Here is a 57,671-nt window from a genome sequence, read left to right as displayed (position 1 = left end):
CCAAGGACGCTCGGTGGCCAGGTGCACCTGCACGCGGCGAAGCCCAGTCGGAGCGATGGCGAAAGGATCCGAGGTGGCGGCCAGCGGCAGCGTCACGGCTCCTTCCCTGATCGTGTCGACCATGGCAAGGCGCCCGAATGGGTTACACGGGGAACAGCGCGCGGTGTACATGGGCTGTTGTCCCAGCGTGCTACAGCGCAGCTCGTCCCGGTACCGCAAGGTTCCCGAAGTGCGCCCGGCACCTCGATGCCTCGACGTGCCGAGAAAAGTGTCGTACCCCCGCCATACCGTGATCAGACGACAGGGCACCGTCCGTCGGCAGAGGATTTCCTCGTTATTCGGAGCAAGTCTGCGTGGAGCTCAGAAAGGGCGCGTCGGTGAAGAAGATCGACAAAAGCGCGCACATCGGTGACAGCGCCATCGCCCTCATCCACACACGGGTCAACGAGATGGGCTTCGTGTGGCACGAGCGCAAGACGGACGCCGGCATCGACGGCGAGATCGAGCTGCGCAATCCGACTACCGGTGAGGTCGCGAACCGGGTGCTGTTCGTGCAGAGCAAAGGCAAGGGTCTGCGGTTCCCCGGGGAAAACGAGACGACGTTCCACTTCCTGTGCAGTGACGCCGACGTCGACTACTGGATGAACGCACCCGTGCCGGTGCTGCTTGTCTGCTCACACCCCGAGTCCGGTGAAGCCTGGTGGATGCATGTCCAGGAGTGGTTCGCCGACCCCGCCCACCGGGCATCCGGTCGGATCGACTTCGACAAGAACACCCAACGGTTCGACCGGTCAGCCGGCCACCGTCTGCTCAACCTCGCCGACCCGCACGGTGACGCGCACGTCCCAGTCGCCGAAGACCGGCCCGAGACCCTCACCAGCAACCTGCTGCACGTCACCATCCCCAAGATCATTTACCGCGCCGCGATCGACACCCAGGATCCGGTCGAGGTTTACACCCGCCAGCGTGACCTCGACACCAAGCTACCGATCGGGAACGACTTCATCCTGCGCGGCGACCGGATCTACACCTGGCGCCCACCGCACCAATCCGCCCTGGGGAAGGTCATCACCGGCAAGGTGACCGAGATGCCGGTGGCCGATTGGGCCGACGCGGGCGACGACGTGCGGCAGCGCTGGCTCGTGCACCTGCTCAACCAGGCGCTGCGGTCCGACACCGCCGACGAATGCGCCTGGCACGGCGGGCGAAAGATCATCTACTGGCGCCCGACACCCGACCTCAGCGCCAGGAGCATCCGAAGCGCCAGCGGGAGAACCCGGCAGGTGTTTACCCCGAAGTACAAGAAGACGGACCCGAGCCGGCTCAGCTACTGCCTGCATGCGGCGTTGGAGTGGCAGTTCCTGTCCATCGACGGCAGCTGGTACTGCGCACTCGTGCCCACCTACCACTACACCCGCGACGGATACCGCGACTCCTACTACTTGTCGGAGTACCTCGCCGGCATCAAACGCCTGGACCGGAACCCGGCCGTCTACCACCAGACCCGCATGTGGGCGCATTACCTCAGCGGCGGCGACGCACTGGACTTCCGCAACACCATCCTCACCTACGGCGACCTCGAAACCTTCCATGCCGACAAGGGCATCGACGACAAGGCGTGGCTGGCAGATCCGCGAAAGACCACTGACGACGAAGAATCGACAGAGAGCGACGCCCTCGATGTGGAGGACACCGAGGACGAGCACGCGGCGACCGAGGACGGCGACGGCGATCTCGCTCTGTTCGAGGTGTCCCGATGAAACTCACCGTCATCGACGAACCGAACCTCGAGTTCGGGGCCGGTGCCCGACACGTCGACCCGCGCCACGGCATCACCGACTACGGCCCGGCCGACGCAACCAACACCGCGGTGCGCACCATCCGCGCCGGCATCGTCGGCACTCCGGCCGCCATTGACGGTCTGCGCCGGTGGCTGGACCGGTGTCGCAGGCCCATCGAGGCCAAAGACAGCCGCCTTGGGCACCTCTACGTACCGTTCCCCGGCTTCGACACCAGCGCAGGCTTCCACTCCACCCTCATCTGGGACTCCCGCCTGGAGCGGCCCATCCGAGAACGAGATCTCAAGCGCCTCGTCGGGCTCAAGGCACAGGATGCCGTCACGGCCGCGCTCGACCTGTACCTCGCCGAACTGGAACTCCTCGACGAGGAGCCCGGCTGCGACGTCATCCTCGTCGCTCGCCCCGACGAGCTCGCCGAACGCCCGACCCGCGAGGCCGATCCCGAGGCGCCATGGAAGAAAGCGCCGCTGCCCGAACCCGTCGATGACTTCCGAGCCCTACTCAAGGCCCGCGCCATGCGCTTCAGCCGTCCGATTCAGATCATTCGCCGTACCACCTGGGATCCCAGCTACAAGCCTGTCGCCACCGAAAAGCCGCGCCTGCAGGACGAAGCCACCCGTGCCTGGAATCTGCACACTGCGCTCTACTACAAGTCCGGCGGCGTCCCTTGGCGGCTTCCTCGCGACCCCAGCGACCTGACCAGCTGTTATGTCGGTGTCACCTTCTACCGCAGTGGCGACAACACCACCCTAGAGACCAGTGTGGCGCAGGTTTTCAACCAGCGCGGCGACGGCGTCATCGTCCGCGGCGCTCCGGCCAAGGTCTCGCGACACGACCGGCAGCCCCACCTCAGCCGCCAGGACGCCCAAACGTTGCTCACCGAAGCCCTCGCCCGGTACCGGGGCGAGCACCGGACGCTCCCAGCCCGAGTCGTGCTCCACAAGACCTCCTCGTACACGCCCGACGAGATCGCCGGATTCCACGCCGCCGTCAACGACGCCGACATCGACACCCTCGAACTGCTGTGGCTACCCGCCAGCGACCCGGTCCGCCTGTTCCGGTCCACCAACCACCCGCCGCTACGCGGCACCATGCTCAGCCTCGACGACCGTCGGCACCTGCTCTATACCCGCGGCAGCGTGCCGTTCTACGGCACTTACCCGGGCATGTACATTCCCACCCCGCTGCCGTTCCGGCTCGTCGAAACCGAATCCAGCCCGGAACACCTTGCCGAGGAGCTCCTCGCTCTGACCAAGATGAACTGGAACCAGACCCAACTCGACGGCCGGCTTCCGATCACGCTGCGCACCGCCGACCGCGTCGGTGAGATCCTTCGTCACCTCGGCCCACACGACCGACCGCAGGGCCGCTACGCCTTCTACATGTGAGACAGCTCAGCGGATCGACGGCTTGCAAGCCTGTCGCGAAAGGGATTGGCGTCGCCCGCTGCATCGGCGGCCCGCTTGGTGCCGGTGTGGAGTCCACGCCGCCCGCCACGGCCGTCTCGCTACCGGCCATGCGGGCCCCACCAGCGGAAGAGCCCGGCCACCGCCCGCAAAATCGCCGGCTTGTCCTTCGACTCCGTGCCGTGGAGTGCCGACCGGACGATCAACACTCGGGACGCGGCACTGATGCCCGCGAGTCCAAGCAGCAGCACGACGACACCCCATGGATCGCCGTCAGCGACGGCGAGAAGTGCTTGCATCACCGGAGTGACAGTCCTTCCTACCCGCACTAATCGAGTGCGCGCAGGGCTCAGCTCGACCAGTGGCTACAACTGGTAAAGCTGAGTGCCCTGCCCGGAAAGGACCTCAGGTCGATCTTGACGCACAACAGCCATTAGCGACCGAATCCAGGCGTTCGGTCGGCACGCTGCGAGCGCACCGCATGCTAGCGCAGGCACCACCGGCTCATCCATCAAGTCACTCCTCCGCGTGAGCGCGCTCCGACCGACAGCGTGCGCTGTTCTCCGAATTCGCGGCCGTCGAAGACGCCTTCGGCGCCGTTGCGTTATTTGATCGGACGGCGGTGAGGCCGTGCTCTTACTCCGCTGCGCACTAATCCAAGCCGGACAGTAGATCGGCCTGCGTATCGACGCTCTTGAGGTGGGTCGGAAGCATCTCCCGCAGGCGGTCCCTCGCGGTCGTGACGACTCCACGGTGGACTTCGAAGTCCACCGCCCTGGCAGGGGACACGACGAGTGCCAACCGCGCCAGCGTCGCGCCGTCCGTGCGAATGCGGTCGCGGACTTCGACGGGAGTGGCCCCACCGCTGGGTCCTGGCCGCTCAGCGACGTCGAAGACGTAAATCCAGCTCCGTGGTTCAGCCGAAGGGTCGTCGAGCAGCGTGCCTGTCCCGTCGGGATTCCGGGAAATCTGCGGATTGCCGAGGAATCGTCGCCACGAGTCCCAGACCGGCTGCGGTAGCGCCAGGACGCTGCCTGCTGAATCGTCCTGGTTCGTGACCTGGAACTTGAAGACGATCTGGTAGAAGGTGCGTTTGAAGACGTTGGCGATGTTGGGTCCCTCGATCTTCCGGCGGGGCCACTCCGGATTTTCGGCAAGCTGGCGGTGGAACTGCGCCGGGTGCAGGTCGAGCGCGCTCCGCAGCGCTTCCACCGCTTTGGCGTATGTGCCGTGCATGTCGGCCGTCTGCAGCTCAACCGCGGCGTAGCGGCCGAGCGCGAAGGGCATGCGGTCGGTCGAGTTGGCGGCGGGTGCAACCAACTCGATGACCGTCGTGTCGAGCGACATGAGCGGGGACGCGGCGGTCGCCTTGAACTGGATCTCGCCGCCGGCCTTCGCTTCGAAGTACACGAAAACGCGCTGCTGGCCCTGGCGTAGGGCGGCGATGACGGACGCGGCCACATCCGCCTTCTTCAAGCCGGATGCGGCTGTCAACATGATCTCGTCGTCCGGCGCCACGGCGTACAGGTGCCGGATGATCGGACGGAGCAGGTCCTGGTCCAAGGCCCGGACCGGACATACCAGCCAATCTTGGCGCGAGCCATTGCTGGTCGTGCTGATGGTGCAGACACCCTGGGACGGCCCTGTGCCGTCCTTCTTGACTTTGATGCACTGCCGGTCTTCGTGGAACGCTTTGGACAGGAACGGGCACCGCTTCTCCGTCTGGTCGCGAAGCGCCGTACGAGAGGCCGAGACAACCGGGAAGACTCGGTGGCCGAACCACTCCGCGACATGTGGCCGCTGGAGCTCGGCATAGTCCGGCTGGATGTCCAGAACTGGCGCTGCCTCGGGGTCCGTCTGCGTCACCGCGCAAGACTACGCGAGGCGATCGTCGGACGGGGATGTCCCGTTGCGCTGCAAGCCGTCGCGAACGGCTCTCAGCAACCAGGGCCGCGCCAGCCTGTCCGGCAGAGTCTGCGCTAGAAGCGGCTTTGCCAGTGGCCTTCGGGTACGGGTCGTCAACGGCGAAGTCGCCAGCGATGCGGCGCAGCTGCAGGTCTGCGCAGAGCGCTTGACGATGTCGCGAAAGGCCAGCACATTCATGCCGCATCGATTTAGGCAGACAGGTGGGACAACGATCAGGATGAAGAGCGAAGAGAGCTCAAATTCGACGCGGCGAGCAGCCAGGCTTTCGCAAGCGGCGGGCGAGACCGCTGGCCGGACTGGACACGGTAGCAATCCGACCACGTCCGGCGGCGGGGAGGGGGCGAGGCATGACGATGGTCGGGCTGGAAGCGCTGAGTTTGCTGGTGCTCCCTCCGCGATCTTCCGGGCCGACGACCATACAATCGGCGGCATGACAGCGCAGCCCGAAGCGGACAAACCAGATAATCTGGATGATATCTCTGGCGAGGTCTGGCAGGGCGACGCCTACGACCTGATGGCGAAGCTACCGAACGAGTCGGTGGATTTGATCATCACCTCGCCGCCGTACTGGGGCCTCCGCACCTACGGGCAAGACCACAACGAAGACATCCTCAAGGAGTGGACAACAGAGGGTAACGACGCGCTGGAGACGCCCAGCTACGACTGGTACCGCCTCCACGGAGGAATGCTCGGACTCGAACCCCTGCCCGAGTGGTACGTCGATCACCTCGTCGAGATCCTCCAGCGCGGCGCTGCTGCGCTGAAGGCGCGGGGCAGCATGTGGGTAAACATCGGCGACACCTACTTTGCCCGCTGGTCGAGCATCCGCATGAACGGCCGGCAAGGGCTGGGCGGCAATCCGCGTCAGCGGCGGAAGACACCCATGGGGGGCCATCGCCAGGAGAAGCAGTTGCTACTCGTGCCGGCACGCTTCGCAATCGCCATGCAGCAAAAGCGATGGATTGTCCGTAATGACCTAATTTGGCACAAGCCAAACGTGCCACCGCGACCGGAGAAAGACCGCCTCCGGTTGGCTCATGAACACTTCTTCCACTTCGTGAAGCGAGCCAAAGAAGGCCGGCCCAGCTACTACTACGACACGACGCCCCTGGAAGAGGGCGGTCGCGACGTAGTGACGGTGAACGTCCGGTCGGGCTCAGACGGGCATTCAGCGACCTTTCCGCCGGAGCTGATCAGGCCGCGGATCATCAGTTCGTGTCCGCCGGACGGCCTCGTGCTCGACCCGTTCTGCGGAACGGGCCGCTCGTTAACAGTCGCACTAGCCTCTGGACGTCGAGCGCTGGGGTTCGAACTCGGTGACGACTTCTCAGAAGCCGCGTGTACGAACATCCTGGCCGTCCAAGGGCAGCTTCCGGCATAGCTCATGAGCCATGCGCTCTGCCCTCATACTCAAGGCCCGGTTGCTCGACAGCGGTCCGGCACCCGCCGTGAGGCCGGAACCGCTGTCACTCCTCCGGTTCGAGGAACCGGAACCCGGACGCCGGCGGCATGGGTCGCAGCTACCCAGAGTTCCCTGTGGTGGCGGCCAGCTCGCACAGGCCCGTGGGCATACTGCGAATTCCGGATGGATTGGGTCGTGCGGTGGCGCCGAACGGCGGCTGGTTGTGGAGCCAGACCAGCCCGGCGAGGTTGGGTGGCATGGCCCACTGCGCTGGACGCGCCGGGTTGACTGAGGTACTGCCGATGTAACCGTCGCCGATGTTGAAGTGGAAGCTGATCGTGGGGTCACCGTTGAGCACGGCGTCGAGGTCGTCGAGGTCGACGCTGGTGAAGCGATGGGCGCCGACTGCGACGACGAGCGGCACATGGTGCCGGTCGGCCAGCGCGGTGTACTTGCTCACCTTCTCCTCGACAGCGCGGGTAAGGCGGCTGGTGTCGACAGGTCCGGCGATACCGCTGGGTGCCGCGAATTGGGCATAGAGGCCCTTCGTCGACGCAAGCGGGCCGAACCTATTGGCCATCACGAGGAAGCTGTAGCCGTGCGACTGGATCCTGGTGATGCCCGGCGAGCCGAGAAGTCTTGAGCGCAGTTCACGAGCGATCTTCTTCGCAGTTCCGGAGTCGGGTGGCCGCAGCGCCACGTGCCGGCTCCCCTGCAGGATCAGAGCCACGCCGACCGGAATCTCCGCGATGCGGCGCTCGAGCGCCTGCCACCCACGGATGCGGCCGAACGTCTCCTTCGTCGGCTGGTCGGTGTGCACCTCGAGCAGGAACGCCACCTGGCCATCCGGGGTCAGAGCGGTCCAGTCAGGAGTGAGTCCACCGTGGTCCTGCTCGTAGACCGCGGCGTAGCCGCCGGCCCGGATCGCGGCGCCGGCGGCAAGTTCGAACGTGACCGGCCAGAAGTGTTCGTCCAACCACAGGCGTCGGGCCAGCGCGTCCCCCTGCGCTGGCGGCAACAGGGCGAACTGTTCGTCATACCAGGTGCGCCAGTGGGCGAAGGCCGGGTCGACGGCGATGTCATAGGTCAACTGCCGCTGCTCCCGCCGGCGCTCGCCGTGCGCGGCCTGGTGCGCGGCGACGAAGTCTGCTCCGAACCGGCCCTTCTTCACGGGTCAATTCTTGCTGGTGCGGGCAATCGCATTTATGCCGCAGGGCGCGACCAGGCTGAGTGAAACCCGGTGGTGGGTCCGGGTTCAGCGGTCGGATACTGGTCGCATGTTGTCGCAGCCGTTTCCCGCCGGGCTTGGCCCGGAGGACTTCTTGCGGCACATGGCGTCCCTGCGCGCTGAGATGCCGACACGGGTACGTCACCAACACGTCGTGTCGCAGGTGGTCTTGCGGCGCTTCGGCACCGCCGATCGCAACAACGGCTGCGAGCTGCGGGCGGTGGCGCTGGAGTTCGGCCGTTCCAAGCGCCGCGGCGTAGCGGGTTGCGGCGCGATCGATGACTTCGTCCCGGCCGCGTCAGCGTCCGCCGAGCGACTCTGGCAGCAGGTCGAGAACCGGCTCGGCGACGCGATCGATGCGGCAGAGGCCGGGACGGTGTTCGGCAGCGCCGAGCACATGGACGTGATCAAGGACGCTGTCGCATTGCACTTTATGCGCAGCGTGCACCTGCTGCTGGCGCACTACCGCGCCGCCGCGCAGGCCTGGGATCTGCTGCGTCGGTCTGTCGTCACCCGTGCAGGTGATCTTCTCCGAGCGCACTTCTTGGACGTCACGGGCGTCCATGCTGCGGGCCCGTGGGCGCTGGAAGCCGCATTCGACGACCTTGCCCGGCAGCGGATCGACGAACTGCTCGACGGGCTGAGCTTCCGTTCCCGGGTCGAGCAGAATGTCGCTCGGATGAGTGACTGGCTCACCACCGCGTCGCTGCAGCTGCTCCGGGCGCCGTCGCCGTTGTACATCGGTGACGCTCCCGTGGTCCTCGCGGCGGCTGGCCGCACCCGCTATGGGCTGGCTGGTGGCCTCGGTCTCGGCGGCACCGAAGAGATCCTCATGCCGTTGACGTCTCGACTGGCGGTGCGGCTGTCCGTCGGCGGTGCTGGATACGCCGATATCGACGACGCCGAGGTCGACCAGCTCAACGTGCTGCAGCTGGCGAACGCCTACCGGTACCTGTACGCGGCACCGTCGGAGCCTCTGGACGCGTTCGTCGCCGTCAACCGCACGGCATGGCCGCGACCGCCGCAGATCGACACCGCCAAGGACACGGTGCGGCAACTGCTTCGCACCCTGCCGCGGCTGTCCCGAACGGGACCGTAGGCTGCCGGAGGTCTTGGTGCATCGCCGCCTCCGATGGAGGCGGGACTCGGCCACAACCGGTTGCGACATCGGTGTAGCTGCACTGCCCTGGGCCGACCACGCGGATTGTCGGACACGACCGCTGGTACCCAATCGCCCTCGCCTGAGGGCTCGTACGCACGACATCGAAGGAGTCAGGTTGATGGGGTTCGGTTCCCAGGACGGCAGCGACGCGGGTGCGCTGTCGCCGAGGCAGGCGCGGATCGTCGCGCAGCTCGCCCGCCTGGTGAGCCGCGGCGCGGCGGACTTCTTCCATGACGCCTGCCGGATGCTGACCGAGACGCCGCCGCATCCGAGCGGCACGCACCTGATCAGCCACGCCCTGCGAGAAGCCGACAGCGCGTTGCGGTACGTCCTGGAGGCGCACGCGGCACCGGAGAAGGCCGGCACCGTGGAGCCGGGTGAGTGCGAGGCATGCGGGCACGAAACGGGCGGGCATCTGCGCAGCGTCACGGCCGCGTGTCAGGCACTCGAGCTACCCGAGGACCATCCGGTCGCGGTGTTCTGGCGGGAGCAGACCGTACGCTCGTCGTCGAACCTCGCTGGTCGTGCGCATCGGCACGCCCTCGAACGGCCACGCCCGGTCGACCGGGAGTTCCTGGCGTTCTTCACCCGAATGGAGGACTTGCTCGATGTGGCGCTGGAGCGGTTCGAGTACCGCTACGCCGGCGTCTTCGACCGCCTCGACACGCTGCTGGCCGCTGGGCCGAGTGTCAAACGAGCCAAGGAACTTCGGCAGCGCTTCCCGGCCAACCCGGTCACCCGCGGACGGTTCTTCGGCCGGGCGTCGGCCGGGTGGGTGCAGCCGCTGACGAAGAACGGCTTCTTCACCTACCCGCCGATGCCGCGCCACGACCCGATCGACGACTCGTTGGACGTGCCGGCCTGGCCGGAGTCGGAGTACCTGGCCCGGGTCGCGGCCGAGGTGCCTGACGCCGTAGTCGCGGCGGTCCTGGCAATGGAACCGACCCAGAACAGCCGTGTGCTGTGGGATCTGACCCGGCTCGCCCTGGCGCTCCCGCCAGACCACGCGGTCCGGATCGCGCCGGTGCTGGTGAATGCCATTCCAGGCCCGTACGGGGTCATCGCCGCCGACCAAATCGGTGACCTCGCGGTGCACCTGGCTGAGGGCGGGCACCCGGACGCTGCGATCGACCTGCTGCGCGCCGTGCTATTGGAGATTCCTGGCCGGGACGCGGGCGGTGTGCGCAGCTCTGACTACGTCAGGGTGTTGCGGGAGTCGGTGCCCGCTGTGGCCCGGGTGGTTGGCGGGCCGGCGGTGGACCTGCTCATCGACCGGCTCGTCAGCGCCGTATCCCGCGACCGCCTGACCCGCTCCCAGCTGTGGCGTCCGGCGATCGAGCCCGATCCCGACCGGCGCCGGGACACCGACGTGCGCAACGCGCTCGTCGACGTCCTGTTTGAGGTCGGTATCGCACTGCACGACGCCGGAATCCACCCAGTACGGCGCACCGTCGCTGCCCTCGCCGCCGACACCCCCGACGTTGTGCCCCGGATCCGGCTGCACCTGCTGCGGCAGCGGGGCAAGGACATGCCTGACCTCGTCGGAGCTGAGCTGCGCGACCGGGCAACCCGGGTCGACGACGCCGTCGACCGGGAGTATCTGCTTCTGGCCGAGGCCGGGCACGGGTGGCTGCCGCCGTCGGAGGTCGCCGACCTGATCAACCTGTTCGACCAGGACCCGGACACGACGACCTGGCAAGAGCGTCTCGCCCGCAACGCCGACGACGGGGTTCCGGACGAGGACCTGCTGCGCAGCCGGATCGGCCGGTGGCGACGCGACCGGTATGCCGCGCTCGCAGCGTGGCTGGACGACGACCACCGTGCCCGCTACGAGGCCCTCATCGCCGAGTACGGCCCTGCCCCGGACCGGTCGTTGCCGCCGCCGGCAGCGTTCGCCGTCTGGTCCGGCGAGGACATCGAGGTTCCCGACCTGCAGGCGCTCACGGCCACCGCGGCAGCCCACGTGCTGCGCGACTGGCAACCGCCGCAGGACTGGCGGGAACTGGACCGCGCCTCGATCCGACCCGCGCTCACGGCCGCCGCGCAGACCGAGGCGACCCGCTGGAGCGCCGACTGCGGCGCATTCATCGGGCTGCCGCCCGAGTTCGTCCCACCGATCCTCAACGGCTTCTGGCAAGCGGCCTCAGCCGGCGCGGAGCTCGACTGGGCCTCCCTGACGACGTTCCTGACCTGGGCCGACGCCCAGGCCGCCGCTGAACTCGCCGCCGGTACAACCCGACGCCAGGAACGGCTGTGGCGTACCGCCCGGTACGCCACGATGCGGCTGTGCACCGTCTACCCGGACGCCGACCCCGACCGCATCCCCGCCAGCGCCGAACCGGCCCTGTGGTCGATCATCACCGCCGCGTGTACCGATCCCGACCCGCACCTCGCCGACGGCCGGGACGATACCGACGACGGGCACGCCGACCCGGCGTCGCTGGATGCGGTACGGCCAGAGGCGTTGCGCGCAGCGATCCTCTACGGGCTCCGCGCGCAACGTCGCTCCGGAGGTGGCGTCGTCCCCGAGGTGATGGAGGCCCTCGACGCGCACGTCAGCCCCGCCACCGATCCGGCGCTGTCGGTCCGTGCCATGTTCGGGCAGCAACTGCAAACACTGCTGCGCCTGAGCCCCGGCTGGACCGCCACCCACCTCGACAGCATCCTGCCTACCGACGCCGAGCACCGCAGGGCGTGGCGAGCGGCCTGGCACGGACACCTCAGCAACTACGTACTGACGGACGCCGCCTGGGTCCTGCTGCGACCGCACTACCATCACGCGGTCGATCTCCTCGATCCGGCAACGACCGGCGAGTGGGCAATGCAGCGGGCCAAGCAGCTTGCGATGCACCTGGGAAACCGGTACTGGTTCGGGCAGCTCAGCCTCGACGACCCAGACCGGCTCCTCCGCCGCTTCTACGAAAGGGCACCAGCCGCCGCAGCCGGCACGATCATCGAAGTCGCAGGCCGGAGCTTCCGCCCGGACGAGCCCTTCGATCCGCAGCACCGCGAGCGACTCGCCCAGCTGTGGCACTACCGCATCGACGCAGTCCGTGACGGCGGTGACCCGGCGGAACTGGACGGCTTCGACGCCTGGTTCGTCAACGGCCCATTCGACGAGGCATGGTCCCTGGAGCAGCTAAACGATGCGCTGGGAATCGTTCCGGACCTTGACCTCGGCGTGCACGTACTGCGGCGGCTGCGCACTCTCGCCGCGGGTCACCCGCACGCCTGTCTGCGAGTGCTGAAGCACCTCGCCGGAAACCGTGGACGGTATTGGGAGGTCGCTCGTCACGACGCGCTCATCCGCGACATCATCGGCACGGCGGCCACCGAACCCGGCGCTACTGGCGAAGCTCGACAGCTCGTCAGCACCTTCGCCGTTGACGGCTTCGACTTCCGGGACGCACTCCACGGCACCAACCGATTCGGCTCACCGTCGCCCGAGGACCCGTCGACGGACGATCCGCCAGCGACCCAACCCTGACCGGCGCACCCACAACCGACGCGGGAGCATCCAGCGTCGGGGACGAATCGCCACAGCCGCCCTACACGGAAAGGATCAAATGGGATGGCCGTTGTCGTCGAACCCGTCCTCACCGAGGAGAAGCTCCGCTCGCTGCTTCACACCGGCGGCGAGCAGGCCGAACTGGACTTCAAACGGTCGTCCGACCTGTCCCTCACCTACGACGTGGTCGCCCTGGTCAAAGACGTCGCCGCGATGCTCAGCAACGAGCTCGGCGGCTACATCATCATCGGCGCGGCCGACGACGGCACACCCGTGCCGGATCTCACCGCCCGCCACCTCGAACTGTTCGACGAGTCGCGGCTGCGCTCCAAGCTCGTCAAGTACTTGCCGGAGCCGTTCGACTTCGGCGTCGCACGGCACACCATCGACGGCTGTCCGCTGGTACTGATCTACATCGCCGCGAGCCCGCGCGGCTTCCACGTCTTCACCCGAAACGGCGAATACGAGCTCGACGACCCGCAGGCCCGGGGAGGCAAACGCAAAGGCTTCGAATTCCGCCGCGGCGACGTGTTCGTCCGCCGTGGCACCTCCAGCGTGGTATGGGAACCCGCGGACCGTGAGCGCCTCGTGGCCGCCATCGTCGCGCGGCACAAGGAGCAGTGGCGGTCGGAATACCGCGACGAACTCGCGGCGATGATCAACCTACGGCTCGCCGCGCACAACCTGCAACAACTACCCGCTGCTGCCATGACCTGGCGGCTGGACGCCGACGCCTTCGACGAACTCGCCCTCGAACTGATCCGGCGAGGCGACCACATCCCGCTCCGCCGCGCGCTGCTGCAAGCCGCCACCGACGCCGCTCACATCGAGACGTCGGAACCGAACGAACTGGACACCCTGCTGCACCGCATTACCAGCATCGCGGCCCTGGCACTGATCTACCAGCAGCACGAATGGTTCACCGAGGCGCTGCAGGCACTCGTTCGGATCTTCCAGCACCCCGGACAACCACGGCAGCCGCTCGCCGCCATCCAACGCCGACTCCTCATCGCCACCCACGCCTACGCGATCGGCGCGCTGGCCGTCCGAGCCCGGAACTGGGCCGCCGTCCGGCACATCACCGATCGGCAAGTCCGTGGCGTGGAGTTCGACTACTACAAGAACTGGCTACGGCACGGGATCGTCAACGCCGCCCGCGCCGAGCTGCTCGACGACTCGAACGCGGACATCATCGGCCGGGCCCACAACATCATCCGCAACGTGGCGGCCTTGCACGCCGACATACCCACTGATGCGGGAGAAGTCCTCGACAGCCTCTGCCAGTTCGACGCGCTGACCGGCATCGTCTTCCTGGCCGACCCGGCCGGCTCGGGTAGCCCCAGCTACGCGCCGAACTTCGCGCGCTACAACCACCATCGCACCGAACCAATCTTCGTCGAACTGGTCACCAGCCCGGCCATGCGTAAAGACCTCGCCGACGGCAACGACGCGCGGATCGCTCGCGCGATGATGGAGATCGACGCCATGGCCCGGAGAGCAGGATTCCGCTACGACGGCTGGGACGGCTTCGCCTACACCAACAACCAGGCTATGGCGGCGTACCTCAAACGCCACAGCACCGCCGGGGCGCCGGAGGCAGACGGCACCGCATACCTCGGATAGGCTGCTGCGCAATCGTGGGTAGCGTGCTCCGAATGTGTTCCGAATGTGATCGGACGTTACGCGATCTAGCAGCACAGCCCACACCGTTTCATCACGACGGCTCAGTCGGGGAAGGGCACTGCGGACGACTCACCGTTGCCAACGCGTAGACCAGCGGATACGCTGACCCCGTCGAACGACATAAAGCGTTGCGTTTCAGCACGCCCGGAGTTGACTTCAAGTCAATCGCTCAACGGATAGAGCATCTGACTACGGATCAGAAGGTCGGATCGCCAAGACGGCTCCTCGGTGCCCCGCCTACCGATCCAGCAAAGAACGTTGGCCAGCGCGGCCGTCGACCGCCTCGCTGATGTCGATCGCGTACCCGCTGCTGTTCCTCGTCCTGCTCAACACTCGCGCCGCGCGGCTGGTCCCGCTACCGCACCTAATGACCGGCGCACATACTGCGTCTGTCTGTGTGACCTACCCGGCCGCCGACGCCGAGGCCCGTCCGGCCGACCAGTGCGGTCGGAAGTCCCAGTAGGGCCTCGGCGGGTGACTGGTCCTACTGCTTCACCATCGTCTTCTTAGTTTTGAGGCCCGGGGCCTTGTCCGACGTGCCCTTCGGGCTGCGGGTCTTCGGGTCCGTCGCGGCGAGCGACTTGGCCTGGGCCTTCGCCTGCAGCGAGTTTTCGGGCGTGGTCTCGCTGGTGGTGTAGTGACCCGGCAGTGAGAAGGCGTTGCCGAGCTGCGGGACGAGGTTGGGTGACAGGGCGTTGGGACCGCCGATGAGCACCACGTCGGCCATGGCCGCCGAGTTGGCGGACAGGTAGTCCGAGACCTGGTGGTCCAGGCTGTTCGGCGCCGTGAGCAGCAGCGGCCCGAAGTTCGCACCGATCATCGCGCCACCGGTGAGGGCGTCGTACCACGACGTCATCGTGGCGATGCCGGCGTAGCGCGGCGAGCCGAAGAAGAACTCCGCGATCATCCGCGCCGTGTCCTGCGCGGTCTGGCCGACGAGGTCCCAGCGCCCCCACTGCAAGCCGACCCAGCTCGGCAGCTGTCCCCGGTTGTAGGCGTTGATCAGGGCCCGGTCGGCGGGGCCGCCCGCGGTGACGATGTCGACCTGGGTCGGGTTGAACTTCCTGAGGTACGCGACCGTCTCGGGCGTCAGCATGTCGCCGGCGGTCAGCACGATGACCGTGCCCGGGTTGGCGCCGGCCGCCGCGCCCGCGGCGAGGGCGTCGTAGTAGTTCAGCGCGGTGGACAGGATGATCGTGTCGGGCGTCGTGGTGATCGCGTTGGCGACGGCGATGGCCGTGTCGAAGAGGCTCTCGCCGGCGACGCGGTGGGTGGTGTACCCGAGGCTCTTGAGCCGGTTCTCGATCGGCGCGGGGAGGGCGGCGGTGCCGCCGAGCAGGTACACGTGGCCGGAGTTGCCCAGCACGCGCTTGATCTCGGCCTCGACACTCGCCGACAGGCCGTCGCGCGGAGTGATGAGCAGCGGGGCTTCCTTGTTCACGGCGAGTGCCGAGCCGGACAGGGCGTCGTAGTACACGTCGTTGCGGGACAGCACCACGGCCTTGGCCTGCGTGAGGCCGGTGCCCGTCTGGCCGTGGCCGGCGTAGTTCCACCGCGACGTCGCGATCGCGGTGTCCAGGGCCGTCTGCCCCCAGACCCGCTCGACCAGGCCCGACTTGACCGGCTGCCACGTCGGGAAGGCGCCGACGGCGACCACGGGCGTGACGACCTTGCTCGCGACGTTGATCTTCTTGATGCCGGTGGCGGTGAGGTGGCTGGTGGCGCTGGCGAACAGGATCGTCGAGCCGTCCGGCGACCACTTCGGCTGGACGTTCCACGCGCCGGCCGCCGCCTCGGTGGTCAGCTGGACGGGGTTGGAGCCGTCGCTGCCGGCCAGCCACAGCTGGGCCTTGTCGGTTTCGTAGTCGCTGCGGACGAAGACGATCTGCGACCCGTCGGGCGAGACGTCCGGGTCCCAGCCGTCGGTGAGGATCCTCTGGGGCCCGTTCTGATTCTGACTGTCGAAGCGGATGATCCAGTGACTGTTGAATTCGGCGAATTGGTCGTAGTAGATCGTCCCGTCCACGGCCACGGTCGGCCGGTCGGCCTGGGAGGCGGAGGCGACAAGCAGCGCCGAGTCGAACCAGTTGCCGCCCGTGCCGACGTACCGCAGGCCGGTGTTGAGGTCGCTGAAGACGACGAAGCGGCCGTCCTGGGTCACCGTGAGGTTCCGCGCGGAGTGGGTCGGCACGTCGATCAGCGACACCATGCCCGTGCCGTCGGGGCGCACGGAGTACAGCTGGGAGCCGCTGCCGAAGAAGAACCGGCTGCCGTCCGGCGCCCATTCACCGCCGCTGACGTCACTGTAGGCGAGCTCGCGTGCATTGGCCCCGTTCGCGTCAGCGATGTAGACCTTGCCGAACGCGCTGTACGTGATCTTGCCGACCTCGCCGGGAAGCGTCGCCGAGGCGGCCCGCTCCGTCGCGGACATGACGAACGGTGCGGCGGCGGTCGTGGCCGCGGCGGCAGCCACCGCCCGGAGCATGCCCCGGCGGCTGAGCGTGGATGACAAGGCGTTTCCTCCCCGAATACGTGTTACGCCCCCGGGCGTACGGCGTGGGCGCCAGCCGCGCGGAAGGCGACCCGAAGTGTAAGGCCGAAGATCTTGAGAAAGATAGGCCGAGCGGCACCACGCCGCGGCTCTGCCGACCTGCTCAAGCACTGATCTACTCAATGGCGGGGAAGTCGCCGTCGCGGTCAACTGGCGCGCACGACCAACGGGCGGACGGTGGTGTCGGCCCGCGAGCCGGTGGGACGCGGTGATGGAAGGTCGGGAATGACGCCCGGCAGTGGTCCAAGCCGCCTCGCCACCGACTCCGGGGGTATGGCAGTCGTGACCCGCCGTGGCTGTTCCGCGCGGCCGCGCCGGGACGCGGTCACCACAAGCTTCTGTTCACGGAGCCGGCTGCAACGTATCTGGTCACCGCACTAGGCGATGAGGCCGGACTGGTAGGCGAATACCACCAGTTGGGCTCGGTCGCGGGCGCCGAGCTTGATCATCGCGCGGCCGACGTGGGTACGGGCTGTTGCGACGCTGATGCCGAGCCGTTTGGCGATTTCGTCGTTTGCCAGGCCCTCGGCGGCAAGGACCATGGTCTCGCGTTCGCGATCGGTGAGGGTGCGCAGTTGCGGGTGCGGGGTCGTGGCCCGCGGTGCGAGGGTGACGAACTCGCGGACCAGGGTGCGGGTGACTGACGGCGACATCAGCGCCCCGCCGTCGGCAACGGTCCGGATGGCGCGTAGCAGATCTGCGGGACTGGTGTCCTTGAGCAGGAAGCCGCTCGCGCCGTGGCGTAGCGCGTCGAAGACGTATTGATCATGTTCGAATGTGGTCAGTACGATGATCCGGGTTGCGGCCAGCTCGGGGTCGGCGGTGATGCGGCGGGTGGCCTCAAGTCCGTCGATGCCGGGCATTCGGACGTCCATGAGAACGATGTCGGGGCGGGTCCGGCTGGCTGCCACCAGCGCGCCGAGTCCGTCCGCGGCCTCGCCGACGCAGGCCAGGTCGTCTTCGTTGTCGATGAGTGTCCGCAGCCCGAACCGGACCAGGTCCTGATCGTCGACGATGAGCACGTTGATCATGCTGGAGTTCCGATCGGTAGCCGCGCGTGTACTTCGAATCGTTCGGCCACCGGACCGGCGGTGAACTCGCCACCCAAGGCCTCGACCCGGGCTCGCATGCCCGCGATGCCCGAGCCGGCGCCGGTGATCGTCGCGCTGGTCCGCGGGTTGACCACGGCGATCGTGATGCTGTCGGGCTGGTACCGGACGGTGACCTCGGCCCGGTCACAACCGCCGTGCCGGAGAACGTTGGTGAGGGATTCTTGCACGATGCGGTACGCGGCGAGGTCGACGGCGCCCGTTACCGGGTGGTCCGCCGCGCCGGAGACGTTCAGGCGGACGTCGATGCCGGCGTCGGCCATCCGCCGGCCCAGCTGTTCGAGGCTGGCGAGACCGTGCGGCGCAGTTCGCTCGTCGTCGGCCCGGCGGACCACGGCAAGTGTGGCGCGCAACTCGTCGAGAGCCTGCTGGCTGGTACGGCTGATCGCGGTCAGGGCCGCCTGCGCGTGGTCGGGCTGGCGCGCCATGACGTGCAGGGCGACGTCGGCCTGCATCTTGATGGCGACCAGGCCGTGGCCGACGATGTCGTGGACTTCCTGCGCCATGCGCAGCCGCTCTTCGTCGATGCGTTGGCGGACGACCTCGGCTCGTGCCCGCTGCGCGGCGTCATGCCGCAGCCGTAGACCGTATCCGACGGTGGCCGGCACGACGGTCCAGGCGGCGACCGGCGCAACGCCGAGCCAGCCCAGCGGTCGGTCCGAGGTGAGCAGGTGTACCAGCATCAACCCGAGCGCTGCGGCGGAGCACCACAGCGCCGGCCGCAGCGGCCCGTGCCGGGTCGCGCTGTACACGGCAAGCATGAACACGACCAGGATGGGACCGTACGCGTAGCCGGCCATGAGGTACCCGGAGGTGCACAGCGCCACCCCGGCGAGCGTGGTCAGGGGGCGCCGGCGGCGAAGCGCCAAGCCCAGCGTCGCGGCGACGACCAAGGCGTAGCCGGGCAACCCGATCGGCACAGCCTGGCGAAACACCCCGTCCGCGACCGCGGTGGCCGCGGCGCAGGGCACGGCCAGCAGGCATGCGGCGGCCAGGTCCACCGCCAGCGGCCGATCAAACATCCAGCGCCCCACGCAACGATCCTCTCAGCGCCGCACGGCCGTCACGTATCGCGCACGCGTGGCGAGTACCCCGAAAACCAAGGCTCCGAGCACGCCCGTCAGTTGCACGACCTGCCCCACCATCACGGTCACGCCGGCATGGCCGGTCAGGTTGTCCAGGCCGGTCGGGCTGAGCAGGAATCCGACCGTCACGAACGCGCCGAGCACGGCGCCCACCACCGGCACCCACCACCACGGCGCCGCCGCCACGAAGACCGCACCGACGAGCAGGATCACGATCCCCGGCGGTACCGCGACCGGGAACTTCACGCCGCCGGCCCACAACAGCCCGATCCCGCATGCTCCCACGACGAGAGCACCCACCGTGACCCACCGCAATGCCGCTGCCGATCTCATGATGACCTCCGCATATCGCCGCCGCGGCCACACCCGTTTTCGGCACGCTGTGCCGGCGCCGTGGCCGTGCCAGGGATGCTTCCACCAGGAAGCGGGTTGCTCGTCCACCGTGAAGCGGCATGCGGCCTACGAAAATTGCCGTAGCGCCAGGGGTAAATCTCTATTTAACCAATAGGCTTTGACGAGAAAGCTGCGGTTGCCTACGCTTGGCTCGTGTCGGCCCACGCGAACTCACCGGCCCGGACTCGGCCGGTGGACGCCGGCCCGTGGTCGGGCCGGGCCGAGCTGGGGCTGCTGGCCTGCTGCGTCGGCGCCGGGTTCGCGACGCTGTTGGACTCGGCGGTGGTCACCTACGCGGTGCCGTCGCTCGGTACCGAACTGGCAGCACCGACCAGCGGGGTGCAGTGGTTCCTGTCCATCTACTCGCTGACGTTCGGGCTCGGGCTGGTTCCTGGCGGGCGGCTGGGCGACGCACTCGGGCGCCGCAGGCTGTTCATCCTCGGGCTCGTGCTGTTCGCCACCGGTGCGCTCGGGTCGGCGATCGCGCCGGGCATCTGGTGGGCGGTCGCCGCGCGGGCCCTGCAGGGTTCGGGTGCCGGACTGATCAGCGCGCAGGTGCTTGGGATCATCCAGGACAGGTTCACCGGGCTGCAGCGGGTGCGTGCGCTGGCTGCCTACACCGCCGCCGGGGCGGCCGCCGCGGTGGTCGGGCCGCTCAGCGCCGCGCTCGTGCTCGCGGTGGTACCAGGCGGCCTGGCCTGGCGGGTGGTGCTGGCCCTGAACCTGCCGTTCATCCTCGCCACGCTCCTGCTCACGATGCGGTTCATTCCCGACCGGGCGCGCCTGGCACGGCGGCCGGATCTCGACTTGCCGGCGATCACCCTGGTCGCCGCATTCGTACTGCTGGTCACCGTGCCCGTGGTCGACCCTGGCATCGAGGGCGGCCGACTATGGGGCATCGTCGGCGTGTGCTGCGTCCTGGTGGTGGCGACCGGCCTCTGGGAGCGCAGTTACGCCGCCCGCGGCCGGACCCCGCTCTTCGTCCCCGCGCTCATGACGTCGCGCGGGTTCGTGCTCGGCAATCTGATCGCGCTGCTGTGGTTCGGCGGTCTGCTGGCGCACTCCACGGTGCTGACCATCTACCTGCTGCAGGGCCTCGGCTGGAGCCCGCTGCTGGTCGCGGCCGCCCTGATTCCGGGCGCCCTGGTCCGGGTCGCCGCGTCCTCGCTCAGCTCGCGCGTCTACGCCCGCCTCGGCGCGCGGACCCTGCCGATCGCGCTCGCCGTCCAGGCGGCCGGCTTGGCGGCGCTGGTCCTGGTCTGTACCACGTTTACTCAGGCGCCGTTCGTCGCCGCGATGGTGGCGATCGAGATCGTCCTCAGCATGGCCTCGGCCGTCTTCGAACCGCCGATGCGGGCGATCACGCTCGGCTTCGCGTCCGTCGCCCACCACGGCGTCGCGGCCGCCTTCCTCCAGCTGACCCAACGGCTGTCGGCGACCTTCTGCGTCGCCCTCGTGACGGGTGTCATGCTCACCGCGGACCTGCGCACGGTCACCGCCGACGGCCTGCAGCACGGCGTACTGATCTGCTTCGGCCTCGTCCTGGTCGCCTGCGTCCTGTCTTTCAGTCCGGCCCTGCGGGCCACCGCGCAAACTCACGGCGCGAGCCCGGACGGCGCCCACGCGATCCGAGCCGCACGCGCCGATCCCGGGCTGCAGCAGGAGCATCCCGGCGACACGTCGGTCCGATGCCCGGCCGGCTGACCGGCCGGCACGCCGTCCACAACGACTGCGTCGTCGGCCCGGACTCCCTGGTCAGCACCTCCCTACTCGACTATGCGATCGTCCTGGGGTGCCGTGGGCAGGAGCACGGTGACGACCAGTCCGCCGCCATTGCGCGGCTCGGCGTGCACCGTCCCGCCGTGCGCACCCGTGACCGCCCGCACGATGGACAGCCCGAGTCCCGCGCCCGGCGCCGCGGCCCGCTCCACGCCGAGCCGTCGGAAGGGCTCGAACAGGTTCGGGATCTCGTACCGCGGCACGACCGGCCCGCTGTTGGCGACGCTGACGAAGACGGTGCCGTCGGGGCGGGTGCCGCTGGCCGCGCGGACCCAGCCGCCCGCCGGCAGATTGTGCCGGACCCCGTTCTCCACCAGGTTGTACACCAACCGCTCCAGCAGCACCGCGTTGCCGGTCGTCGGTGCCTCGCCCGCGTCGACCGTCACGTCGACGCTGTCGTGCGGCAGGACCGTGGCCACGTGCGACACGACGTCGGCGAGGTCCACGAACGACCGGTCAGTGACCGTGCGCTCGGAGCGGGCCAGCAGCAGCAGACCGTCGATGAGCCGTTCGTGCCGGGCGTTGACGGCGAGCAGCGTCTGGCTCAGTTGTCGCAGCTCCGGCGACGCCGTCGCGGGGTCGACCGCCACCTCCAGCAGCGTGCGGTTCAGCGTCAGCGGGGTGCGCAGCTCGTGCGAGGCGTTGGCGATGAACTTGCGCTGGCCGTCGAAGGAGTGGTCGAGCCGCGCCAGCATCAGGTCGAACGTGTCGGCCAGCTCTTTCACCTCGTCGTGCGGGCCGTCCAGCGCGATCCGTTCGTGCAGGCCGCGGTCCGGGGCGTTGGCGATCCGCAGGGCGGTTTCGGTGACCCGGTGCAGTGGCTGCAGCAGCCGCCCGGCGACGAGCCAGCTGAACGCGAGCGCCGCGGCGAGGATCACGGTGAGCGCAAGGCCGCCCTGAGTCAGGAACGCCTTCAGCGCGCTGTTCGTGACGTCGCCCTGGATCTGCTTGACGTACATCGAACTTGCGCCCTGGCCCGGCGCGAGCATGGGCGGATGCGCCTCCCCCTCCATGAAGACCACGTCGCTGGCGAGCCGCTGGTGGACCAGCAGGTAGGTGATGCCGAGTAGCAGGAGGCCGGCGAGGAGGACCAGGCCGCCGTACACCAGGGTCAGCCGGGCCCGGATGGTCATATGTCTCATGCGAGGCGGTACCCCACTCCCGGTTCGGTCAGCACCACCGGCGGGTCGCCGAGCTTGCGCCGTAGCTTGAGGATCGTCATCCGCACCGTGTGGGTGAACGGGTCGGCGTTTTCGTCCCACGCCTTCTCCAGCAGCTGCTCGGCGGAGACCGCGGCGCCGTCGGCGCGCAACAACTCGGCGAGGACGGCGAACTCCTTGCGGGACAGCGGGACGTAGCGGCCGTCGCGGTACACCTCGCGGCGGTGTGGGTCGAGCCGGATCCCGGCTAGCTCCAGTACCGGCGGCGTGGCGGGGCGGGCCCGGCGTCCAAGGGCCGTCACACGGGCGGCCAGCTCCCGGAACGCGAACGGCTTCGGCAGGTAGTCGTCGGCGCCGAGCGCCAACCCGGCGACCCGGTCGTCGATGTCGGCGGCGGCGGTGAGCATCAGCACCCTGGCCGCGGACTCCCGCTGGGCCAGCGCCCGGCAAACGTCGTCGCCGTGGACGACCGGCAGGTCGCGGTCGAGCACCACGACGTCGTAGTCGTTGACGTCGAGCCGCTCCAGCGCGGCGCCCCCGTCGTGGACCACGTCGACCGCGTGCGCGTCGCGCCGCAGCCCTTGCGCCACCGTCTCGGCCAGCAGCGGCTCGTCCTCGACCACCAGTATCCGCATGGACCCATCGTCCCGCGCCCGGCTGTCAACTCGGCGTCAACGTTTCCGGTTACGGCCCGGTGACGCGCCGGCGGCTTGACTGCGGCATTGGCGGCCGGCGTCCGTCCGGCCGCGCCAGGAGGAGACATCATGCGCATCAGGACAGCGCTCGTCCTCGGCCTGCTGCTGGTCCTCGGCGGCGCCGGGTGTTCCCGCGGCAGCGACCGGGACGACGGCGTGGCCACGGCGAACGGCGGGGCGAAGTCCAGCGCTGGCCCCACCGCCACGCTCAGTCGGGACCCGCAGCGCGACCAGGAGAACATGCTGAAGTTCGCGGACTGCATGCGCGGGCACGGCATCCCGATGGAAGACCCGCAGATGGACGATCACGCTTTCCAGATGTCGATCCCCCAAGGCATCGCCAAGGAGAAGGTCGACGCCGCACAGAACGCGTGCAAGCAGTACCTGCCCAACGGCGGCGAGCCGATGAAGATCGACCCGCAGATGCAGGAGAAGCTGCGCCAATTCGCCCAGTGCATGCGGGAGCACGGCGTACCGCACTTCCCCGACCCGTCCGAAGACGGCAGCGTCATGATCGACGGCAACAACCTCGGCGTCGACCCGCAGGGCGAGGAGTTCAAGAAGGCCGAGCAGCAGTGCCAGCAGTACATGCCGAAGCCCCAGGGCGGCGGGGAAGGCGGGCAGAAGACCAGCACCAACGGCGGAGCCGGCGCATGAGCCGGCGCAGGCGCGGGCGGGCCGGGAAGGTGGTCGCCGTCGCGACGGCGGTAGCGGCCGTCGGTGCGGCCGCGGTGGCCGGGTTCGGGCTGCCGGACCGCGGCAGCGAAGCACAGACCCGATCGCAGACACCGGCGAAGACGGCGCAGGTCACCAAGCAGACGCTCGTCGACACGCAGACCGAGGACGGCAAGCTGGGCCACGGCGACACGACGACGGTCGTGGGCAAACTCCCCGGTACGGTCACCGAGCTGCCCGCGGTCGGCGCGTCCCTCCAGCGCGGACAAGCCGTCTACCGGGTCGACAACACGCCGGTGGTACTGCTGTACGGCGCCCTGCCCGCCTACCGCACGCTCGCGCCGGGCGTGAAGGGCGCCGACGTCAAGCAGTTCGAGCAGAACCTGGCGGCGCTCGGCTACACAGGCTTCACCGTCGACGAGGAGTACTCGTCCTCGACCGCCGCCGCCGTGCGCAAGTGGCAGGGCGACCTCGGCCTCACCAAGACCGGCACGGTCGACCTCGGCCGGGTGGTCTACGCGTCCGGCCCGGTCCGCGTCGACGAGCGGAAGGCGGCCGTCGGCGACCCCGCCGGCCCCGGGGCGACGCTGCTCACCTACACCGGCACCGTGCCCGTCGTCACCGTCGAGCTCGACGCGGCCGACCAGCGGATGGCCAAGTTGGGCACCGCGGTCACGGTGAAGCTGCCCGACGGCAAGAACGTGCCCGGAACGATCAGCCAGGCCGAGACCGTCATCAAGCCCGCACAGGGCAACAACGCGGCGGTAACGAAGATCCAGGTCACCGTCGTGCCCGACGACCCGCAGGCGTTCGCCGGGCTCGACCAGGTCACCGCCGAGGTAGGGTTCACCGCGGACCGCAAGGAGAACGTGCTCGCCGTGCCGGTCGCGGCGCTGCTGGCGCTCGCCGAGGGCGGGTACGGCCTGCAGGTCGTCGACGGGGCCACGAACCGCATCGTTGCGGTGCGGATCGGCATGTTCGCCGCGGGCAAGGTCGAGGTGAGCGGCGACGGGATCAGCGACGGAACCGTGGTGGGGATGCCGTCATGACCCCCGTCGTGGAGCTTTCGGAGGTGACGAAGGAGTACCCCGGCGGAGTCGTCGCCGTCCGGGACGTCAGCCTCACCGTGGAGGCGGGGGAGCTGGTCGCCATCGTCGGCCCCTCGGGCTCCGGCAAGAGCACGATGCTCCATCTCATCGGTACCCTGGACCGCCCGTCGTCGGGAACCGTGCGCATCGACGGGCACGAGATCGCGGCGCTGAAGGACCGGCAGCTGTCGGCCCTGCGGGCGCGCCGGATCGGGTTCGTCTTCCAGCAGTTCCACCTTGCGCCCGGCCAGCCCGCGCTGGACAACGTGGCCGACGGCCTGCTCTACGCGGGCCCGTCCCGCGCGGAGCGGCGCCGCCGGGCCGAGGAGGCGCTGCGCCGGGTCGGGCTCGGCGACCGGCTCGACCATCTGCCGCACGAGCTGTCCGGCGGGGAGCGGCAGCGGGTCGCCATTGCCCGAGCGGTCGTCGGCGAACCGGCGATCCTGCTCGCCGATGAGCCGACCGGAAATCTCGACTCCGCATCGGGGGCTGGTGTCGTACAGCTGCTGCGGGAGCTGCACCACGCCGGAGCGACGATTCTCGTGATCACCCACGACCAGGAACTGGCGTCCAGCCTGCCCCGGCAGGTCGCCATGCGCGACGGGCAGGTGGTCTGACGTGACGACGATCCATCCCAAACCGCTGCAGCCGGCCCGGCTGTTCCTCACCGACGTGATCCGGGTCGGCGGCGCCGGGCTGCGCACCCGGCGACTGCGGGTGTTCCTGTCCGCACTGGGCATCGCGATCGGCATTGCCGCGATGACCGCCGTCGTCGGTATCTCCTCGTCCAGCCGCGCCGAGCTGGACCGGCAGCTCGCCGCGCTGGGCACCAACCTGCTCACCGTCGCACCGGGCAACGACCTGTTCGGCGGCGGCGCGACGCTGCCCGACGAGGCGGTGCCGATGATCGCCCGGATCGGCCCGGTGACCGAGGTTGCCGCGACTGGCAAGCTGTCCGGCCTGCACGTGTACCGCAGCGACCACATCCCGGCGGCGCAGACCGGGTCGATCTCTGTACAGGCTGCGCACCTCGACCTGCCGCGCACCGTCGGCGCCACGCTGGCCGACGGTGTGTGGCTGAACTTGGCGACGGCCAGGTACCCGGCGGTCGTGCTCGGCAACGCGGCCGCCCGGCGGCTCGGGGTCGTTTCGGTGGGTGACGGCGTCCAGGTGTACCTCGACCGCCGCTGGTTCACCGTGATCGGCATCCTGGAGCCGGTGCCGCTGGCCCCGGAGCTCGACGCGGCAGCGCTCGTCGGCTGGGACGCGGCGAAGACGTACCTCGACTTCGACGGGCACCCGACGACCCTCTACACCCGGTCCCGGGACGCCTCCGTCGAGGCCGTCCGCGCAGTGCTGGCCGCAACCGCGAACCCACAGTCGCCGAACGAGGTGAAGGTGTCCCGGCCCTCCGACGCGCTCGCCGCCCGGCAGGCGACCGACCGTACCTTCACCGGCCTGCTGCTCGGCCTCGGCGCGGTGGCGCTGCTCGTCGGCGGGGTCGGCGTGGCGAACACGATGGTCATCTCGGTGCTCGAACGCCGGGCCGAGATCGGGCTGCGCCGGGCCCTCGGCGCCACCCGGGGGCAGATCCTGCTGCAGTTCCTGTCCGAGTCGCTGCTACTGTCCGCGCTCGGCGGGGCCGGCGGCGTGGTGACCGGGATCGGGGTGACCACCCTGTACGCCGGCAGCCGCGACTGGCCCGCCGTCGTACCCCCATGGGCGACCGCCGGCGGGATCCTCGCGACGCTGGTGATCGGCGCGATCGCCGGTCTCTACCCGGCGGTGCGGGCCGCCCGGCTCGCACCGACCGAGGCGCTCGCGGCGCCCTGATCCTTCGCGAACCGGTACCTCGCGAGCAGGCGCTCCAGGTACCGGTCCGCCGGGCCGGCTGGTGGGTGCCCGGTCAGTGGGCGAGCTTGCACCCCTGGGGTGCCGTCCGGCGCCCGGTCATTGTGGGTAGTCGGCCGGGTCGACCTCGTCGGTGTGTGCGTTGCCGCCGGCGGACGCCTTGAGGGTGATTTCCCAGGTGGTGTACTGCCTGCTGGTGGTCTTGAAGTCGATGGGCTCCGTGAACTTCGACAGGTCGCAGTCGCGGGTGAAGCCGGCGACGCCCGCGTCCCAGTCCGCGCCGCTCGCCAGGTAGACCTGGTAGCTGCCGTCCCGTACGCGCTTGACCTTGAACGTTTGGCCGGCCGAGACGTAGACCGTCGTGGCGGCGACCTTCGCGCCGTTCGGCACGAGGCTCACCACGACGTCGGTTTTGGCGCCGCTGTTGTTGATCGTGAACTCGCCGGAGCCGTTGAGCGTGCCCTTCTTCACATACGTGCCGTTGGCCAGCTTGCGGTCCTGTTGGGCGGCGGGCGCCGGCAGCCACGCGCCGAAGGTGAACGTCGTCCCGAAGGCCTTGACCGCCTCTCGGACCTCGTTCGCCGCCACCGAGCCGGTCACCTGCGCGACCGCCGAGGAGCCGGCACACACGTCGCCCCGCCGCACTGTCCGGGCCAGGTCGCTGAAACCATTGCCGGCCGACGTGAACGCCCGCATGAGGTGCTCGTGGCCGGCCTTCGCCTCCGGGGGCGCGGTCAGGTACGCCAGCCGGGCCTCGCTGTCCTTGGTCGCCTGGGCCAGTGCCCCGGCCGCCTCGGACGTCGCGGTCCGGTTGCCCGCCCCGACAACCTTTTGCCACGCCGGCCCGAGCAGACCGTCCACCTCGGTGAGGATTGCCTGGTATTCGGCAACGGACATCGGCTTCGGCGGGTTCGAGGGCTCGCTCGAGGCCTTGCCCGCGTCCTTGGCCGTGGCCGAGCTGTCCGTTCGCCGATTACCGACGGCAACGAACGCGGCAACGCCACCGGCGGAGCACAGCAGCAGGAGCACGACAACGACAACCCCGACAACCAGCCCGGTCCTGGACCGCTTCGGCGCCACCGGCGCTCCGGCCGGCCAGACTGCGCCGGGACCGCCGGCGTACCCACCGGGCCCCGGCGCATTCCACACCGGCACCTCACCGGTCGGCATCCCGGGGCCAGGCATCCCAAAGCCGGGCGCCGCGGGGGCCGGCATCCCGTACGTCGGAACCGCACCCGTCGGCATCCCGGAGACAGGAACCCCGGACGTCGGTACCGCAGCGGCCGACGGCATGCCCGATGCCGGCATAGTGGCGTCAGGCTCGCTCGAACCGGGCTGGTCCGGGCTCGGCCCGACGGGGGGCGGTGGCGTCGTCACGCGAGCACGGTACAGGTCCAGAGGCACATGCACGACCCCGGTTTTCAGCACGAACACCAGCCAGAGCCGGCCATCCAACCGACGTACCGCCCTTACCCTTGATCACCTCGGTCCCCAGGCGGCGATCGCCTCCTGTGGAGACGTTGCGGCTGCACATCCGGCGATGCGGTCCGTCCACGCGCGCACGATGTCGCGGAGTTGCGCAGGCTCCCGCACGACGAATGGCAGTCCGAGCCCGGCCAGGACGCCGGGAACCCAGTCGAGTCGCTCCGCCCGCAGCCGTACGAGAACCCAGTCCGGGCCGTCTTCGGCATCGGGTTCGACGCTGGCGATTCCGTGTGGCAGAGCCGCCCGTACCTCGTCGGCGGTGCCCTGCACGGCGACGGCGACCTGATGCCGCCATGGCGTGCCGGCCAGGCTCGTCAGGACCACGTCGGCGGGCTGGAAGCCCTCGGGCACCGCGAAGGTGCCGTGCGCGATGCGTACCTGCACGATGCGGTCGAGCCGGAAGGTACGCAGTTCTCTGGATGCGGAGTCGGTGCCGGTCACATACCAGCGCCCGGAGTGCGTCACGAGCCCATAGGGATGCACAGTGCGCTCGCTGCGGCGTCCGGTGCGGTCGGTGTAGCTGATGACCGCGGGCTGGTGCTGTCGCGTCGCTTCCGCCAGCCGCAGCATGACCGAGGCCTCCGGCGTCGGCACCGCACGCCCCGGTGCGGTGAAGTCAGTGGTCGCCAACAGTGCATCGAGCCGGGAGGCCAGCGCTTTGGGCAGTACCCTGCGCACCTTGGCGGCTGCGGTTGTGGCCGCTTCTGGCGATGTCGGCACCAGGCCGGCCCGGCGGCCTGCCACCAGGCCGAGCACGACGGCAAGTGCTTCCTCATCGGTCAGCATGAGCGGTGGCATCCGGAATCCGGGCGCCAGCCGATATCCGCCGTAGCGGCCGCGTACCGATTCGACCGGCACTTCCAGATCCAGCAGGTGCTCGGCGTAGCGGCGTACGGTGCGCTCGTCGACGCCGAGCCGTTCAGCCAGGTCAGAAGCGGTATAGGTGCCGCCGGCCTGCAGGATCTCGAGGAGGGCGAGCACCCGTGCGGTCGGCCGTGTCATGGTCAGATTCTTCCTCAATACCGGGCGGATTGTGCCCGGTATCGGGCCTAGCGTCTTGCTTGCCAACCCGCAACGAGGAGCAACGTCATGAAATTCGTGTCGGTCCGCATCATCACAGACCAGGTCGGCTGTCTCACCGAGTTCTACGAGCAAGTCACGGGCCAGACCGCCCGCCGGTACACGCCTGACTTCGCTGAGATCGTTCTGCCGGGAGCGACGCTGGCGATCGGCAGCACCGCAACGGTCAAGCTCTTCGGCGAAGGCTCAGCCGAGCCGGCCGCCAACCGGACGGCAATCATCGAGTTCCGCGTGGACGATGTCGACGCCGAGTTCGCCCGGCTGCGCGACATCATCGGCGAGTTCGTTCAAGACCCGACCACAATGCCCTGGGGCAACCGATCACTGCTGTTCCGCGACCCCGACGGAACGCTGGTCAACCTATTCACACCGGTCAGCGCCGAGGCGATGGCCCGCCAGCAGCACTAGACCGTCACCACGCGGAGAGCGTCGAGCTACCACCAGGGCCGGGCCGCGGTGCTAGGAAAGTGCCGGCCAGCGATCGAACTCTAGACGCCCCGCCGGGGAGGGCATTTCCGGTCGACCGGCCGGGCGCCCGTATCGCGGCATGAGCGTGCACCATTTGACATTGTCGTTACCGTTCGGGGCGGTGATTCTGGGCGGGCTCGGGGATAATTAATGGCATGGGGCAGCTGTCATTCTTCAGTCGCGCGGAATTGGCTGACATGCGTGACCGGTCCAGGTCTCGGCGGTATTGTCCGGCAAGGGAGCAGTTCCGTCGGGAACATGAGCGGCATCGAGCGTGGGGCCTTGCTCAGCGGCACGCCGCGAAGCTACGCCGCATCCATGGTGGCGTCCCGCCGGTGACCGCGGCCGACGATCGGCGGCCCGACCCGGCCCCCGCGTCCGACCCGGCCCCTGCGGCGGTCCCGCCGACGCTACCGCCCGAACAGGCCGAACACCCCGCCGACCGGGTCGCCGCCGACCACACCGATCCCGCGCCGCCGGACCTCAAGGGCGGCGCGGCAGAGTCCGGGCGCGCCCGCGCGGGCCGTCGCGCACCAACGCCACCGCCGCCGTCACACCGGCCCGCCGGTGCGGCAACGCGTCGAACAATCGGCCGCCATCCGCGCTCATCGGCGGCGTATCGCAGCCGGTTCTTGCATCTGCCACGTCCGGCCGGCTGCCAATTCCGCCGAAGCCTGCGAAAGGTCGCACACCATCCCAACGCGCCACCGGCGGAGCATTGCAGCGAATACGCACCGACCAAGAGCTTGACTCAGAACGTCTTACGCTGATGAGCGGATGCCTGGTGCGGGTATCGCATGCGAGGAGCGTTGGAGGCGAGAACCTCAAAGAGTCAGTCCGCGACGCCTGTCCCGATCTGTGTTCACTGCGCCGTTGTGTCGATCAGCAAGGTCAGCGCTTGGTGCAGCGATTGGGCGGCGACAACGATTTCCGCAAGCATGCGGTGCAGGTCCCCCGTACATTGCTGTGCGATTGCTGTCAGCTCGGGACTGGGAACGATGATGCGGTTGATGCCGTCGACTGTCTCCAGTGGACCGACGCCGTTAGCGAGTAGCCACAAGTAGTCGCCGAGGTCCGCAGCGATCACGTGCAGTTCGCCCTCGGAGCCGAGGAACACGATCGGCTGTGTCTCGATCGGCTTGTCAGGCTCGCGTACCCAGAATGCGGCCAGCCCACCGGAGCTGTCTTGCCCGAAGACTCGGAACGGTGCAATGACAGCCGCCGGGTTGCCGGTCCAGGACTGCCACCACTGAGATGTCTCGACGGACCACATGAACTCGTCGTAAGGCTCGAAGTCGTGGCTGTCATGGTCGGCCGAGAAACCCTCAGCGTGTGCTGCAACCAGCGGGGCCGGCAGCGTACGGTCCTCGTCCTGCACCAGCGAAGTCTATGAGGGTTGCCTTGAGCGAATCGAGGATGACCCCGCCAACGAAGCAACACCGAACATTCGACCAGCGCGACCAGCGCATGTCCGGACACACGCGATCAAGCGCGACCGGACATTGGCGGCGTTGGCCGGGTCGAACGCGAGACACAGGGAATCCGTGACGGCGTGCAACCCCGCGCCGGGGCGGCGCGGTCGTACGGCTGAAACCCCCGGCCGTTGGAGGTCCGCTTGTCCAGATCCGACGACGAGTTCCACGCGTTCGTCGCCGAGCGCCTCGATCGATGGCGAAGAAGCGCCTATCTGTTGTGCGGCGACTGGCACCTCGCCGACGACCTCGTCTCGCAGGCATTGGTCAAACTGCACCGGAGCTGGTCGAAGGCGCGCAGCGCCGACAACGTCGACGCGTACGCCCAGAAGGTGCTGACCCGGTGCTGGCTGACCGAGCGGGGGCGCCGCTGGCGCCACCTGGAACAGACGCACTCCGACCCGCCGCCCCGGTCGTACCTGCCCGACGACCGGGTGGTCGACCGGCTGCCGCTGGCCGACCTGCTCCGCTCGCTCGGGCCACGCCAGCGCGCAGTGCTGATCCTGCGCTTCTACCTCGACCACTCGGTCGAGGAGACCGCCGAGATCCTCGGCGTGTCCCCCGGAACCATCAAGAGCCAGTCGGCACGCGCCCTGAATCAGCTCCGCATCGGAACGCCCCGATGACCCACCCACTGGAAGGAACGTTGATGCAGCAGTTGTTCGACGAAGTGATCGGCACGCTGCCGCCCACGGTCATCGACTCGCGGGCGATCGTACGCCGCGATCGCCGGGTGCGCGCCACGCTGTGGAGCGCGCTCGGCACCACCGCGATTGCGGCCGGGCTCGCGGTGGTCGTACTCGCCACGGGCACCGGGCCTGCCGGCACGCCACTGGTGGGCGCGCCACCGGCCGACGCCTCGGTCCTCCCGGACAACCGCCTCCAACTGCGGTCGGCGACGCGTGCGGAGGCGCAGGTCAGTGCCGGCCCGCTCAAGGCCGCGCTCGACGCGGCCGTACGGGCGGCGGTGCCGTCGGCACAATGGGACCCGAAGGGCTTCGACATCACCGTCATCGACTACGTGTCGCCGTTGGGATGGATCGGACCGGCCGAGGTCACGAACGGCGGAGCGAGGGGCAGCGTCAACGTCATGCTGCACGGCTTCTCCGCGTCCATGACGATCGATCCGCTGACCTGCGCGACGCTCGCGGCCGTTCCCGACAAGAAGGCAGACGGGCTACGAGGCGACAACCCAGCCTCGGCTCCGCCGTGCGTCGATGCGAAAACGGCGTCCGGCAAGCCGGTAGTCACGTACACGGTGAACAGTAAGGATGTGAAAAGGTTCGAGGTCCGGATCGGGCTCGCAGACAACCGGGTCATGACCGTCACAAGCGGCGGTGACGACAAGACGCCCGCCCTGACCCTCGACCAACTCGTCCGGATCGCACAGGAGGCGACCGACCGCATCAAGTGATCAATGCGAGGGGACGAGTTGCGCGCCGGCCATCGCGCGCAACTCGTGCCTGCACGTAAGGCGGCCGTCGCGTCAACCGCCCGCGACGGCCGAGTGCGGTTCGGCGGTCAACCGGCTGTCGCGCCCGGTCGCGACGAGCTGCTCGAGGGTCAGCACCGGGTCGGCCTGGCCGCCTTGGTTATCCGCCGCGAGCACGATCGACTGGCCGTCGGGGCGGTCGACGATCACGAAGTTGGAGCGGATGCCGTTCGCGTTGGTCACGCGCTGCAGCACCTTGGTCCCGTCGGCCTCGGTGTGTACGTTGCACGGCCCGGTCTCGCCCTGCGCGAAGCACTCGTTCGGCGGGTGAAAAGCCGGCCCCCGGGTGCCCAGGTTGACCACGAGTCTGCCACTCCGTCCCTGAAGCTGCAGGTTCGCCTCGGCGCGGTAGCCGTCGCTGGCGATCGTGTCGGTCCACATGTACTTCGGGTTGAACGCGTGGGCCGGAATAACTACGCCGGGGGTGTGGGCCGTGATCGCCTGCGGGAGTTTCTGTGCCAGGTACATCTCCACGTAGTTCGCCCGGTCCCGCGCCACCGGGCCCTTTGGCTGGGAGGTCCCGCTCGCGCCGACCCCGGACGGCGGCCCTGGGCTGTCGACGACAGACGGGGCGGCCACCGCCGCGCCGTTCGAACCGGCGCCGTTGCCGCGGGGACCGCCGACACCGCTCCCGCCGGTCGAGCCGCTGGCGAGCACCACGGCGGCGCTGACCGCGGCGGCCGTGGCGGCGCCGCCCGAGCCCACCGTGGCCAGGCGGCGCACGACCGCGCGGCGGCGGCCCCGGGCGATCACCTTGTCCACGTCGATCGGCGATGGCGGTACCACGCCGATCGCCGCGTCGAAGTCATCGCGCATCATCACACCTCCGGTGCGTTCGTGTACAAATCAGTTCTGATGCCCGCTCGGGGTGGTCGCAACGGGCGCAGACGGCCGTCATCCCCCCACCTGCGACGGGTCGGGCAGCGCCGCTCGCAGGGTGTCCAGGGCGCGGGCCGTCTGGCTCTTCACCGTGCCGGGCGAGATGCCGAGCACCTCCGCCGTCTCCTCGACCGAGTGGTCCAGGTAGAAGCGCAGCACGAGCACCGCCCGGCGGCGTTTCGGCAGCGAACGGAGCAGGGCCAGCAGGTCCCCGTGTTCACCGCGCGGGGGCACGGCGACGTCCGCCACCTCCGGCAGCTGGTCGGCGGTGACCTCGCGCCGCCACGGGCGCCGGCGCTCGTCCAGCCAGGCGTTGACCAGCATCGCCCGCACGTACGCGTCGGTGTTGTCGGCCTGACGGGCCCGGCGCCACTTGTCGTACAACTTGGCCAGCGTGGTCGAAACCAGATCGTCGGCCGTGTGCCAGTCGTGGCACAACAGATAGGCCGTGCGCCGCAGGACGTCCATCCGCAGCGTGACGTACTCGCGGTACGCCGCCTCTTGGGATCGCTGCACGTCCCTCCCTTCCTATGTCTCTACATTGCGGGACGGAAGGACGCGGCGATCAGGTTGCTTTTTGTCAGTAGCGCGGCGCGAGCCGACGGTTCGTCTGCCCAGCTCGAAGTAGCGCTGCCCTCCTCGCCGACACCACCGTCGAATCGCGCAGCCCCGCTCTGGTAGCGGGATGAGGTCGTGGTACCGGCGTCTACTTCGTCCGACTGGGCCGCTGTGTGTGGTTCTGGTTCTTGACCGTCGGGGGGCTTCGGGGCGGCCGTGATGAGCGTCTTTCTTGTTGCCAATGCGCAACCTCGCGGGCCGGGAGGCGGTCGGGACTCCTGCTGGAATGTCGTGGACCGGCGCTCGGCGCCCTCGAACATCGCTACTTGCGCTGATCAAGCCCGCTGTGGGCGTTTGTCGCTGGACGGCGATACGTCACGGGGACGCTGGTACCCATCGATATGCTCCTCTGATGGGCGCGGACGAGATCACACCACGGGTGTTTCCCAACCGGTTCGCGGACGCGGTCGGACCTACGGTGAGCGGGCCTGACCGGGATAGATGCCGGTGCGTCGGTTACTCAGCCGAGACGCGGCCGCCGATCGTCTCCTTCCACAGGGAGCGGCAGGACACCTCGGCGCCGGGCTGGCGGCATCTGCTGGTGCTGATCGATGAGGCGGCGGCGGACGGGCGGACGGTGTTCAAACCGTTCGTGGAACTGAGCGCGCCCGAGCGGCGGCAGATCGTCACTCTGCCGCCAGCGATCGCGAAGCTGACCGCGGTCAAACATCTGGTGTTGTACGGCACGAACCTGGTGCGCATTCCACCTGAGATCGGGGCCATGACGAGTCTTGAGGTGTTCGAGCCCTACACGTCGCACCGATTGCATTGGTACCCGTACGAGCTGACCAGATGCGCGAAGCTTGCCAATAGCACGGTGAGCACACGCGTCCTGTACGGCAACTTCAAGTTCCGGCCGGCGTTTCCGGCGCTGCGGCCGCTGACCGGCGCTGGGGAGGTGGACCTCGCAACGCTCGATCCAGGCGTGTGGGGCGCCGACGCGGTGCGGTCTTGCAGCGTCTGCGGCGGGCCGGTCGACCACGAGCTGCGCCAGGTCTGGATCTCTCGCAGGGTCGGCACCGACGTGCTGCCGCTGCTGGTCAATGCATGCTCTGCAGGGTGTGTGGCGGCACTGCCGGAGCCGCACAGCGGCTACGTCCCGACCCCGCACACCGGCGGCCCGGACGTTGTGCAGCCCGCCGCCAGGTGGTGAGGTAACGGCCGCGAATCCCAAGGTCAGGCAGAGAAGTTCCCGCGGGACGAGCGCCTGCGGGGGCTCGGCGCCGACTCGCTGCCCATACTGAGCGCGAGGGACGATGGACCCGGGCGGGGCTCAGGCTGCCGTGCTGCCGGGGCGTTCGCCCGTGTCTTCGGCGGCTGTGCCCGGTTCCTGGTCGACCGGGCCGGGCACGCGGGACAGTTCGTCCTGCAGCGCGGTGAGGTCGGTGGGCGGGCTGAAGTACTTCAGCTCCCGGGCGATTCTCGCCTGCTTGGCCTTGGCTCGTCCGCGTCCCATATTCGCCCCTGTGCATGCCGGGTCGCCACCGCGACCACCGAGAGTCTGTTCGTGGTGCAAACGGTACCTCGGGTGCCGGCCCGGCGGCGACACACCGAGGGCGGGTGTCGCGAGTTGCATGAGTTGGGGGAGCCGGGGTGAGGTCGGGTCAGTCGCCGGGCCGGTCGTACTCCTCACGCGCCCGGTCCACCTCGGACATATGTTCCTCGGCCCACTCCTTGAGGTGGCGAATCGGCTCCAGCAGGGACAGGCCCAGCGGCGTCAGCTCGTAGTCGACGCGAACCGGCACGGACGCAGTCACCGTGCGGGTCAGCAGCCCGTCGCGCTCCAGACCCCGCAAGGTCTGGGTCAGCATCTTCTGGCTCACCCCGTCGATCCGCGCGGAGAGCTCCGAAAAGCGCATCCGGCCCCCCAGGCCCAGCGCCACGACCACCAGGCTCACCCACTTGTCGCCGATCGTGTCGAGCAGCCGCCGGCTGGGGCAGGAGACGGCGAACGCATTGAACCGCGTGGGCGGTCCGTCAACAGCGGTCACATCCATGGATTACCTCTGGGTACCTACACCACTCATGAGTGCCTACTATCCAAAAGAGAGTAAGTCGCCGATGGTTGTGCTGTCCACTCATCAGAAGGAGAGCCAGCATCATGACGCTCGCAGCCGTGTCCGAGCCCGACACGTCCGCACCAACCATCCAGGAGGTGACGCTGCCCCCGCTGGGCCCCGGCGACCTGCAGGTCCGCGTCACGGCAGCCTCGGTCGACCCCATCGACGTCTTCTTCGCGACCGCGCCACAGGCACGCGAGATTTTCGGGCTGACCGGCACGGTCGGCCTCGGAATGTCCCTCACCGGCGTCGTGACCGGGACCGGTGCGGAGGTCACCGGCTTCTCGGTCGGCGATTCGATCGCCGCGCTCCACGGCGACTTCCGGGCCCAGGCCCGCGCGCACGCCGAGGAGATGGTCGTGCCGTCGGCGACCGCCGCGCTGCTGCCGGCCGGCCTCGATCCGGTCGACACGGCCTCCCTGCCCCTCAACGCCTCGACCGCCGCGCGGCTGGTGCACCGGCTCGGTCCCGCAGCCGGGCGCACCCTACTGGTCACGGGCGCCGCCGGGGGCGTGGGCGGGTACGCCGTCGCGCTGGCCGCCCACGCCGGCTGGACCGTGACCGGACTGGCCCGCGAGTCCGATCGCGACTTCGTGCTGCGCGCCGGGGCTCGTGAGCTTGTCACGCAGTTGCCCGGACCGTCGTTCGATGCCGTCGTCGACGGCGCAGTCCTGCACGCCGGGGCCCTCGGCGCGATCCGTGACGGCGGCACGTTCGTCGGCGTGGCCTCGGCGTCGCCCGCGACGGCCGAGCGGGGGATCGAGACCCACATCCTGAGCGTCGAACCCGACGGTGCTCAACTCGCCGGGTTGCTCGCGCTGGCTGCTTCCGGGGTCCTGGAACTTCGGGTGGCCGGCCGGGTCCCGCTGGTTCAGGCCGCGACCGCGTACGACAAGGTCGCCGACGGCGGACAACGGGGACGGTGGCTGCTGCTGCCGTAAGGGCCCTGCGGTACCGGCGGATCATGAGCGGCGGCACGGCGAGGGCCCGGTGGATGCATACTCCACCGGGCCCTGCATGTCTTCTTCGGCCGCGTTCGGCTTTGGCCTCGGCATGCCCTTGCTTGGTTTCGGGGTGGCCCGTCCCGTAGGACGAACCACCCCGCCGGGGCGGCTATCCGATCAGTTTCCGGAGACCCTTCGGATCACCAGGCACCTGACCACACGTCCGTCCCTTCTGGTTGTCGTACGCCTTTGCCTACTTGCGCACGATGAGAGCCGGGGCCTGAACAGACCCGTCCGGCAGCGAAGGCACCGAAGCCGACACCTGGTAGGTCCCCGACTTCAGCGACCGGTGCACCGAGATGTTGCCGGAGATGGCGCCGGACGCGTTCGCCACGAGCACGACGCTGACCTTGTCGAGCGAGACGGTCACCGGCTCGCCGGCGACGAAGCCGGACCCGGTCACCGCGACCACGTCACCGGAGTTGGCCTCGCTGGCCGCCAGCTGCACGGCCGGGGCGTCGCCGGCGACCGCGAAGATCCGCTGGCCGGTGGCGGCCGTCGGGAACGTGATCGAGGTGACCTTCCAGCCCGCGGGAGCGACGTACGGCTTGGTTGCGAAGACGTACGCGCCCGCGTCGTTGGCCGTCTCGACGGCGAGGCGGTGCGGCATCCACGCGACGACGCTGTTGTCGTACTGCGGCTGCAGCGTCCCGTTGCGAACGTCGCCGGTCGTCGACGGCAGGACCCAGTTCGAGAAGGCCACGGGGTAGGTGGCCTCGGCGACATTGGTGCCGTCCGTGATCTGCAGCGTCGCCTGGACGCTCGTGTTGCCGGTGTAGGCCGCGCCAACGAGCGAGAACGTCGAGGTGGGACGCTCGAGCTGGATGGTCTGGTTCGCGGCCGGCTGGTAGGCCTCGGCGTACCCGACGGGCGCGTTGGGCCACACGACGGACAGAGGCACGCCACTGGCGGTGAAGTGCTTGACCGCGCCGGGGGCGAGACCCACGGCGGCGAGCTCCTTGCGGTCGTACGTGTTGGTGGTGGTGTTGTTGCCCATGCTGGTGCCGTTGCTACCGGACCACGTGATGCCGCTCTGGCCGTCGAACGAGCCCTTGAGGGCGTCGTAGAGGGCGGTGCCCGTGACGGTCTTGCTGGCCTCGAGCGTCCCCGGCTTGACGACCCGGAGAATGGCCTTCTCAGAGGCCGACGATCCGTTCGAGGTGACGGTCACGGTCGCCTGGTAGTAGCCCGAGGGCACGTGGGGAGCGACCGTGAACGACAGCGGCACACTGACTCGGCCGTTGGCGTCGAAGTGCTGGGTAGGAACCGAGGCGGCGACGATGCCCGGGTTCGAGGTGGTGACGGCGACGTGAAGCGCCTGGGCGTTCGAGCCGATGCGCTGGATATCGACCTTGGCGTTGCCTGTCGCGCCGGGCTGGAGCTCGACGGCACCGAACGTCGGCGAGCCGACGGTGCTGACGTTGAGCGAGACGGGCTTCGATCCGGCCTGCCACGACGGCGGAAGGTCGGAGTTACCGGTGCCCCACGCGTTGGGCGTGGAACCGACGGTGAAGTCGATCGTGGTGTCCTTGGCCACGGTCTTCCAGTCGAACCAGGACTTGGTCGACGACGCACCGTTGATCTTGACGTTGTTGATGTACCGGTTGCCCGACTGGGCGCCGGGGGCGTTGATCGTCAGCGTCCGGCCGTTGCCGAGCTTGATGATCGACTTGTCGAAAATCGGCGTGTTGAAGTTCACGGCCGACGAACCAGAGGTCTCGGGGTACATACCCAGCGCCGCCCAGACGTACAGGTTGGCGAGGGCACCGAGGTCGTCGTTGCCGGGCTCGGAGCCCGCCGGCTTGTAGCCGAACAGGGTCCCGGTGATCTTGTCGACCGTCTCGGCCGTCTTGTCCGGGCGGCCCAGGTAGTTGTAGACCCACGGCACGCCGAAGTTCGGCTCGTTGTCGAGGTTCATGTAGGGCACGTTGGCGCTGGCGCCGCGCACCAGGCCGGTCGACAGGAACTTGTCGAGCCGCTCGGTCGCGGCCTCCTTACCGCCCATGGCGGTGATCAGGCCGGCGAGGTTGTGGGGCACCATCCACAGGTACTGCTCGGCGTTGCCCTCCTCGAAGCCCTGCTGGCCGAGGTCGTAGGCGTTACCGCGGTAACCGAACGAGGCCGGGTACTGCAGGCGCGGGTCGGACTCGGGGTAACGGCCGTTGACGTCGCGCGGCTGGATGCCGTCCGCCGTCGGGTTCCACAGGTTCTGCCACCACTGGGCCCGCTCGTAGAACTGCTTGGCGGTGGCGCTGCGGCCCCGGGCCTGGGCGAGCTCGGCGACGGAGAAGTCGGCGATCGCGTACTCCAGCGTGTAGGACGCGCCCGTGACCATGTGGTCCGCCTGGAAGGGCCGCAGCTGCGGGGCGTAGCCGTACTCGTTGTAGTAGTCGGCGCCGGGCCGCTCGATGATGGGCCAGCGGGTGTTCGTCATGCCGTTGGTGCCACCGGCGCCGGTGTTGGTGCCGCCGGTGAACTTGCCGGCCTTACTGCCGATCGTGTTCTCGAGCATGATGTCGATCGCACGGTCGACATTCCAGTCGCGCGCACCGTAGTGCCACGTGAACGCCAGCAGGGGTGCGACGCTGTCCCCGTTCATCTGGTTGGTCGAGGCGTTGGCCACCATCCACCTGGGGAAGGAACCCATCTGCTCGGCCGCGTTGACCAGGGACTGGGCCTGGTCGGAGGCGACCTCCGGCCAGAGGGCCGCCTGGAAGGGGGTCAGCGCACGATAGGTGTCCCAGTCCGAGATCATCGTGTACTGGCGCCGGGTCCGCCCGTTCGCCCCGGGGCTCTCCGAGACGTTGTGGATCTTCGGCGTCGACTCGAACCCGAGGTACTCGCCGTTGACGTCACTGTGGGTCGCCGGGTGGGTGATCGAGTGGTAGAGCTGGGTGTAGAAGGTACGCAGGGTGTCGTCCGACTGGCCCTCAAGCGGCGCGGAGACCTGGACCTTGCTCAGCTCGGTGTTCCACGCCGAACGGTTGGCCGTCCGGACATCGTCGAACGTCCGCGTCTGCGGCATCTCGGTGTTCAGGTTGAGCACGGCGTTCTGCGCCGAGGTGTACGAGATCGCCATGCGGGCGCGGATGACCTGCGTCCCGTCCGGGAAGGTGAAGTAGCCACCGGTCTGGGTGTTCGCGCTGGTGGAGACGTACGTACGCCCGGCCTGAGCGGCCTGCCCGTTGACCCAGGTGCCGAAGCCGGCCCAGGGCTGCTCGAAACGCAGCGCGTAGTAGATGTTGTGCTGCTCGCCCTTGCGGCAGAAGTTACCGACCAGGGCCCGAGCCGTGACCAGCCCGGTCGCCGGGTCGATCGTCATCTCCGAGTTGTACGAGGACGTCGACCAGGCGGTCTGGTTGGTCCGGAGGAACACCTTCGGTGCCGGGGTGTCGGCCGGGAAGGTGAACTGAGCGATACCGGCGCGGGTGGAGGCGCTCAGCTCGGTGGTGATCAACCGGCCGGCGGCAGCCGTCCCGTTCATCGTCGAGGTGTCGCGGGCAGTCGCCTTGTAGTAGCCCGGCTCCCCGGTCTCGGGGAACTCGGTGCGGTTCAGCGAGATCTTCTGGGCCCACGGCGCCGCGGTGTTGCTAGTGGCCGTGAGGTCGTTGTAGCTGGTGGGAAGGATCGGGAAGTCGCCGCCCATGCCGCAGCCCTGCGAGGCGTGCGTCATGCCGAACCCGATGATGTGGTTCTGGTTGTACTTGTAGCCGGCGCCGGTGGGCCCGGTGGTGCTCTGAACGTTGCCGGAGCTGGCCGTGTCCGGCGAGAACTGCACCATGCCGAAGGGCATGGCCGGTCCCGGGAACGAGTTGGTGGCACCCTGCGTGCCGGCGAGCGTGTGGACGTACTGCGCGGGGTTGGCGACGAGGGGTTCGGCCGCCATCGCCGACGGCACCGCCACGAGTCCCGAGGTGGCGACGAGCGCCACGATGCTCGGGATGGCAACACGCGGAATGCGTTTGCCTATCCCTGGACTGACTAACTTCATTGTTGCCGGTCTCCTGATCTGTGAAGCCGAGCCGGGGTATGAGCTCGGTTCGTTTGCGTCGCCCCGGCCGAGGTGCGGGGCATCCCTGGACGAGGGCGACGCCTTGGCCCGGTGTCGTTGTTTCCTGGCTGCGGCACCAGGCTGACGAGGCCTGCGAGCGCTGCCGCCCAGGTCGTTCACTCAGCCACGGTCGAGCACGAGCTGCTCGTCGACCGCCCCGGACAAGTCCGTTGTGGGCATCGCGAAGTGGCACGGACTGCAGAGGTGGACCCAGACCACCTCTGCATGATGCTCCTTACTTTGACAGCGCTGTCATAACGCTTGACTGGGAGCTTGGCAGGCCGTTCCTATGTCGTCAAGGGGGCGAACGTCCCGGTAGCGGCGACGAAAGTTCGCCTCGGCGCGGTGCAAAGGACCCGGTGTGGCCGTCCGCAGGACGTCGGAGCCCAGTACATGCGCCTCGGAGTCGGCTCGGACAGGGGCCACAACAGCGGGTCACGGAAAAGACCTCATCGACCGCCCCCAACGGGACGAGTCGACGCGAATCCGACGCGTGGCTTTCGGTCCCGTGCGGGCTGTGGCAATCTGATCGACCGAGCGGAGTTCATGGCATGGGTTGCCTTCGAGTGACAAACCCCTATGCCCCTCCCTTCTGAACAACACGCACCCTTGCCAGCTCGCTGCCCAGAGCGCCTGGTTGAGCGGCGATGGCACTCGCCCATGCATGGGCCCGGTCTGAGGACAATGAGTGGTGTGACAAACGAACCTGCTGAACAGGCGGACGCGACCCGGCGCCCGACGCTCGCGCACGTCGCTGAGCTCGCGGAGGTCAGTCTGAAGACCGCCTCGCGGGCGCTAGGAGGTGAGCCCCACGTCAGCGCTGCCAAGCGCGAGCGGGTGTTCGCCGCGGCCCAACTGCTCGGCTACCGGCGCAACGCCGCGGCGAGCCTGCTCGCCCGCGGGCAGTTGTTCGACGCCGTCGGTCTGATCACCAGCGACCTGGCCAACCCGTTCTACCCCGCCCTGGCGAAGGGGCTCGAAGACCAGCTACGCACGGGCGATCTGCTGCTGACGGTGTCCAACTCCGACGAGTCGCCCGAGGTCGAGTGGTCGCTGGCGCGCAATCTCGCCGACCGCCAGTCGAAGGCGCTGATCGTCGCGTCGGCGATGGCTGACCACACGGTGTACGAGGAGCTCCAGGATCGCGGCATGCCGGTGATCTTCGTCGACCGCCCGGCGCAGCATCTCGATGCCGACGCCGTGGTGTTCGACAACGTCGGTGGCGGACGTGCCGCCGCTCTGCATCTGCTCTCCGCGGGGCACCGGCGCATCGCCTTCATCGGTGACTACGACTGGCTGCCGACCCACCGCGACCGCCTCGCCGGAATGTCCGGCGCGCTCGAGGCGGCCGGAGTGATGGACTGGCGCCGATGGCTGCGCACCGGCGCACACGACGTGGCCGCCGCCCGGACGCGCGTGGCCGAGCTCCTCGACGCCCCGGACCCGCCGACGGCCTTCTTCGCGGGCAACAACAGGACGCTGCTCGGCGTCGTCGAGGAGCTCGGCTACCGCGCCCCGGACCCGCTACCCGCCGTCGTCGGCTTCGACAACGTCGAATGGGCCAAGGTGCTCGGCGTGACGGTCGTGGCCGACGATCCCGAGGAGATGGGGCGGCAGGCGGGCCGGCTGGCCCTGGCCCGGCTCGCGGACCGGGACCGGCCTATCGAGACCGTCGTGCTGCCCACGACTCTCATCTCGCACGGGTCGGGCGAGCGGCGCGCGCCGGTCCCGGCCTGACGAGGGCCTGCACTTCATCCGTAGGTAGCGCCTGGTCCGATGTGGACGGTCGCCGGGTCCGGCCGGCCTGAGGTCCCGGTGATGAGGGGACGTCAGGCCCGGACGGTTGGGGAGGTTCGGCACGAGCGCCCGGTACGGGCTCGGGATGACGATGGATGTGTCAAAGGGAGACGGCAGGAGGCCGGAAATGCGTACCGCACACATCCACCAGGTCAACCACCTCGAGCACGTCGAGGCCCCGGGCAGCATGCTCACCAAGACCGCCGCCAAGGCACTGGCGGTGCTGCGGTACGCCACCGGGTTCGTCTTCCTCTGGGCGTTCGCCGACAAGACCTTCGGCCTGGGCTACGCCACCCCGTCGGCGAAGGCCTGGATCAACGGCGGCAACCCCACCAAGGGCTTCCTCGCCAACGTCCACGCCGGCCCGCTGCAGGACTTCTTCCACACCATCGCCGGCACCTGGTACGCCAACTGGCTGTTCATGGCCGGCCTCCTCGGCATCGGCCTGGCCCTCACCGCCGGCATCGCCCTGCGCATCACCGCCGCCGCCGGCACCCTCATGATGGCCATGATGTGGCTCGCCGAATTCCCGCCCACCGCCACCGGCTCGACCAACCCCTTCACCGACTACCACGTCATCTACGCCGCCGTCCTCATCGCCCTCGCCGCCGCCTACGCCGGCCACACCTGGGGCCTCGGCCGCCGCTGGGCCAAGCTCCCCATCGTCCAGCGCAACCGCTGGCTCATCTGATCCGACACGCACCACCGCCGAAGCCCGGCCGAGGCAGCCAACAGCCGCCTCGACCGGGCTTCGGCGTACAACCGCGGTGGGCGGGTCCACATCGCAACCGGGGACCCGCTCGACCCGCGGCGATCCTGCGTCATCGCATGTCGGACATCCGGCTGTGCGGGCGGTCCCGCGCATGGGCAAGATTCGTTATCCTGCGCACGTGATCGTTGTTGGCGGGCAGTCGAACGAGCGGCTCGTGCTCGACGGTGGCTGGCTGGAGAAGCTACGCGGCGCCCAGTCCGTCGCCCGGGCACCAGCGTCGTCGTTCCGAGGTGCACAGTGGAACGAGCTGGAGCGGCGCGTCAGGTTGTTCGGGCGCGAGAAGGAGCGGCTGGTCCAGGTCACCCTCACCTTCGAGGGTGGGGTGTTCGTCGGGCTCATCACCGACGCCGCCAAGCGGCCTGAACTCGAGGCCATCGTCGACGGGCTCGAGGCGGCGCGGTCCGCCTGAGCGGCCCGCACGGTGCGGGCGTCGCGGAGGGTGTCTCGCCGCTGCGCCAGTGGTCCCGCGCGGTCAGTCCTGCTGGAGTGACACCCTCCGCGGCGCGGCGGGAGGATGGTCGGGCCACGGCACGGCGTACGCCGAATGGCGCTGAGCCTCCAGCAACGCGAGCACGACGCCCGCCCCGCCGCCGTACAACGTGTGGTCAGCCTCGTCGTCAATCGGGGTGCTCGCCCAGGTCAGTCCGGCCTCGGTGCCGCGCGCTGACTCGAGCATCCAGTCCAGAGCGCCCGCGGCCAGAGTCTCCGCGGCTTCCGTACGTGACCCGCTCGACCGGCCGTAGCTGTCGGCTCTCATACGTCCATCAGACCAGATCGATCGCCCTGGAATGCGGGACCGTTGTTCCGCAATAGGGCCGGGGCCGCCTTCGTGTGGAAGGCGGCCCCGGTTTGCATTGCCGTCGGATCAGCCGACGCTCTTCCACGGGCCGTTCGGCTTGCCGGGGGCCTCGTTGCGGGTCCACCACTGGGCGACGTACTTCTTGCCCTGGTAGACGACGGTGTCACCGGTGTTGAAGATGCGCGTCGCGGTCCAGATGGCGGTGCCGTCGGCGGCGCTCGCCATTTCCTGCCACGGGCCGTAGGGGTCGCCCGGGGTCTGGTTCTGGGTCCACCAGAGTGCCTGCCACGTGGCGCCCTTGTAGGAGACCTTGTCGCCGGTGTTGTACACCTTCGAGGCGATCCAGGCGGGCACGGGCGGCGTCACCGGCGCGTTGAGCCCCACGACGACCGGGTTGTGGTCCGACGCCGAGAACGGCTCGCTGCCGTTGAACAGCATTGTGGCGTTGTAGTTGTAGCGGCTGTAGCCGTAGGCCACCGCCTCCTGGGCGTTGATCTGCCACACGTCCGCCCCGGTGACCAGCGCGCGTGCGGCCGGGTTGGCCAGCACGTGGTCGAGCGAGCCCTGCAGGCCGTTGTAGCCGTACGTGTACTCCGACGGGGAGAGGGTGGAGCCCAGGTCGGTGTAGCCCTTGTCGTACAGCACCCGCATCGGGTCCTCGTGCGTGTAGGCGTTGAAGTCGCCGACCAGGAAGATGCGGTCCGTGCCCACGCCCGCCGCCACCTGCGCGGCGAAGGCGGTCGTGTCCTGCGCCTGACGCACCCGGGTCGCGTTGTACGAGCCCTGGTTCACCGCCGGCGAGGACGTGTCCTCGGTGTCGCCGTCGTACAGCGGGGTCCCGCTGCCCTTCGACTTCCAGTGGTTGGCGACGACCAGGAACGCGTCGGCGTCGATCGCGCCGGCCTTCTTGAAGGCCTGCGCCAGCGGCTGGCGAGCGATCGAGAACGGCTGGCCGGGGCCCGAGTCGCCGGTGAGCACCGCCGACGACCCGACGAGCGCGACATCCGCTGGCTTGTAGATGAACGCCGTACGGATCACGTCCTGCTGGGAGAGCGGCGGCAGCTTGTCGTCGGCCGGGGAGGGCACGTACGCCCACACGTTCGAGCCGGCGGCGGCGTTGAGCGCGTCGACGAGGCCGGCGAGCGCGGTGTCCCGCGGCTGACCGAACTTCGCGGAGTTCTCGACCTCTTCCAGCGATACGACGCTGGCGCCGAGCCGGTTGATGCCGGTGACGATCTTCGCCTGCTGGCGCTGGAAGCTGGCGTCGTTGGCGGCGCCGCGCGGGCCGGCTTCCTTGTTCGGGCCGGTGCAGGTCTTCACGGTGATGCGGGTGCCGGCCCGGTCGGTGTAGTAGGTGCAGGTGCCCAGACCCTTGGCGACGTACGCCTCCCCGGTCAGCGGGAAGTAGTTCTGGACGTTGAACGTCGCCAGGTGGACGTTGCCACCGACGGTGGCCGGCTGCTGGTTCACGGCCCGGGTGTCGCTGAAGGTCGCGACCGCGTGGCCGTCGTCGGTCACCTGCTGGGTCGGCTGGAGGTTCCACAGCGAGAACCGGTAGTCGAGGATCAGCGGCTGCTGGAAGGTGACCTTCGAGCCGACGCGGACGGGGTTGCTCTGGGTGAGCCACGGCAGCGGCACGCCGGTGTACGTGCTGGTGCTGTAGTTCCAGCTCGCGCCGTCGTCCAGGGTCACCGTCCGGGCGGCGTTGTCGGCGACCGCGGCCTGCGCCTCGGCGCTTCCGGGGGCGCCGGCGTCGGTGGGCTGGCGCAGCGGGCCGTCACCGGCGGCGAGGGTGAAGGAGCCGTAGTAGTTCGCGTTGTAGTTGTCCGCCACGGTGAAGTCGCCCTGGGGCGCGATCAGCTCGCCCTCGTGCGCCTCCTTCTGAGCATCCGTCGCGAGGTGGGACCACGGGATCACGAGCGGCTTGACGGGGGGCAGCGCGTTGGCGAGCTTCGTGACCGTCGGGAAGGTGATCTCGGTCAGGCCCTGGTACTCCGCAACGGTTCCGGTGACCTGGACGCTCTCGCCGATGCTGACCTGACCGGCCGAGACCGCGCCGAACACGAAGATCGCGTCGGAGGCGCCCGGCGTGGCGTCTTCGGCCTCGGTGCCGCCGGCGCCGCCGGTCTGCACGAAGAAGCCGTTGAACCCGCCGGTGGCGTAGACAGCGGTCACGACGCCTTCGGTCGTCACGGTCTTGTCGGCGTACGGCGATGTGTCGGTGTTCGTGCCCTGGATCTCGGCGATCGGCAGGACCTTCGACTCGGACGCGACGTTGAAGTCGAAGGACGCCGAGCCGCTCGCGCCGGTCGAGTCGGTCGCGGTGACCATGACCGAGGCAATGGCGGCCGAGGTCGGGGTGCCCGAGACGACGCCGGCCGAGGAGATCGCCAGGCCCGTGGGCAGCCCGGTCGCCGTCCACGTGTACGGCGCGGCGCCGCCCGAGGCGCTGAGGGTCAGTGGCGCGATCGCGGCGCCGACTGCCGCATTCTGGGTGCCGGGGTTCGTCACCGTGACGGCCGCGGTGCCGCCGTCGGACGCCGCGTTCTGCGGCGTCGGGGTGGCGACCTGGAAGTCGGCGGCGTTGTTGTCCGTGTCCCGACCGGCCGCGTCACGCTGATAGCTCAGGACGACCGAGTTGCCGGTCGCAGCGGTTCCCTCCGGGGAGTTGCTGTTCCCCCAGCCGATCTTGTCGATGACGGTGACGTCGGTGGGGAGCACGCCCGAGGTGCTGGCCGCGATGAAGAGCGTGCCACCGCCCGCGCCCGGGTTGATGCTGCCGCCGGTGCTCAGGTCGGGCGCGGGCAGCGATTCGCCGCCGGCGCCGTTGCTCGGCAGCTGGATGAGGAAGTGGCCGTGCGCGGCCACCGTCCCCGACAGGGCGAACACCTGCGAGCCGCTCGGCACGACGGTGCTCGTGGGGGCGCGGTACTGCAGGGTGTCGCCGGCGAGCGAGATCGCGCTCGATGTCGGGTTGTAGAGTTCGATGAACTTGTTGGTGAAGCTCGCACCGGACGAGCCACCGTTGACGTACGCCTCACTGATGACCAGACCCGTCCCGGCCGGATTGGCGGACGCCGCAGTGGCGAACAACGGGCTGGCCAAACCAGCGGCTGACAACGACAAGGCGAAGGTGACTCGCCCTATGAGCGCACGGGACATGTGCCCAGACCTCCAGGTGGGGTGGGGGATTCGGCACCGATGTTCTGCGGGCCGACCTACGGAAGCTAGGCGTCCCAGATTGACCCATGGCCAAATGTAAGTTGAGCACCGGGTTACGGACCCGGGCAGCTTCGCGGAATTGACCTCAGCCGCAATGGCCCCGCGCGCCGATTTGCCCCGTTCGCCCCCGACAATCCGCTGTCGACCGCGGCACCTGGCAGGAGCCCCGGCGTGCCACGATGAGCGGACGGGCACGTGGTTGCCGGCCATCGACATCCGTACGAACCGACCGATAAGCGACAGCCCCGGCGGCGGTGCCGGGACCACAATGCGATCATGACGAGGCTCATCCCACGGGGCAGCCGGCCGCACGCCGCGCTGCTGGTCGCCGCTACCGCGCTGGTCTGGCTGATCGCCGGCGTGGCGGGCGCGCTGGGCGGTTGGATGTGGTGGGCGGTGGCGGCGGTGCCGACCGTGGCCCTCCTCGTCGTGCCGATCCTGCTGTTCTGGCTCAGCGGCGAGCGGATCTGGCCGACCTGGGTGGCGTTCGCCTTCGTGTTCGTGCTGCTGCTGACCGCGTATGCCGGCCCGGGCGACTGGTACCTGCGCGCCGCGGGCACCCGCACCACCGCGACGGTCCGCGAGGTGTCCTGCCTGGAGACCCGCAATGGCCGGTGCCTGTACCGCTACCGGCTGCACGATGCGTCCGGGGCCCCGCTGCCGGGCGAGTTCCGCGACACGGCCGAGTACGAGTACGGCAGTCCGGTCGACGTGTTTGTCGATCCGCGCGGCCTGCTCGGGCCCCGCCTCGCCGCCGATCTCGACAGCCGGGCGTTCGACGTCATGGCGCTGGTCGGTTTCGCCGGCTTCGCCGCGACGGTCGCCGCCGCAACCGCCGTCGGCCGCCGCGACCCGGACCGGCGTGGTTCGGGCGCCACCCGAAACAAGAGGGGCTGACGCCGTAGCGCCAGCCCCCTGCTTACTGCGTTGCGTCGCGATCTCAGCCGGTGAAGGTGGCCGTGATCTGGGTGAACTGCCAGTTGTTCTGCGCGATGCCGCTGCAGTTGGACACCACGCCGCCGCCGGCGCACGGCCGGTCACGGTTGACCGACCAGAAGGCCAGGCGGGCCAGGTGGTTGTTCTGGGCGTAGTCGCGGATCTGCTGCCACTGCGCGGGCGTGGTGTTCTCCTGCTGGTCGGACAGGCCGTTCATGCCGGAGATGCCCATGTGCCGGTAGGCGGTGGCGTCGTCCCACCCGAAGGAGGACTTCAGCATCGACTTGAGGCCCTCGGAGGCGCTCACCGTGCTGTTGTACATGTTGGCGCCGCCGCCGAAGTCGAACGGCATGATGGTGAAGACGTCGATGTTCGCGCCGGTCGAGGCGGCGCGGCTGATGAGCTGCTGCGCGTAGTAGCCGGGGCCGGTGGTGGCGGTGCCGAAGGTGACGATGACCTTCAGGTTCGGGTTGTTCTGCTTGACGATCTTCAGAGCGTCGACGATCCGGTTGCGCACCGTGTCGTTCTCGAACTCGTCGGTGTTCTCGATGTCGATGTCGATCGCCTTCAGGCCGTACGTGTTGATCACGGACTGGTAGGCGCCGGCCAGGGCGGCCGGGGTCGAGCAGTTCGGGCCGAGCTTGTTGCCGCTCCAGCCGCCGAACGACGGAACCACGTCGCCGCCGCCCGCGCGGACCTGGTTGATGACGGTCTGGTCGACGCCACCGGTGAGCGGCCGGTTGCCGTCCCACGCCGGCGTGCAGCCGCCGCTGGAGAGGACGAACGCGAGCGTGAACCACTTGATGCCGGTCGCCGACTGGACGGTCTGCGGGTTCGGCGCGTCGCCCCACTGGTAGAGGTACGGCGCGGCGCCGAAGCCGGCCGGCGGGTTGGTGGTGCCGCCGGTCGTCGTGGCGGTGATGCTGTTCGACGCCGCCGACTCACCCTGGCCGTTGTACGCCTTGACGGTGTACGTGTGCGTGGAGCCCGCGGCCAGGCCGGAGATCGTCGTGCTGGTCCCGGTGACCGTGGCCTTCACCGTGGTGCCCTCGTAGACGCGGTACCCGGTCAGGGTGCCGGTCGAGGCGTTCCACGCCAGCGCGAGGCTGGTGTTGGTGGTGGCGGTGACCCGCAGGTTGCCCGGCGCGGACGGAACGCCCGACGGCGTGGTGGGCGGGGGCGTGGTCGGGCCGCCGCCTCCGGTGCACGCGCCGAGATCCGTCCACAGCGACGGGGTGGTGGACGGGGTCCAGCCGGCGCCCACGTAGGCGGTGTGCGTCTGCAGGGCCTGGTACGTGTGACCCTGGTACGTGACCTGGGTGCCGGCGGTGTAGGTGTTGCCCTCGGCCCAGGTCGGGGCGGTGCAGGCGGCCTGGGCGGCGCTGGTGGCGGCCTGCGCCTGGAGCGTGGGCACGACCATGCTCGTCACGATGGCCAGTGCCGCGCCCGCTGCTAGGGCGAATGTACGACGTCGAGATCTCATTGAACTCCCCACCATCGATGGATCGATGGTGAGGAAGGCTATCAGTTAACATTATTAAATGTAAGAGTCAGCAACCTTAGGTCTGCTGTAACGAAATTTGGGCAGGTGGCGCGGTGCCCCGAGCCGTGCAGGATGCCGCGCCCGGTGGCCGCCAGGCTGAGTTTTGACGCTGCGGCAGCGACAGCCCCCGAGGCGCGCGGCAGGTAGCGGGGCTGGTATCGCGTCGGGTGCGAGCCGGGTGCGAAGGAACGCGCACCACCTGACATCGCGTCGGGTGGTTGGACGCATCCGGTGACCGGGCGGCCGGATCCGGCTCACGCCCCGTGATTTCCCGGCCGCGACGGGTCATCGTTGATCACGCGCCGCCCCGGAGTTCAGCGGCGGGAATGGAGAATCCCATGCCTAGATCTGCTTTGCGGCGGCGGGCGGCGGCAGGACGCCGGATCATGGCGGCCCTCGCGGCCGTGGCCGTCGCGGCCGCCGGACTCGGTGCGGCCGCGGCGCCGTCGCACCACCTCGCCGGCAACGGCGGTTGGGCGTCGAGCGCCTGGCTCGGCGGCGGCACCGGCACCGGCGGCACGACGCTCGCCGCGGTGCGCGCGGCCATCAATGCCTCCACGGGCGCGGCGGCCGGGCTGACCGGCGCCGGCGTCGGGGTCGCGCTGATCGACACCGGCGTCGCGCCCGTCGCCGGGCTGCCGGCCAGCCAGATCGTCAACGGGCCCGACCTGTCGTTCGAGTCGCAGGACCCCAACCTGCGCTACCTCGACACGTACGGGCACGGCACGCACATGGCCGGCATCATCGTCGGCAACGACCCGAGCACCGGCACGGTCGGCCTGGCGCCGAAGGCCAAGCTGACGTCGATCAAGGTCGGCACGTCCAACGGCGCGGTCGACGTCACCCAGATGATCGCCGCGATCGACTGGGTCGTGGCGCACCGCAACGACGACCCGGCCAACCCGATCCGGGTCATCAACCTGTCGTACGGCACCGGCGGCACCCCGAACTCGTGGACCGACCCGGTGCAGTACGCGGTCGAGCAGGCCTGGATGAAGGGCATCGTGGTCGTGGCCGCGGCCGGCAACAAGGGCAACAACGAGTTCGTCGTCAGCGACCCGGCCAGCGACCCGGCCATCATCGCGGTCGCCGCCGCGACGACGAAGGGCACGGCCACCCCCGCCGACGACGACTTCGCCTCGTTCACCACGATCGGTGGCAACAACCGCAGCGTCGACCTCATCGCCCCCGGCGAGTCGATCGTCTCGCTGGCCGACCCCGGCTCCAACGTCGACCTGTCGTACCCGTCGGCGAAGGTCGGCACGACGCTGCTGCGCGGCAGCGGCAGCTCCCAGGCGGCGGCGGTCACCTCGGCGGCGATCGCGCTGCTGCTGCAGGCCCGCCCGACGCTGACCCCGGACCAGGTCAAGACGGTGCTGACCCAGTCGGCCAGCTTCGTCTCCGGCCTGGCCATGACCCGCAACATCCGCGCGCTCAACCTCAACGCGGCGCTCGCCTCGCAGAGCCTGTGGGCGGCGGGCTGGAACAAGTCCACGGGCACCGGCAAGCTCGACGACGCCCGCGGCGCCAGCCGGGTGGTGCGCGACAACGTGGCCCTCAGCGGCGACAACACCGTCTGGGGTCCGATCAGCACGGCCGCGTGGGCCCCGCGCAGCGCCGCGGCGACGGCCTGGTCCGGCGGCACCTGGATGGGTTACAAGATCGCCGGCGACGGCTGGAACGGCTCGTCCTGGGCGTCGAAGACGTGGGCCGCCGCGACCTGGTCCGGCTCTCCGTGGAACGGCGCCGCGACGTGGATCGACCCCGACTGGTCGGGCCACTACTGGTCGGGTCACTACTGGTCCGGGCACTACTGGTCGGGCCACTACTGGTCGAGTGATGACTGGTCGACCGCGTCCTGGGAGTAGATGTCGCAAGAACCTGTGCCGGGCCGGCGACGGCCCGGCACAGGGCTTACCGGCTCCGTCACGCTACGGCCCGGGGATCCTAGGATCCCCGGGCCGTGCTCGTGACCGAGCCGTCAAGACGGCTAGGGGTCCCTACAGGCATCGATCTATTGACATGTATCTGTAAGTAGCGACAGACTGCCTCTTTGTAGAGACCTGCTAGCTGGCCGTCACCACGGGGGTAGACCGATGCTGCCATCGTCAGCCGTCTGCGCTGCGCTCGTTCTGGGCGCCGTCCTGCTCAGCTCCGGGATCGCCAAGCTGACCGTCGCGCGGGCCGCCGTGAGCGCCGTCGCCGAGGTGCTGCCCGGGATCGGGGCGGGCGCCGCCGCGATCGTCCGGGTCGTCGCCGTCGTCGAGGTGCTCGCCGCCGTGGCGCTGGCCGTGCCGCCCGCGCGGGTTGCCGGGCTAGCCACCGCCGTAATCCTAGGATTCGCCTTCGCCGGAGCCGGCGGGCTCGGGCTGCTGCGCAAGGCGAGCAAGGACTGCGGCTGCTTCGGCCGGGCCGGCGGCAAGCCGCTCGGCGCGCGCGCCGTCGGCGTCGGGCTGCTGATCGCCGCGGCCGCGGCGCTGGCGCTCACCCAGGGCGGCAACGGGCCCGACTGGATCGGCGACGTGCCGCTCAACCTCTCGCTCACCGCGGCGCTCACCGTCCTGTTCACCGGATGGCTGTACCGCGACCTGATCCGTGACCTGGTCCGACCGCCCCGGGCGCAGAGCGCGTCCGCGAAGGGAGCTTCGGCATGATGTACATCTTCGGGCTCGTCGCCCTCGTTCTTGCGGCCGGCATGGTGGTGCTCTTCGCGATGCTGGGCGAGCTCAGCGCGCGGGTCGGGCCGGCCTCGGCGCCGCAGGTGGAGAGCTCGGTGTGGGTGCTCACCGACGTGGCCCTCGGCGAGGTGCCCTCCCCCCTGCCCGCCGGCCTCAGCGGCCTCAACGGGCTCGACCGGCTGGACGGCAGGGGGCCGTCGATGCTGCTGGTCCTCAGCACGCAGTGCCGCTCCTGCACGTCGGTCGGCGAGCAGCTGCGCGACAACCCCGAGCTGGCCGACCCGGCCACCATCGGCGTGGTGGTGACGACGGGCGAGGCCTCGCAGGGGGCGGCGTTCATCCAGCGGTACAACCTGGGCTCCATCCCCAACCACGTCGACCTCGACGGCGCGTGGATGCGCACCCAGTTCGGCGTCAACTTCAGCCCCACGGCGCTGGTGTTCCGCGACGGCGTGCTCGTGTCGGCGCTGGGCTTCACCTCCGTGCCCGCGCTGCGCGCCGCCGTGCTCGACGCGGCCGAGCGGGTCATCACCGGCGACGAGCCGGTCGTGGCGCGGGGCTGATCACGTTGGCCGTCTGGGTGATCCTCGGCGTGGCCGGGGCGGTGCTGCAGATTCTCAGCCCTTGAGGCGTGTCCATGGCCGGGGTCGCCGGTCCGATGCTGCGGGAGCGTGATCAGCGCTTCGCCGCGGTGCGTTTCCTCATCGCGCTCGCCATCGGCGGGGTCGCGGCCGCGCTCGTCCTCGCCCTGCTGGTGTACCCGGCCGGCCGGTTGCTGGCCTCCGTGCTGCCCCGCGACGCGCGACTCCTCGTGCTGGCCGCCCTCACGGCGGTGCTCGGCGTGGCCGACCTGCGCGACCGCACGCCGCACATGTGGCGGCAGGTGCCGCAGTCGCTGGTGCGCCAGCTCTCGCCCGGGCCGCTGGGGCTGGTCTGGGGTTTCGACCTGGGCCTGCTGTTCAGCACGCAGAAGGTGGTGTCCCTGCTGTGGGCGGCCATCGGTGCCGTACTGCTGCTGGATCCTGCCCTGGCGCCGTGGGCCCTCGGCGCCTTCGCCATCACCGCCAGCGCGGTGGTCGCCCTGTGGAGCTTCACGCCCCTGTCCATCACGGTCCAAGCGAAGTGGAGTCCGGCATGGCTGCGCCGCATCCGGTGGGTGTCTGGATCGATCCTGCTGACAGCGGCAGTGGGCGCGAGCCTGACAGCGCTGACCTGACCCCGTCGCTGCGGGTCGAGCCGGCCCGCGGACAGGCGATGATCACCCGCTTCGACTGCGGCTCGCTGGGCAAGATGCTGCTGGTCCAGCTCCTGCACTGGCGGGTCAAGCGGGACGTGCGGCGCAACGCGCGGGGGTACCTCGGGATCGTGCTCCTGCGCGACTGGCGCCACCGCACCGTGCTGAGCATCTCGCTGTGGAAGGACCTGCGCAGCGTGTACTCGATGGGCGAGGTGCCGGCGCACATCTCCGTCACCCGGGTGCCCGCCAAGCTGGGCATCGCCACCAGCTGCGGCGTCTTCTGCTACTCCGGCGACTGGCGGGAGGTCATGTTCGGCGGAGGGCCCCAGCGCTCGCCGCTCGAGCCGTGGCGCGCCGTCAACCCACCGGCCGGCGACCTGCCCGTCGGCGAGCCGTCGGTTACCCACGTCCGCGCCGCGGGTCCCGCCGCGGACAACCCGACCGGGGCCACATCCGGGCGCCACACCGAGGTGCCCGGCGACCTTCAGGAGGCACCATGAGTGAAGTGCACGACCACGCACCGCCCGAGGAGTCGGCGGTGACGTCGCCGCGCAGCCGCCGGCGCATCCTCGGGATGCTCGGCGCGGGCGGCCTGGCCACGGCGGCGGCGGTCTTCGGCCGCTCGACCCCCGCCCTGGCCGGCAACTACAACTGCTGCAACCTGGCGTTCCCGCCGCCGAGCTCGAAGTACGTCAGCTACAGCACGTGCAAGACGTACACGAACTACGACTGGCTCTGCACCAACAACGCGGGCCTGTACTGCCAGTGCTGCGAGGGTAAGAACAGCTCTGGCGTCACCGTCGTCTCCGGCGCCAGCTGCAAGTACAACTAAGGAGGACCGATGCCCAACCAGCACGATTACGGCCTTGTGGTCCTGCAGACCGCGGCCGACGGCACCCAGACCCTCTCCGTGTGCGCGAAGGTCGTCGACGGCCAGCCGGTCGCCACGACCGCCTCGTACACCGGCAAGCTCCACATCAACCTGCACGCCAACGCGCGATTCACCTCCCTGGGCCGCGCGCGGGTGAGCAGCGACATCCTCGAGGTCTTCGCGGACTCCGCCGGCGTCGTGCACGTGCGCCAGCCCGCGACCGCCTGACCCCTGCCGCACCAAAGCCACCGGCGGGCAGCCGCCAGCTGCCCGCCGGTGGCCCGTCTGTGCGACTCAACAAGAACCCGTCTGTGCGGCTCAACAAGAAACGGCGCGGCCACCAGGGCCGCGCCGTTTCGCAGAGCTTGTTACAGCAGTGCCAGAGCCGGCACGAACTTGTTCGCGTCGATCGTGCCCCAGCCGGAGCCGAGGTCGTAGCCCGGGCCGGCCGGGAAGCCGGTGACGCCCTCGAAGCTGTTGTCGCCCGAGGTCACGTCGACCAGGCCGGTCGGCAGGTGGGTGTTGGTGCTGCCGGCGCCCAGGATGTACAGCGCGGCGTTGATGTTGCCCAGGCGGCGGCCCGCCTGCTGGTCGGCCAGCGCGACGATGCCCGCGAAGATCGGGGTCGCCTCGCTGGTCCCGCCGAAGATGTGCCACGGCGAGGCGGCGCCGACGAACGTGTAGTACACCCAGGCGCCGCCGTCGACGGCGGAGCTCATCGAGATGTCGGGCGTGCCGCGGTGGTTGCCCACCACGTTGCGGACCCCGGTCTGGAAGAGCGGGCGCGGGAAGACGTTCGACAGGCCACCGCCGCCGGCGCCGTAGCCGTCGTTCCACACCACGTCGGGCGAGACGCGCTTGCCCGAGTCGTCGAGGTTGAGCTGGGTGCCGCCGATCGAGGTGACCAGCGGGTCGGACGAGGGCCAGGAGTTGACCGGGTACGGGTAGAGGTCCTCGCCGTTGGCCTGGTAGTCGGTGGCCCCGGCGTCGCCCGAGGCGGCCAGCACCGTGACGCCGTGCAGCGCCGCGTCGGCGTAGGCGTAGCGCAGCTTCAGGAGGCTGGAGAAGTTGCCGGTGTCGAAGCCGGGGAACGTGTTCTCGGTGGCCCCGAAGCTCTGCGAGATGACGTCGCCGACGCCCTGGTCGATGAGCGCCTTCTCGGCGTCCATCATCTCGGGCAGGCCGGTGACGCCCTCGGTCTCGGCGACCGGGGTCTCCACGAGCACGATCTTGGCGTCGGGCGCGACCGCGTGGGCGTACTCGACGTCGAGCGTCGTCTCCTGGGCCCATCCGACGTGGTCGGGGTTGGCCGGGTCGAACGGCGGCACGTTGCCGGCCTTGACGACCTGGACGGTCGTGTTCGGCAGGCCGAACTGGGCGTCGAACGCCTCGAGGTCGTGCTGGATCGTCGGGGAGCCGAACGAGTCGACGATGACGATCGTGCGCCCCTTGCCCGTGATGCCGCGGGCGTACAGCGGGTTGAGGTTGTACGCCGTGCGGTACTGCAGCGGCGAGTAGCAGTGGATGCCGATCTGCGTGAGGCAGTCGGACGTGGACAGCGGCGCGGTCCGGGAAACCTTCTGGACGTGCCCGGCCACCGCCGGGCGGACCTTGAACGCCGGCTGAGACGCGGCCGAGACCGCCGCCGGGCTGGCCACCGCTGCGATGCCGGCCACGGTAGTGGTCACGACGGTCGCGACGGCGGCCCGGGACACGAGCGAACTGAGCTTCATCGGCACCTCTCGTGCAGGCCAACAGAGACCAGCTCATCGCATCGCCCGCGGGCCCGTCGGGGTACTGGGTGAAACCCTCGTCGATACCCTTCGATGGTTTTTCGCGGCTTCCAAAGCGGGCATCTTCCCGGAATAATCCCGCCACCATCACGTGACGATGTCTACTCGACTGCCTCGCGTCAGCGCCCGAGTTTCGGGCGGGCCGCGCTCAGAACGCCTCGCCGTCCTCCGCCGACACGACCTCGTCGATGGTCTCGAAGAACGCCCGGATGCCCGGCCGGTTGGCCCCCTTCTCCCGCGACGCCGCCCGATCCTCCGCCGAGCGCCAGTCCACGATGTCCAGCCACTCGCCGCCGCCCAGCCGCACGAGCCGGGCCCCCACGAACCCGACCCGATCGGTCCGGAAGTCCGCGAGCATGCCCGGCCGTGCGGCGAGGAATGCCTCCGTGTGCTCGGGCGCGACCCGCACCCGCGTCAGCTCCACGATCATGTCTCGAGCATATAGTCACTAAATCTGACTATCAAGCTCCCTTACTAAATCGCCCCGGCACCTGCGTGCAGGGCGCGACGGGACCGTTGGCCACGCGGATCCTGAACCGCTGGTCGTGGTGGTCGCGGTCGACCTGGACGGTGTACACGAAGGTCTGTTCCGGGCCGAGGTACTCCGGGTGCACGCGGAAGTAGGTGTGATTGGCGTCCAGCGGCGAGAAGTCGACCAGCGCCAGCGGTACCCGGTCCGGCGGCATGTAGTCGGCCCGCGGCTCCTGGCACAGCTTGCCCGCCGGCAGGAAGTCCACGGCCGCCCGCACCCCGAAGGCCGCCAGCCGCTGCCGCAGCCCGTCCGGGTCCCGGTAGTCGAAGACCGACACCCGGACGGCGCCGTCGGGGTCGCGCTCCACCGCGAAGGCCGGCCCGTCGTCGTGCAGCACGGCGGCCCCCGTCGCCGCGACCGCGGCCAGCCCGGCGACCGCCAC

General features: G+C 69.4%; 49 protein-coding genes. 27 read left to right on the top strand and 22 right to left on the bottom strand.

Going from position 1 to position 57,671, the window contains the following annotated elements:
* The first annotated feature begins 353 nt into the window (after positions 1 to 353).
* Together AB0M46_RS33645 and AB0M46_RS33640 are read left to right on the top strand one after the other, a co-directional pair.
* On the top strand, positions 354 to 1,760 hold the full coding sequence (locus AB0M46_RS33645) for a DUF4365 domain-containing protein (protein ID WP_363342728.1): 1,407 nt from the start codon (positions 354 to 356) through the stop codon (positions 1,758 to 1,760).
* A complete protein-coding gene (locus AB0M46_RS33640; protein WP_363342726.1) occupies positions 1,757 to 3,187 on the top strand; it encodes a hypothetical protein in 1,431 nt (476 codons plus the stop codon). Before AB0M46_RS33645 ends, AB0M46_RS33640 begins: the two co-directional genes overlap by 4 nt.
* A gap of 669 nt (positions 3,188 to 3,856) precedes the next feature.
* Here AB0M46_RS33640 and AB0M46_RS33635 read toward each other — a convergent pair.
* Positions 3,857 to 5,071: a hypothetical protein gene (locus tag AB0M46_RS33635; protein ID WP_363342724.1), complete on the bottom strand. Its 1,215-nt coding sequence runs from the start codon at positions 5,069 to 5,071 to the stop codon at positions 3,857 to 3,859.
* A 490-nt stretch (positions 5,072 to 5,561) separates the two neighbouring features.
* On the opposite strand from AB0M46_RS33635, the gene AB0M46_RS33630 reads away from it, so the two are divergent.
* Entirely contained in the window at positions 5,562 to 6,512 is a 951-nt protein-coding gene (locus tag AB0M46_RS33630; RefSeq protein WP_363342722.1) for a DNA methyltransferase, read from the top strand.
* A gap of 139 nt (positions 6,513 to 6,651) precedes the next feature.
* Here the strand turns inward: AB0M46_RS33630 and AB0M46_RS33625 are convergent, their stop codons facing one another.
* Entirely contained in the window at positions 6,652 to 7,704 is a 1,053-nt protein-coding gene (locus AB0M46_RS33625; protein WP_363342720.1) for a hypothetical protein, read from the bottom strand.
* Between the two features lie 106 nt (positions 7,705 to 7,810).
* On the opposite strand from AB0M46_RS33625, the gene AB0M46_RS33620 reads away from it, so the two are divergent.
* The 3 genes from AB0M46_RS33620 (at position 7,811) to AB0M46_RS33610 (ending at position 14,054) form a co-directional block, all read left to right on the top strand.
* Positions 7,811 to 8,860: a DUF4238 domain-containing protein gene (locus AB0M46_RS33620; protein ID WP_363342718.1), complete on the top strand. Its 1,050-nt coding sequence runs from the start codon at positions 7,811 to 7,813 to the stop codon at positions 8,858 to 8,860.
* 181 nt (positions 8,861 to 9,041) lie between these two features.
* Positions 9,042 to 12,410 carry a hypothetical protein gene (locus tag AB0M46_RS33615; protein ID WP_363342717.1) on the top strand — a complete coding sequence of 1,123 codons (3,369 nt, stop codon included), beginning with the start codon at positions 9,042 to 9,044 and terminating at the stop codon, positions 12,408 to 12,410.
* An 84-nt stretch (positions 12,411 to 12,494) separates the two neighbouring features.
* Positions 12,495 to 14,054 (top strand): ATP-binding protein, encoded by a 1,560-nt coding sequence (locus tag AB0M46_RS33610; protein WP_363342715.1) that lies wholly within the window; start codon positions 12,495 to 12,497, stop codon positions 14,052 to 14,054.
* Positions 14,055 to 14,598: 544 nt separating this feature from the next.
* Here the strand turns inward: AB0M46_RS33610 and AB0M46_RS33605 are convergent.
* The 4 genes from AB0M46_RS33605 to AB0M46_RS33590 all read right to left on the bottom strand — a co-directional run bounded on the left by AB0M46_RS33605 (position 14,599) and on the right by AB0M46_RS33590 (position 19,192).
* Positions 14,599 to 16,626, bottom strand: a complete 2,028-nt coding sequence (locus AB0M46_RS33605) for a cell wall-binding repeat-containing protein (protein WP_363342713.1) — start codon at positions 16,624 to 16,626, stop codon at positions 14,599 to 14,601.
* A 416-nt stretch (positions 16,627 to 17,042) separates the two neighbouring features.
* Entirely contained in the window at positions 17,043 to 17,696 is a 654-nt protein-coding gene (locus AB0M46_RS33600; protein ID WP_363342711.1) for a response regulator transcription factor, read from the bottom strand.
* Positions 17,693 to 18,808 (bottom strand): histidine kinase, encoded by a 1,116-nt coding sequence (locus AB0M46_RS33595; RefSeq protein ID WP_363342709.1) that lies wholly within the window; start codon positions 18,806 to 18,808, stop codon positions 17,693 to 17,695. The genes AB0M46_RS33600 and AB0M46_RS33595 overlap by 4 nt, the downstream gene beginning before the upstream one ends.
* A gap of 12 nt (positions 18,809 to 18,820) precedes the next feature.
* Positions 18,821 to 19,192 (bottom strand): hypothetical protein, encoded by a 372-nt coding sequence (locus AB0M46_RS33590; protein WP_363342707.1) that lies wholly within the window; start codon positions 19,190 to 19,192, stop codon positions 18,821 to 18,823.
* A gap of 213 nt (positions 19,193 to 19,405) precedes the next feature.
* On the opposite strand from AB0M46_RS33590, the gene AB0M46_RS33585 reads away from it, so the two are divergent.
* Positions 19,406 to 20,956, top strand: coding sequence for an MFS transporter (locus AB0M46_RS33585; protein ID WP_363342705.1), 1,551 nt, complete (start codon positions 19,406 to 19,408; stop codon positions 20,954 to 20,956).
* 62 nt (positions 20,957 to 21,018) lie between these two features.
* On the opposite strand, the gene AB0M46_RS33580 is transcribed toward AB0M46_RS33585, so the two are convergent.
* Positions 21,019 to 22,173: a HAMP domain-containing sensor histidine kinase gene (locus AB0M46_RS33580; RefSeq protein WP_363342703.1), complete on the bottom strand. Its 1,155-nt coding sequence runs from the start codon at positions 22,171 to 22,173 to the stop codon at positions 21,019 to 21,021.
* Positions 22,170 to 22,826 (bottom strand): response regulator transcription factor, encoded by a 657-nt coding sequence (locus tag AB0M46_RS33575; protein WP_363342701.1) that lies wholly within the window; start codon positions 22,824 to 22,826, stop codon positions 22,170 to 22,172. The genes AB0M46_RS33580 and AB0M46_RS33575 overlap by 4 nt, the downstream gene beginning before the upstream one ends.
* A gap of 129 nt (positions 22,827 to 22,955) precedes the next feature.
* On the opposite strand from AB0M46_RS33575, the gene AB0M46_RS33570 reads away from it, so the two are divergent.
* Genes AB0M46_RS33570 through AB0M46_RS33555 form a run of 4 tightly spaced genes read left to right on the top strand, consistent with a single transcriptional unit; the run spans position 22,956 to position 26,482 of the window.
* Positions 22,956 to 23,543, top strand: a complete 588-nt coding sequence (locus AB0M46_RS33570) for a hypothetical protein (RefSeq protein WP_363342699.1) — start codon at positions 22,956 to 22,958, stop codon at positions 23,541 to 23,543.
* A complete protein-coding gene (locus tag AB0M46_RS33565) occupies positions 23,540 to 24,610 on the top strand; it encodes a peptidoglycan-binding domain-containing protein (protein ID WP_363342697.1) in 1,071 nt (356 codons plus the stop codon). The genes AB0M46_RS33570 and AB0M46_RS33565 overlap by 4 nt, the downstream gene beginning before the upstream one ends.
* Entirely contained in the window at positions 24,607 to 25,266 is a 660-nt protein-coding gene (locus tag AB0M46_RS33560; protein WP_363342695.1) for an ABC transporter ATP-binding protein, read from the top strand. Before AB0M46_RS33565 ends, AB0M46_RS33560 begins: the two co-directional genes overlap by 4 nt.
* A gap of 10 nt (positions 25,267 to 25,276) precedes the next feature.
* Entirely contained in the window at positions 25,277 to 26,482 is a 1,206-nt protein-coding gene (locus AB0M46_RS33555; protein ID WP_363342734.1) for an ABC transporter permease, read from the top strand.
* Between the two features lie 117 nt (positions 26,483 to 26,599).
* Here the strand turns inward: AB0M46_RS33555 and AB0M46_RS33550 are convergent, their stop codons facing one another.
* Together AB0M46_RS33550 and AB0M46_RS33545 are read right to left on the bottom strand one after the other, a co-directional pair.
* Positions 26,600 to 27,529: a hypothetical protein gene (locus tag AB0M46_RS33550; RefSeq protein ID WP_363342693.1), complete on the bottom strand. Its 930-nt coding sequence runs from the start codon at positions 27,527 to 27,529 to the stop codon at positions 26,600 to 26,602.
* 450 nt (positions 27,530 to 27,979) lie between these two features.
* Positions 27,980 to 28,987, bottom strand: a complete 1,008-nt coding sequence (locus AB0M46_RS33545) for a YafY family protein (RefSeq protein ID WP_363342691.1) — start codon at positions 28,985 to 28,987, stop codon at positions 27,980 to 27,982.
* An 87-nt stretch (positions 28,988 to 29,074) separates the two neighbouring features.
* Here AB0M46_RS33545 and AB0M46_RS33540 point away from each other — a divergent pair, with 87 nt between their 5' ends.
* A complete protein-coding gene (locus AB0M46_RS33540; protein ID WP_363342689.1) occupies positions 29,075 to 29,473 on the top strand; it encodes a VOC family protein in 399 nt (132 codons plus the stop codon).
* A gap of 922 nt (positions 29,474 to 30,395) precedes the next feature.
* Here the strand turns inward: AB0M46_RS33540 and AB0M46_RS33535 are convergent.
* A complete protein-coding gene (locus AB0M46_RS33535) occupies positions 30,396 to 30,911 on the bottom strand; it encodes an SMI1/KNR4 family protein (RefSeq protein ID WP_363342687.1) in 516 nt (171 codons plus the stop codon).
* Between the two features lie 237 nt (positions 30,912 to 31,148).
* On the opposite strand from AB0M46_RS33535, the gene AB0M46_RS33530 reads away from it, so the two are divergent.
* Positions 31,149 to 31,631: a SigE family RNA polymerase sigma factor gene (locus tag AB0M46_RS33530; RefSeq protein WP_363342685.1), complete on the top strand. Its 483-nt coding sequence runs from the start codon at positions 31,149 to 31,151 to the stop codon at positions 31,629 to 31,631.
* A 23-nt stretch (positions 31,632 to 31,654) separates the two neighbouring features.
* Positions 31,655 to 32,419: a hypothetical protein gene (locus tag AB0M46_RS33525; protein ID WP_363342683.1), complete on the top strand. Its 765-nt coding sequence runs from the start codon at positions 31,655 to 31,657 to the stop codon at positions 32,417 to 32,419.
* A gap of 72 nt (positions 32,420 to 32,491) precedes the next feature.
* Here the strand turns inward: AB0M46_RS33525 and AB0M46_RS33520 are convergent, their stop codons facing one another.
* Both AB0M46_RS33520 and AB0M46_RS33515 read right to left on the bottom strand, forming a co-directional pair.
* Positions 32,492 to 33,313 (bottom strand): hypothetical protein, encoded by an 822-nt coding sequence (locus tag AB0M46_RS33520; protein WP_363342681.1) that lies wholly within the window; start codon positions 33,311 to 33,313, stop codon positions 32,492 to 32,494.
* 78 nt (positions 33,314 to 33,391) lie between these two features.
* Positions 33,392 to 33,892, bottom strand: a complete 501-nt coding sequence (locus tag AB0M46_RS33515; protein WP_363342679.1) for a SigE family RNA polymerase sigma factor — start codon at positions 33,890 to 33,892, stop codon at positions 33,392 to 33,394.
* A gap of 454 nt (positions 33,893 to 34,346) precedes the next feature.
* Here AB0M46_RS33515 and AB0M46_RS33510 point away from each other — a divergent pair, with 454 nt between their 5' ends.
* Entirely contained in the window at positions 34,347 to 35,147 is an 801-nt protein-coding gene (locus AB0M46_RS33510) for a leucine-rich repeat domain-containing protein (RefSeq protein ID WP_363342677.1), read from the top strand.
* Between the two features lie 120 nt (positions 35,148 to 35,267).
* On the opposite strand, the gene AB0M46_RS33505 is transcribed toward AB0M46_RS33510, so the two are convergent.
* Complete coding sequence (locus AB0M46_RS33505; RefSeq protein ID WP_363342675.1) at positions 35,268 to 35,450, bottom strand: DUF3073 domain-containing protein; 183 nt, start codon at positions 35,448 to 35,450, stop codon at positions 35,268 to 35,270.
* 148 nt (positions 35,451 to 35,598) lie between these two features.
* Positions 35,599 to 35,985 (bottom strand): helix-turn-helix domain-containing protein, encoded by a 387-nt coding sequence (locus tag AB0M46_RS33500; protein WP_363342673.1) that lies wholly within the window; start codon positions 35,983 to 35,985, stop codon positions 35,599 to 35,601.
* Positions 35,986 to 36,095: 110 nt separating this feature from the next.
* Between AB0M46_RS33500 and AB0M46_RS33495 the strand changes: the two genes are divergently transcribed.
* Positions 36,096 to 36,995: a zinc-binding dehydrogenase gene (locus AB0M46_RS33495; protein WP_363342671.1), complete on the top strand. Its 900-nt coding sequence runs from the start codon at positions 36,096 to 36,098 to the stop codon at positions 36,993 to 36,995.
* 256 nt (positions 36,996 to 37,251) lie between these two features.
* Here AB0M46_RS33495 and AB0M46_RS33490 read toward each other — a convergent pair whose 3' ends face one another.
* Positions 37,252 to 40,989, bottom strand: a complete 3,738-nt coding sequence (locus AB0M46_RS33490; RefSeq protein ID WP_363342669.1) for a GH92 family glycosyl hydrolase — start codon at positions 40,987 to 40,989, stop codon at positions 37,252 to 37,254.
* Between the two features lie 813 nt (positions 40,990 to 41,802).
* Between AB0M46_RS33490 and AB0M46_RS33485 the strand changes: the two genes are divergently transcribed.
* From AB0M46_RS33485 to AB0M46_RS33475, 3 genes are all read left to right on the top strand, one after another.
* Positions 41,803 to 42,846 (top strand): LacI family DNA-binding transcriptional regulator, encoded by a 1,044-nt coding sequence (locus AB0M46_RS33485; RefSeq protein WP_363342667.1) that lies wholly within the window; start codon positions 41,803 to 41,805, stop codon positions 42,844 to 42,846.
* A gap of 187 nt (positions 42,847 to 43,033) precedes the next feature.
* Positions 43,034 to 43,597, top strand: a complete 564-nt coding sequence (locus tag AB0M46_RS33480; RefSeq protein WP_363342665.1) for a hypothetical protein — start codon at positions 43,034 to 43,036, stop codon at positions 43,595 to 43,597.
* Between the two features lie 199 nt (positions 43,598 to 43,796).
* Positions 43,797 to 44,087: a hypothetical protein gene (locus AB0M46_RS33475; RefSeq protein ID WP_363342663.1), complete on the top strand. Its 291-nt coding sequence runs from the start codon at positions 43,797 to 43,799 to the stop codon at positions 44,085 to 44,087.
* A gap of 63 nt (positions 44,088 to 44,150) precedes the next feature.
* On the opposite strand, the gene AB0M46_RS33470 is transcribed toward AB0M46_RS33475, so the two are convergent.
* Positions 44,151 to 44,354: a hypothetical protein gene (locus AB0M46_RS33470; protein ID WP_363342661.1), complete on the bottom strand. Its 204-nt coding sequence runs from the start codon at positions 44,352 to 44,354 to the stop codon at positions 44,151 to 44,153.
* A 189-nt stretch (positions 44,355 to 44,543) separates the two neighbouring features.
* Positions 44,544 to 47,570, bottom strand: a complete 3,027-nt coding sequence (locus AB0M46_RS33465) for an ExeM/NucH family extracellular endonuclease (RefSeq protein ID WP_363342659.1) — start codon at positions 47,568 to 47,570, stop codon at positions 44,544 to 44,546.
* Positions 47,571 to 47,975: 405 nt separating this feature from the next.
* On the opposite strand from AB0M46_RS33465, the gene AB0M46_RS33460 reads away from it, so the two are divergent.
* On the top strand, positions 47,976 to 48,596 hold the full coding sequence (locus AB0M46_RS33460) for a hypothetical protein (RefSeq protein ID WP_363342657.1): 621 nt from the start codon (positions 47,976 to 47,978) through the stop codon (positions 48,594 to 48,596).
* A gap of 43 nt (positions 48,597 to 48,639) precedes the next feature.
* On the opposite strand, the gene AB0M46_RS33455 is transcribed toward AB0M46_RS33460, so the two are convergent.
* The gene (locus AB0M46_RS33455; RefSeq protein WP_363342655.1) at positions 48,640 to 50,055 is read right to left on the bottom strand and encodes a carbohydrate-binding protein; all 1,416 of its coding nucleotides are present in this window, start codon (positions 50,053 to 50,055) and stop codon (positions 48,640 to 48,642) included.
* 461 nt (positions 50,056 to 50,516) lie between these two features.
* On the opposite strand from AB0M46_RS33455, the gene AB0M46_RS33450 reads away from it, so the two are divergent.
* From AB0M46_RS33450 to AB0M46_RS33420, 7 genes are all read left to right on the top strand, one after another.
* Positions 50,517 to 52,046, top strand: a complete 1,530-nt coding sequence (locus AB0M46_RS33450) for a S8 family serine peptidase (RefSeq protein WP_363342653.1) — start codon at positions 50,517 to 50,519, stop codon at positions 52,044 to 52,046.
* 228 nt (positions 52,047 to 52,274) lie between these two features.
* Positions 52,275 to 52,832 (top strand): MauE/DoxX family redox-associated membrane protein, encoded by a 558-nt coding sequence (locus AB0M46_RS33445; protein WP_363342651.1) that lies wholly within the window; start codon positions 52,275 to 52,277, stop codon positions 52,830 to 52,832.
* Positions 52,829 to 53,419, top strand: coding sequence for a hypothetical protein (locus tag AB0M46_RS33440; protein ID WP_363342649.1), 591 nt, complete (start codon positions 52,829 to 52,831; stop codon positions 53,417 to 53,419). Before AB0M46_RS33445 ends, AB0M46_RS33440 begins: the two co-directional genes overlap by 4 nt.
* 74 nt (positions 53,420 to 53,493) lie before the next feature.
* Positions 53,494 to 54,072 carry a hypothetical protein gene (locus AB0M46_RS33435; protein WP_363342647.1) on the top strand — a complete coding sequence of 193 codons (579 nt, stop codon included), beginning with the start codon at positions 53,494 to 53,496 and terminating at the stop codon, positions 54,070 to 54,072.
* Positions 53,991 to 54,593 carry a hypothetical protein gene (locus tag AB0M46_RS33430; RefSeq protein ID WP_363342645.1) on the top strand — a complete coding sequence of 201 codons (603 nt, stop codon included), beginning with the start codon at positions 53,991 to 53,993 and terminating at the stop codon, positions 54,591 to 54,593. The genes AB0M46_RS33435 and AB0M46_RS33430 overlap by 82 nt, the downstream gene beginning before the upstream one ends.
* Positions 54,590 to 54,925: a hypothetical protein gene (locus tag AB0M46_RS33425; protein ID WP_363342643.1), complete on the top strand. Its 336-nt coding sequence runs from the start codon at positions 54,590 to 54,592 to the stop codon at positions 54,923 to 54,925. The genes AB0M46_RS33430 and AB0M46_RS33425 overlap by 4 nt, the downstream gene beginning before the upstream one ends.
* Positions 54,926 to 54,934: 9 nt before the next feature.
* On the top strand, positions 54,935 to 55,192 hold the full coding sequence (locus AB0M46_RS33420) for a hypothetical protein (RefSeq protein WP_363342641.1): 258 nt from the start codon (positions 54,935 to 54,937) through the stop codon (positions 55,190 to 55,192).
* Between the two features lie 140 nt (positions 55,193 to 55,332).
* Here the strand turns inward: AB0M46_RS33420 and AB0M46_RS33415 are convergent, their stop codons facing one another.
* The 3 genes from AB0M46_RS33415 to AB0M46_RS33405 form a co-directional block, all read right to left on the bottom strand.
* Positions 55,333 to 56,697: a S53 family peptidase gene (locus tag AB0M46_RS33415; protein ID WP_363342639.1), complete on the bottom strand. Its 1,365-nt coding sequence runs from the start codon at positions 56,695 to 56,697 to the stop codon at positions 55,333 to 55,335.
* A 208-nt stretch (positions 56,698 to 56,905) separates the two neighbouring features.
* The gene (locus AB0M46_RS33410) at positions 56,906 to 57,187 is read right to left on the bottom strand and encodes an antibiotic biosynthesis monooxygenase (protein WP_363342637.1); all 282 of its coding nucleotides are present in this window, start codon (positions 57,185 to 57,187) and stop codon (positions 56,906 to 56,908) included.
* A 31-nt stretch (positions 57,188 to 57,218) separates the two neighbouring features.
* Positions 57,219 to 57,671 (bottom strand): hypothetical protein (locus AB0M46_RS33405; protein WP_363342635.1); only part of this gene is annotated, 453 nt, incomplete at its 5' end.

This window comes from Dactylosporangium sp. NPDC051485, from assembly GCF_040682015.1.
In the GTDB taxonomy this organism is placed as follows: domain Bacteria; phylum Actinomycetota; class Actinomycetes; order Mycobacteriales; family Micromonosporaceae; genus Dactylosporangium.
Note: the sequence above shows the minus strand (reverse complement) of the source record. Positions and strands in the feature narration are given on the sequence as shown.

Bases quoted from the DNA above. Each gene is read 5' to 3' on its own strand.
- AB0M46_RS33610 (WP_363342715.1), top strand. From the start codon at position 12,495: ATGGCCGTTGTCGTCGAACCCGTCCTCACCGAGGAGAAGCTCCGCTCG.
- AB0M46_RS33455 (WP_363342655.1), bottom strand. From the start codon at position 50,055: ATGGTCGTGCCCACGCTCCAGGCGCAGGCCGCCACCAGCGCCGCCCAG.
- AB0M46_RS33425 (WP_363342643.1), top strand. From the start codon at position 54,590: ATGAGTGAAGTGCACGACCACGCACCGCCCGAGGAGTCGGCGGTGACG.
- AB0M46_RS33440 (WP_363342649.1), top strand. From the start codon at position 52,829: ATGATGTACATCTTCGGGCTCGTCGCCCTCGTTCTTGCGGCCGGCATG.
- AB0M46_RS33520 (WP_363342681.1), bottom strand. From the start codon at position 33,313: ATGCGCGATGACTTCGACGCGGCGATCGGCGTGGTACCGCCATCGCCG.
- AB0M46_RS33445 (WP_363342651.1), top strand. From the start codon at position 52,275: ATGCTGCCATCGTCAGCCGTCTGCGCTGCGCTCGTTCTGGGCGCCGTC.
- AB0M46_RS33560 (WP_363342695.1), top strand. From the start codon at position 24,607: ATGACCCCCGTCGTGGAGCTTTCGGAGGTGACGAAGGAGTACCCCGGC.
- AB0M46_RS33410 (WP_363342637.1), bottom strand. From the start codon at position 57,187: ATGATCGTGGAGCTGACGCGGGTGCGGGTCGCGCCCGAGCACACGGAG.
- AB0M46_RS33580 (WP_363342703.1), bottom strand. From the start codon at position 22,173: ATGAGACATATGACCATCCGGGCCCGGCTGACCCTGGTGTACGGCGGC.
- AB0M46_RS33510 (WP_363342677.1), top strand. From the start codon at position 34,347: ATGGGCGCGGACGAGATCACACCACGGGTGTTTCCCAACCGGTTCGCG.
- AB0M46_RS33480 (WP_363342665.1), top strand. From the start codon at position 43,034: ATGCGTACCGCACACATCCACCAGGTCAACCACCTCGAGCACGTCGAG.
- AB0M46_RS33630 (WP_363342722.1), top strand. From the start codon at position 5,562: ATGACAGCGCAGCCCGAAGCGGACAAACCAGATAATCTGGATGATATC.
- AB0M46_RS33495 (WP_363342671.1), top strand. From the start codon at position 36,096: ATGACGCTCGCAGCCGTGTCCGAGCCCGACACGTCCGCACCAACCATC.
- AB0M46_RS33545 (WP_363342691.1), bottom strand. From the start codon at position 28,987: ATGACACGGCCGACCGCACGGGTGCTCGCCCTCCTCGAGATCCTGCAG.
- AB0M46_RS33420 (WP_363342641.1), top strand. From the start codon at position 54,935: ATGCCCAACCAGCACGATTACGGCCTTGTGGTCCTGCAGACCGCGGCC.
- AB0M46_RS33590 (WP_363342707.1), bottom strand. From the start codon at position 19,192: ATGAGATCGGCAGCGGCATTGCGGTGGGTCACGGTGGGTGCTCTCGTC.
- AB0M46_RS33600 (WP_363342711.1), bottom strand. From the start codon at position 17,696: ATGATCAACGTGCTCATCGTCGACGATCAGGACCTGGTCCGGTTCGGG.
- AB0M46_RS33430 (WP_363342645.1), top strand. From the start codon at position 53,991: ATGGCTGCGCCGCATCCGGTGGGTGTCTGGATCGATCCTGCTGACAGC.
- AB0M46_RS33640 (WP_363342726.1), top strand. From the start codon at position 1,757: ATGAAACTCACCGTCATCGACGAACCGAACCTCGAGTTCGGGGCCGGT.
- AB0M46_RS33620 (WP_363342718.1), top strand. From the start codon at position 7,811: ATGTTGTCGCAGCCGTTTCCCGCCGGGCTTGGCCCGGAGGACTTCTTG.
- AB0M46_RS33505 (WP_363342675.1), bottom strand. From the start codon at position 35,450: ATGGGACGCGGACGAGCCAAGGCCAAGCAGGCGAGAATCGCCCGGGAG.
- AB0M46_RS33615 (WP_363342717.1), top strand. From the start codon at position 9,042: ATGGGGTTCGGTTCCCAGGACGGCAGCGACGCGGGTGCGCTGTCGCCG.
- AB0M46_RS33525 (WP_363342683.1), top strand. From the start codon at position 31,655: ATGCAGCAGTTGTTCGACGAAGTGATCGGCACGCTGCCGCCCACGGTC.
- AB0M46_RS33565 (WP_363342697.1), top strand. From the start codon at position 23,540: ATGAGCCGGCGCAGGCGCGGGCGGGCCGGGAAGGTGGTCGCCGTCGCG.
- AB0M46_RS33450 (WP_363342653.1), top strand. From the start codon at position 50,517: ATGCCTAGATCTGCTTTGCGGCGGCGGGCGGCGGCAGGACGCCGGATC.
- AB0M46_RS33540 (WP_363342689.1), top strand. From the start codon at position 29,075: ATGAAATTCGTGTCGGTCCGCATCATCACAGACCAGGTCGGCTGTCTC.
- AB0M46_RS33570 (WP_363342699.1), top strand. From the start codon at position 22,956: ATGCGCATCAGGACAGCGCTCGTCCTCGGCCTGCTGCTGGTCCTCGGC.
- AB0M46_RS33460 (WP_363342657.1), top strand. From the start codon at position 47,976: ATGACGAGGCTCATCCCACGGGGCAGCCGGCCGCACGCCGCGCTGCTG.
- AB0M46_RS33415 (WP_363342639.1), bottom strand. From the start codon at position 56,697: ATGAAGCTCAGTTCGCTCGTGTCCCGGGCCGCCGTCGCGACCGTCGTG.
- AB0M46_RS33435 (WP_363342647.1), top strand. From the start codon at position 53,494: ATGGCCGGGGTCGCCGGTCCGATGCTGCGGGAGCGTGATCAGCGCTTC.
- AB0M46_RS33575 (WP_363342701.1), bottom strand. From the start codon at position 22,826: ATGCGGATACTGGTGGTCGAGGACGAGCCGCTGCTGGCCGAGACGGTG.
- AB0M46_RS33470 (WP_363342661.1), bottom strand. From the start codon at position 44,354: ATGCTCGAGTCAGCGCGCGGCACCGAGGCCGGACTGACCTGGGCGAGC.